Annotated in this window: 43 protein-coding genes and 1 pseudogene (1 of these 44 running past the window's edge); 11 read left to right on the forward strand and 33 right to left on the reverse strand. The window is 63.2% G+C overall.

The features are described 5' to 3' along the window. The coding region (locus DOM57_RS06380; RefSeq protein WP_239496134.1) for a DUF5924 family protein at positions 1-941 on the reverse strand (941 nt) is incomplete at its 3' end. A 293-nt stretch (positions 942-1,234) separates the two neighbouring features. On the opposite strand from DOM57_RS06380, the gene fadB reads away from it, so the two are divergent. Both fadB and fadA read left to right on the forward strand, forming a co-directional pair. Next, positions 1,235-3,400, forward strand: coding sequence for a fatty acid oxidation complex subunit alpha FadB (gene fadB, locus DOM57_RS06385; RefSeq protein ID WP_110648402.1), 2,166 nt, complete (start codon positions 1,235-1,237; stop codon positions 3,398-3,400). A 26-nt stretch (positions 3,401-3,426) separates the two neighbouring features. Then, positions 3,427-4,602: an acetyl-CoA C-acyltransferase FadA gene (gene fadA, locus DOM57_RS06390; RefSeq protein WP_110648403.1), complete on the forward strand. Its 1,176-nt coding sequence runs from the start codon at positions 3,427-3,429 to the stop codon at positions 4,600-4,602. A gap of 213 nt (positions 4,603-4,815) precedes the next feature. Here the strand turns inward: fadA and DOM57_RS06395 are convergent, their stop codons facing one another. Together DOM57_RS06395 and DOM57_RS06400 are read right to left on the reverse strand one after the other, a co-directional pair. Next, positions 4,816-5,730: a S66 peptidase family protein gene (locus tag DOM57_RS06395; RefSeq protein ID WP_239496135.1), complete on the reverse strand. Its 915-nt coding sequence runs from the start codon at positions 5,728-5,730 to the stop codon at positions 4,816-4,818. 4 nt (positions 5,731-5,734) lie between these two features. Beyond that, complete coding sequence (locus DOM57_RS06400; RefSeq protein ID WP_110648404.1) at positions 5,735-6,637, reverse strand: LysR family transcriptional regulator; 903 nt, start codon at positions 6,635-6,637, stop codon at positions 5,735-5,737. Positions 6,638-6,742: 105 nt separating this feature from the next. Here DOM57_RS06400 and DOM57_RS06405 point away from each other — a divergent pair, with 105 nt between their 5' ends. Together DOM57_RS06405 and DOM57_RS06410 are read left to right on the forward strand one after the other, a co-directional pair. After that, positions 6,743-7,627: a HalD/BesD family halogenase gene (locus DOM57_RS06405; RefSeq protein ID WP_110648405.1), complete on the forward strand. Its 885-nt coding sequence runs from the start codon at positions 6,743-6,745 to the stop codon at positions 7,625-7,627. A gap of 85 nt (positions 7,628-7,712) precedes the next feature. Then, the gene (locus DOM57_RS06410; RefSeq protein ID WP_110648406.1) at positions 7,713-8,996 is read left to right on the forward strand and encodes a M24 family metallopeptidase; all 1,284 of its coding nucleotides are present in this window, start codon (positions 7,713-7,715) and stop codon (positions 8,994-8,996) included. 56 nt (positions 8,997-9,052) lie between these two features. On the opposite strand, the gene DOM57_RS06415 is transcribed toward DOM57_RS06410, so the two are convergent. The 8 genes from DOM57_RS06415 to DOM57_RS06450 all read right to left on the reverse strand — a co-directional run bounded on the left by DOM57_RS06415 (position 9,053) and on the right by DOM57_RS06450 (position 17,509). Next, a complete protein-coding gene (locus tag DOM57_RS06415; RefSeq protein WP_110648407.1) occupies positions 9,053-11,149 on the reverse strand; it encodes a putative bifunctional diguanylate cyclase/phosphodiesterase in 2,097 nt (698 codons plus the stop codon). Between the two features lie 153 nt (positions 11,150-11,302). Then, positions 11,303-11,692: an MAPEG family protein gene (locus DOM57_RS06420; protein WP_110648408.1), complete on the reverse strand. Its 390-nt coding sequence runs from the start codon at positions 11,690-11,692 to the stop codon at positions 11,303-11,305. Between the two features lie 17 nt (positions 11,693-11,709). Continuing rightward, entirely contained in the window at positions 11,710-13,017 is a 1,308-nt protein-coding gene (locus DOM57_RS06425) for an MmgE/PrpD family protein (RefSeq protein WP_110648409.1), read from the reverse strand. 7 nt (positions 13,018-13,024) lie between these two features. Next, positions 13,025-13,867: a nitrilase-related carbon-nitrogen hydrolase gene (locus tag DOM57_RS06430; protein ID WP_110648410.1), complete on the reverse strand. Its 843-nt coding sequence runs from the start codon at positions 13,865-13,867 to the stop codon at positions 13,025-13,027. A gap of 67 nt (positions 13,868-13,934) precedes the next feature. Then, positions 13,935-14,813 carry a glycine betaine ABC transporter substrate-binding protein gene (locus tag DOM57_RS06435; protein WP_110648411.1) on the reverse strand — a complete coding sequence of 293 codons (879 nt, stop codon included), beginning with the start codon at positions 14,811-14,813 and terminating at the stop codon, positions 13,935-13,937. A 46-nt stretch (positions 14,814-14,859) separates the two neighbouring features. Next, entirely contained in the window at positions 14,860-15,594 is a 735-nt protein-coding gene (locus DOM57_RS06440; protein WP_110648412.1) for an ABC transporter permease, read from the reverse strand. 4 nt (positions 15,595-15,598) lie between these two features. Further along, the gene (locus DOM57_RS06445) at positions 15,599-16,762 is read right to left on the reverse strand and encodes an ABC transporter ATP-binding protein (protein ID WP_110648413.1); all 1,164 of its coding nucleotides are present in this window, start codon (positions 16,760-16,762) and stop codon (positions 15,599-15,601) included. 81 nt (positions 16,763-16,843) lie between these two features. Next, positions 16,844-17,509 (reverse strand): ABC transporter permease, encoded by a 666-nt coding sequence (locus DOM57_RS06450; RefSeq protein WP_110648414.1) that lies wholly within the window; start codon positions 17,507-17,509, stop codon positions 16,844-16,846. A 246-nt stretch (positions 17,510-17,755) separates the two neighbouring features. On the opposite strand from DOM57_RS06450, the gene DOM57_RS06455 reads away from it, so the two are divergent. After that, positions 17,756-18,607 (forward strand): nitrilase-related carbon-nitrogen hydrolase, encoded by an 852-nt coding sequence (locus tag DOM57_RS06455; protein ID WP_110648415.1) that lies wholly within the window; start codon positions 17,756-17,758, stop codon positions 18,605-18,607. Between the two features lie 50 nt (positions 18,608-18,657). Here DOM57_RS06455 and DOM57_RS06460 read toward each other — a convergent pair whose 3' ends face one another. The 5 genes from DOM57_RS06460 to DOM57_RS06480 form a co-directional block, all read right to left on the reverse strand. After that, positions 18,658-20,691 carry a CocE/NonD family hydrolase gene (locus DOM57_RS06460; protein WP_110648416.1) on the reverse strand — a complete coding sequence of 678 codons (2,034 nt, stop codon included), beginning with the start codon at positions 20,689-20,691 and terminating at the stop codon, positions 18,658-18,660. A gap of 75 nt (positions 20,692-20,766) precedes the next feature. Continuing rightward, entirely contained in the window at positions 20,767-21,660 is an 894-nt protein-coding gene (locus DOM57_RS06465) for a glycine betaine ABC transporter substrate-binding protein (protein ID WP_110648417.1), read from the reverse strand. A gap of 126 nt (positions 21,661-21,786) precedes the next feature. After that, positions 21,787-23,250, reverse strand: coding sequence for a TolC family protein (locus DOM57_RS06470; protein WP_110648418.1), 1,464 nt, complete (start codon positions 23,248-23,250; stop codon positions 21,787-21,789). Next, the gene (locus DOM57_RS06475) at positions 23,250-24,587 is read right to left on the reverse strand and encodes an HlyD family type I secretion periplasmic adaptor subunit (protein ID WP_110648419.1); all 1,338 of its coding nucleotides are present in this window, start codon (positions 24,585-24,587) and stop codon (positions 23,250-23,252) included. Before DOM57_RS06475 ends, DOM57_RS06470 begins: the two co-directional genes overlap by 1 nt. After that, positions 24,584-26,371, reverse strand: a complete 1,788-nt coding sequence (locus DOM57_RS06480) for a type I secretion system permease/ATPase (protein ID WP_110648481.1) — start codon at positions 26,369-26,371, stop codon at positions 24,584-24,586. Before DOM57_RS06480 ends, DOM57_RS06475 begins: the two co-directional genes overlap by 4 nt. A gap of 657 nt (positions 26,372-27,028) precedes the next feature. On the opposite strand from DOM57_RS06480, the gene DOM57_RS06485 reads away from it, so the two are divergent. Further along, positions 27,029-34,021: a carbohydrate-binding protein gene (locus DOM57_RS06485; RefSeq protein ID WP_239496136.1), complete on the forward strand. Its 6,993-nt coding sequence runs from the start codon at positions 27,029-27,031 to the stop codon at positions 34,019-34,021. 63 nt (positions 34,022-34,084) lie between these two features. On the opposite strand, the pseudogene DOM57_RS22690 reads toward DOM57_RS06485, so the two are convergent. From DOM57_RS22690 to leuS, 4 genes and pseudogenes are all read right to left on the reverse strand, one after another. Further along, positions 34,085-35,285: pseudogene (locus tag DOM57_RS22690) on the reverse strand (MFS transporter). Positions 35,286-35,397: 112 nt separating this feature from the next. After that, complete coding sequence (holA, locus tag DOM57_RS06495) at positions 35,398-36,456, reverse strand: DNA polymerase III subunit delta (RefSeq protein WP_110648421.1); 1,059 nt, start codon at positions 36,454-36,456, stop codon at positions 35,398-35,400. Continuing rightward, on the reverse strand, positions 36,453-36,941 hold the full coding sequence (locus DOM57_RS06500) for an LPS-assembly lipoprotein LptE (protein WP_110648422.1): 489 nt from the start codon (positions 36,939-36,941) through the stop codon (positions 36,453-36,455). Before DOM57_RS06500 ends, holA begins: the two co-directional genes overlap by 4 nt. A gap of 50 nt (positions 36,942-36,991) precedes the next feature. Then, positions 36,992-39,562: a leucine--tRNA ligase gene (gene leuS / locus DOM57_RS06505; protein WP_110648423.1), complete on the reverse strand. Its 2,571-nt coding sequence runs from the start codon at positions 39,560-39,562 to the stop codon at positions 36,992-36,994. A gap of 219 nt (positions 39,563-39,781) precedes the next feature. Here leuS and DOM57_RS06510 point away from each other — a divergent pair, with 219 nt between their 5' ends. Both DOM57_RS06510 and DOM57_RS06515 read left to right on the forward strand, forming a co-directional pair. Continuing rightward, entirely contained in the window at positions 39,782-40,324 is a 543-nt protein-coding gene (locus DOM57_RS06510; RefSeq protein WP_110648424.1) for a zinc ribbon-containing protein, read from the forward strand. Positions 40,325-40,448: 124 nt separating this feature from the next. Beyond that, positions 40,449-41,810 (forward strand): alpha/beta hydrolase family protein, encoded by a 1,362-nt coding sequence (locus tag DOM57_RS06515; protein WP_110648425.1) that lies wholly within the window; start codon positions 40,449-40,451, stop codon positions 41,808-41,810. Between the two features lie 23 nt (positions 41,811-41,833). Here the strand turns inward: DOM57_RS06515 and DOM57_RS06520 are convergent, their stop codons facing one another. The 8 genes from DOM57_RS06520 to miaB form a co-directional block, all read right to left on the reverse strand. Further along, on the reverse strand, positions 41,834-43,222 hold the full coding sequence (locus DOM57_RS06520; RefSeq protein WP_110648426.1) for an MFS transporter: 1,389 nt from the start codon (positions 43,220-43,222) through the stop codon (positions 41,834-41,836). A 122-nt stretch (positions 43,223-43,344) separates the two neighbouring features. Then, a complete protein-coding gene (locus DOM57_RS06525; protein WP_110648427.1) occupies positions 43,345-44,115 on the reverse strand; it encodes an SDR family NAD(P)-dependent oxidoreductase in 771 nt (256 codons plus the stop codon). An 88-nt stretch (positions 44,116-44,203) separates the two neighbouring features. Beyond that, the gene (hglS, locus tag DOM57_RS06530) at positions 44,204-45,571 is read right to left on the reverse strand and encodes a 2-oxoadipate dioxygenase/decarboxylase HglS (RefSeq protein ID WP_110648428.1); all 1,368 of its coding nucleotides are present in this window, start codon (positions 45,569-45,571) and stop codon (positions 44,204-44,206) included. 175 nt (positions 45,572-45,746) lie between these two features. Then, positions 45,747-47,234: an apolipoprotein N-acyltransferase gene (lnt, locus tag DOM57_RS06535; protein WP_110648429.1), complete on the reverse strand. Its 1,488-nt coding sequence runs from the start codon at positions 47,232-47,234 to the stop codon at positions 45,747-45,749. Positions 47,235-47,535: 301 nt separating this feature from the next. Beyond that, on the reverse strand, positions 47,536-48,429 hold the full coding sequence (locus tag DOM57_RS06540) for an HlyC/CorC family transporter (protein WP_110648430.1): 894 nt from the start codon (positions 48,427-48,429) through the stop codon (positions 47,536-47,538). A 270-nt stretch (positions 48,430-48,699) separates the two neighbouring features. Continuing rightward, complete coding sequence (gene ybeY, locus DOM57_RS06545; protein ID WP_110648431.1) at positions 48,700-49,185, reverse strand: rRNA maturation RNase YbeY; 486 nt, start codon at positions 49,183-49,185, stop codon at positions 48,700-48,702. Beyond that, positions 49,182-50,174: a PhoH family protein gene (locus DOM57_RS06550; RefSeq protein ID WP_110648482.1), complete on the reverse strand. Its 993-nt coding sequence runs from the start codon at positions 50,172-50,174 to the stop codon at positions 49,182-49,184. The genes ybeY and DOM57_RS06550 overlap by 4 nt, the downstream gene beginning before the upstream one ends. A gap of 224 nt (positions 50,175-50,398) precedes the next feature. Next, the gene (miaB, locus tag DOM57_RS06555; RefSeq protein WP_110648432.1) at positions 50,399-51,748 is read right to left on the reverse strand and encodes a tRNA (N6-isopentenyl adenosine(37)-C2)-methylthiotransferase MiaB; all 1,350 of its coding nucleotides are present in this window, start codon (positions 51,746-51,748) and stop codon (positions 50,399-50,401) included. A 238-nt stretch (positions 51,749-51,986) separates the two neighbouring features. On the opposite strand from miaB, the gene DOM57_RS06560 reads away from it, so the two are divergent. The 3 genes from DOM57_RS06560 (at position 51,987) to DOM57_RS06570 (ending at position 53,836) form a co-directional block, all read left to right on the forward strand. Next, positions 51,987-52,316: a DUF1820 family protein gene (locus DOM57_RS06560; RefSeq protein WP_110648433.1), complete on the forward strand. Its 330-nt coding sequence runs from the start codon at positions 51,987-51,989 to the stop codon at positions 52,314-52,316. Positions 52,317-52,561: 245 nt separating this feature from the next. Further along, positions 52,562-53,179, forward strand: a complete 618-nt coding sequence (locus DOM57_RS06565; RefSeq protein ID WP_110648434.1) for a TIGR04211 family SH3 domain-containing protein — start codon at positions 52,562-52,564, stop codon at positions 53,177-53,179. A gap of 21 nt (positions 53,180-53,200) precedes the next feature. Continuing rightward, entirely contained in the window at positions 53,201-53,836 is a 636-nt protein-coding gene (locus tag DOM57_RS06570; protein ID WP_110648435.1) for a thiopurine S-methyltransferase, read from the forward strand. Between the two features lie 140 nt (positions 53,837-53,976). Here DOM57_RS06570 and DOM57_RS06575 read toward each other — a convergent pair whose 3' ends face one another. The 5 genes from DOM57_RS06575 to cysP form a co-directional block, all read right to left on the reverse strand. Continuing rightward, positions 53,977-54,567 carry a YajG family lipoprotein gene (locus tag DOM57_RS06575; RefSeq protein ID WP_110648436.1) on the reverse strand — a complete coding sequence of 197 codons (591 nt, stop codon included), beginning with the start codon at positions 54,565-54,567 and terminating at the stop codon, positions 53,977-53,979. Positions 54,568-54,814: 247 nt separating this feature from the next. Continuing rightward, positions 54,815-55,894: a sulfate/molybdate ABC transporter ATP-binding protein gene (locus tag DOM57_RS06580; protein WP_110648437.1), complete on the reverse strand. Its 1,080-nt coding sequence runs from the start codon at positions 55,892-55,894 to the stop codon at positions 54,815-54,817. Further along, positions 55,891-56,718 carry a sulfate ABC transporter permease subunit CysW gene (gene cysW / locus DOM57_RS06585; protein WP_110648438.1) on the reverse strand — a complete coding sequence of 276 codons (828 nt, stop codon included), beginning with the start codon at positions 56,716-56,718 and terminating at the stop codon, positions 55,891-55,893. The genes DOM57_RS06580 and cysW overlap by 4 nt, the downstream gene beginning before the upstream one ends. Then, positions 56,718-57,572: a sulfate/thiosulfate ABC transporter permease CysT gene (gene cysT, locus DOM57_RS06590; RefSeq protein WP_110648439.1), complete on the reverse strand. Its 855-nt coding sequence runs from the start codon at positions 57,570-57,572 to the stop codon at positions 56,718-56,720. Before cysT ends, cysW begins: the two co-directional genes overlap by 1 nt. Next, a protein-coding gene (gene cysP / locus DOM57_RS06595) for a thiosulfate ABC transporter substrate-binding protein CysP (RefSeq protein WP_110648440.1) crosses the window boundary here: on the reverse strand, positions 57,569-57,671 show its end. It continues 926 nt past the right edge of the window; the window shows 103 of its 1,029 coding nt (coding positions 927-1,029); the start codon falls outside the window, past its right edge; the stop codon is at positions 57,569-57,571. The genes cysT and cysP overlap by 4 nt, the downstream gene beginning before the upstream one ends.

The following is a 57,671-nucleotide window of genomic DNA, read 5'->3' on the forward strand; positions in this document are numbered from 1 at the left end:
GGGGACCACCTCATCCAGGCGCGGTAACCCTGGTCGCGTCCACCATGGATGATCAGCGCGATGCGTTCGACGACTTGGCCATCGTGGCGCCACACGTGGTAGATCTTCTCGCGCAGACCACGAGGGGCGCGAATGGCGGTGTAGACATAAAGCCCGCGGGATTGCAGATTCCGGGATGTCAGCGTCATCTGACCGCGTGGCTCGCGGGCGGCGCTGTCGAAACCCGGTGAAAGAGCACTGCCCGAGAGCCACAGCGTGGCCGGCGGTATCCAGGCGCGACCGGCCCAGGTCACGGCTCCCAGCACGATCAGCAGTCCGAACATCGCCAGCCAGCGGAGCGCTCCGGTCGGTTTCAACAGGCCGATCAGGCTCGGCAGGCTGAAGAAGGTCATCACCAGTATCGACAGAACCAGACTTTCACCGGTCGTCAGGCTGAGCATGATCGGCAGGGTCACCAGCATCACCACGAAGACACATAGCGCATGCAGCAGGAAATAGAGCCAGCGATGGCGATTCGAGAGTCCGAAGTAGAGTGGGTCGAGAATCGCCAGCAGAGCACAGACGATCAGCAGGCCGGTGAAGAGTGCCTGGCCACTGTTCCAGATCGTGGTAGCCAGGAAGAAAGGAAGGCAGAAGAAGAGTGTCTCCTGGTGCACCATCTGCGCCACGAACGTGGTCACCACTCGCGGTAGCCCGGATCGCCGGCCGCGTCGCGACAGCCACTTGCTGGTCACGCTTTCGGCTATCAACAGCATCCAGGTAAGCAGCAGGCCCACCGCCAACACGGTACCCAGCCATTGCTGGCGATTGACCAGGAAGAACCCCAGCAATCCCAGTACGAAGGCGACCGGCGGCCACAACCAGAGATACTTGCGAATCCGTGCGATGGCCGGTTCCAGCCAGGCCAGCTTGGATGGCGGCACCACGTCCCTCACAGCCACTTGCGACTCCCTTCGGTGGATACTGCCAAACGCAAATGCGCGGGCATCACGAGATGCGCCATTCTAGCGGTTGAAAGACGCCTTTGCGCGTGGACGCATCGCAGTCGTTCGCATCATCTCGGCAAGCCGGGCTCACGGATACCGGTACCCTTGTCCGTCGTCATGCCGCGACTTTGGTTGAGCTTGACGCGCCCCGCGGTACGGCTCAAGCTGGAACCATTCAAACGCTCGTATGATTCGTCCCGCCGGCGTCACGGTGGGATGCCTTCGCAGTCATGGCACGGAGAACCCGCATGCTCTATCAAGGCGATGCCATTTGGGTGGAGCGCCAGGATGGCGACATTGCTGTCCTGATGCTCGACCTGAAAGCGGAATCGATCAACAAGCTCTCTTCCTCGGTGATCGGCGAGCTGCAAGGCGCTGTCGAGGCGATCGAAGGAGACCCGGGCCTCAAGGGCCTGATCATCGCCAGCGCCAAGGACGTGTTCGTCGTCGGCGCCGACATCACCGAATTCCACGCCATGTTCGCTAAGGACGAAGCCTTTCTGGTGGACATGAATAGCCGCATTCACGCGCTGTTCAACCGCATCGAGGATCTGCCGTTCCCGACGGTTACGGCGCTCAATGGCCTGGCGCTGGGCGGTGGTTGCGAGCTCAGCCTGACCACGGATTTTCGCGTCATGGCCGACGGCGCCCGGATCGGCTTGCCGGAAACCAAGCTCGGGATCGTGCCGGGCTGGGGAGGCTGCGTGCGCCTGCCGCGACTAATCGGTGCCGACAACGCCATCGAATGGATCGCCGGCGGTTCCCAGAACGATGCCGAGACGGCATTCAAGATAGGAGCGGTGGATGCGGTGGTGCCCCAGGAAGCGCTGATGACGGCGGCACGCGATCTGCTCGACAAGGCCACTGCCGGCGACTTCGACTATCGTGCCCGACGCGAAGAGAAGCGTGGGCCGCTCAAGCTCGACGCGGTCGAACAGATGATGGCGTTCGAGACCGCCAAAGGCTATGTCGCCGGCAAGGCCGGGCCGCACTATCCGGCACCGATCGAGGCGATCCGGGTGATCCAGAAGGGGGCCGGCGAAGGACGCGAGCGGGCCCAGCGCATCGAAGCCCTCGCTTTCGCCAAGCTGGCCAAGACCGATGTCTGCTACAACCTGGTCGGCCTGTTCCTGAACGACCAGGCGGTCAAGAAGAAGGCCAAACAGTATGAGCGCGACGCCAGAATGGTGGCTCAGGCCGCGGTGCTCGGTGCCGGCATCATGGGGGGCGGTATCGCCTACCAGAGCGCCTACAAGGGTACGCCGATCCTGATGAAGGATATCAAGCCGGAGGCGATCGAGCTGGGGCTGAAAGAGGCGCACAAGCTACTGGCCAAGCAGCTCGAGCGCGGCAAGCTCAGTCAGGCCCAGTTGGCGGAAGCGCTCGGCAACATTCGCCCGACGCTCTCCTACGGCGATTTCGGCCACGTCGACCTGGTGGTCGAGGCCGTGGTCGAGAATCCCAAGGTCAAGGAAGCGGTGCTACAAGAAGTGGAATCGCAAGTCGCGGAGGAGACCATTCTCGCTTCCAATACTTCGACGATCTCCATTGACCGGCTGGCAGCCAGCCTCAAGCGCCCGGAGAATTTCTGCGGCATGCACTTCTTCAATCCGGTGCATCGCATGCCGCTGGTCGAGGTCATCCGTGGCGCCGAAACGTCCGACGCGGCAGTGGCAGCCACGGTCGCCTACGCCCGCCGGATGGGCAAGACGCCGATCGTGGTCAACGACTGTCCGGGATTCCTGGTCAACCGCGTGCTGTTCCCCTATTTCGGCGGCTTCAGCGGGCTGGTCGAGTACGGCGTCGACTTCGAGCGCATCGACAGGACCATGGAGCGTTTCGGTTGGCCGATGGGCCCGGCCTATCTGCTCGATGTGGTCGGTATCGATACCGCCGTGCATGCCAGCGAAGTGATGGCCGAGGGTTTTCCCGATCGTATGCGCCGGGAAGGCAAGTCGGCGATTCAGGTGATGCTCGACAACCAGCGTCTCGGCCAGAAGAATGGCAAGGGCTTCTACCTCTACGAGGAGGACAAGAAGGGCAAGCCGAAGAAGGTTCACGACGACGAGGCGCACCGGCTGGTGGCCGAGGTGATCCAGGAACAGCGCGAACTGAGCGACGACGAGATCATCGCTCGCCTGATGGTACCGCTGTGCATGGAAACGGTGCGCTGCCTGGAGGATGGCATCGTCGGGTCACCGGCGGAGGCCGACATGGCGCTGATCTACGGCATCGGCTTCCCGCCGTTCCGGGGTGGTGCGCTGCGCTATATCGACGCCATGGGCGTGGCCGAGTTCGTGAAGCTGGCCGAACGGCTGGCGGCCGAACTCGGCGCGCTCTATGCGCCGACGGAGCGCCTGCGCGACATGGCCGCCAACGGTAAGCGGTTTTATCCGAACGTTAGCGAAGCCTGAATTCACCACCAATCGGAGTCACCGTTATGAGTTTGCATGCCAGAGATGCCGTGGTGGTCGATGCCGTTCGCTCGCCCATGGCCAAAGCCAAGCATGGCGCCTTCCGCAACGTGCGCGCGGAGAACCTCTCCGCCGCCGTGATGCAGGCGCTGTTCGCCCGCAACCAGGCGCTCGACTCGGCGGCGGTGGACGACGTGATCTGGGGCTGCGTCAACCAGACTCTCGAGCAGGCGATGAACATCGCCCGCAACGCGGCGATCCTCACCGGCATTCCACGTTCGGTGCCGGCGCAGACCGTCAATCGGCTGTGCGGCTCGTCGATGAGCGCGCTGCACATCGCCGTCGCCAATATCCGCGCCAACATGGGCGACTGCTACTTGATCGGCGGCGTCGAGCACATGGAGCATGTGCCGATGACCCACGGTGTCGACGTCAACCCGGCCGCGAGCAAGACGACCGCCAAGGCGGCGATGATGATGGGGCTGACCGCCGAACTGCTGGGCAAGATGCACGGCATTACCCGCGAGCAGCAGGACCGGTTCGGGTTGCGTTCGCATCGGCGCGCCAGCGAGGCCAACCGGGCGGGCTACTTCGACAACGAGATCGTGCCGATCGAGGGCCACGATCAGCAGGGATTCCGCATGCTGGTCAAGCACGACGAGGTGGTGCGCGAGGATGCCAGCCTGGAACAGATGGCCTCCCTCAAGCCGGTCTTCGATCCCAAGAATGGTACCGTCACCGCCGGGACGTCTTCGGCGCTCTCGGTGGGCGCGTCGGCGCTGATGGTGATGAGCTACGAGCGGGCCAAGTCGCTCGGTCTGACACCGCTGGCCAAGGTCGTCTCGACCGGCGTGGCCGGGTGCGACGCCTCGATCATGGGTTACGGCCCGGTGCCGGCTTCGAAGCAGGCGCTCAAGGCCGCCGGACTGAAGATCGCCGACATCCAGACGGTGGAACTCAACGAGGCCTTCGCCGCCCAGTCGATTCCGGTACTGAAGGATCTCGAACTGCTCGATCGGCTCGACGAGGCGGTCAACCTGCACGGCGGCGCCATCGCCCTGGGGCATCCGCTGGGCTGCTCCGGCGCGCGCATCTGCACCACGCTGCTCAACGTCATGCGCCAGCAGGAAACAACGCTCGGCCTGGCGACGATGTGTATCGGCATGGGGCAGGGGGTGGCGACGGTTTTCGAACGCCTCTAAGAACCTGTTCACGATCTGCTGCGCGTCGGCCAAACGTCGTTAAAAACGCTTTCGGGATACTCATTTACCCCGTGTAAACTCCGCTCCCTCAAGCGTTTTCGCCTAGTTTGATCCTAGCTCGCGAGATCGTGAACAGGCTCTAAGTTCGGCTGAATTCACTATGCCCAATCCTACCGCCTCGTCATGGCGAGGCGGTGTCGTTCCATCCCGCTATCAATCCAGGAAGTGCAACATCCCGTCGGCAATCCTGGCCGTGGCGCCGTAGCGCCAGGGCAGGTTGTCGCGGCCATGGCCGATCGGCAGTCCGGCATAGAGCGGCAATCCGCGCGGGCGCAGCCATGTCTCGAACAGCATCTCGAGACGCAGGTCGCCATAGGGCTCGCACTTCTCGAAAGTGCCGAGGCACACCGCCGACGCTTGGTCCAGCGCGCCCGAATGGAGCAACTGCCACAGGTCGCGCTCGAGGCGATAGTAGGGCTCGCCGACATCTTCCAGGATCACGATGGCGCCGGCCGGCGCGCGGAATGCCAGCGAGGTGCCGGCGATGCTGGCCAGGGTAGCCAGATTGCCGCCCACCAGCGGACCTTCGATGATGGCGTCCGCGCTCGCGGTCACCGGCGTGATCGCGACGCCCTGCGATGGCTGGCCGCGCAACAGGCTCAGCAATGCCCGGAAGTCGCGGTGTCCGGCGGCCCGCAGCTCGGGATCGTCCGAGTCGAGCTTGATCCCTTCCTTCATCACCGGGCCATGGATCGCCGGCAGGCCGTGGCGATGGCACTGATCCAGCAGCACGCTGAGATCGGAATAGCCGATCAAGGGCTTGCGAGTTAGCCGCGACCAGTCGATCTCGTTGGCCAGATGGGCGCAGCCATAGCCACCACGAACCGCCCATACCGCGTCGGTCTCGGGATCGTCATAGGCATCGTAAAGCGTCTGCAGGCGATGCTCGACGTTACCGGCGAGATAGCGTGTCTGGGCCTGCAATCGGGTCGGGAAGCGCACGGCGATGCCCAGCGTGCCCAGCGCCTGTGCCGCCCGCTCGAGAATGGCAGGCTGGGTGAAGGAGGCGGGCGCTATCAGGCTGAAGGTCAAGGTCATGGAGGAAACTGGCGCGAGGGGTTGAAGCACAAACTTATCCTTCTGCGCCGGTTTCGGCCAGTGCCGCTACCGGTTCGACCTCTTCCACGCTTTCTGCCTTGACCACCAGATTCGAGAGGGCCCGGCAGAACGCCTCGAACTCCTCGCTCAACTCGCCGGGAGAACGATGGAGCTCGATCTCCACGTAGCCGAGGTCGGGCAATCCGGCGTCGTCGCTCACGATGCGGCAGCCAGGTGGCAGGCTGCGAGGCGTCTTCACGGTCAAGGCAAGTCCGGCCTGCACCGCGACATTGAGTCCGGTGGGGGAAGGGCTGGTATAGCGTACGTCCCACTGGCGCTGTTCCCGACCCAGGGCGGCAAAAGCGTGCGCGCGGAAGATGCAGCCTTCGGGGTTGAGCGCCAGCGGCAGCGTATCCCAGTCGTCGATGGTGCGATGCGCGGCGATGACCCAGACCATCTGCTCGCGGCCGAGCAACTGGCCCGTCTGGGTCGGACCGTGGCGCACGGCGAGAACGACGTCCAGAAGACCTTCCTGAAAGCGCTGAACCAGGTTGCTGCTGATATCGCAGACGACTTCGATCCGCACGTGAGGAAAACCTTCAGCGAACTGGGGCAGCAACAGCGGCAGATAGGCGATGGCCTGCTCCTCGGAGATGCCCAGGCGGATCAAGCGTCCTTCACGCTGGCTGTGCATGACGCGTTTGGCTTCATCCTGCAGCTTGAGAATCTGGCGCGCATACGGCAGCAGGCGTCCGCCTGCCGGAGTCAGGGTCACGCTTCGGCTGGTACGCTCGAAAAGCGGCTCGCGCACCCGATCCTCGAGCCGTTTGATCTGCAGGCTGACGGCGGACTGGGTGCGGTTGAGAATGCGACCGGCGGCGCTGAAGCCCTCACATTCGGCGACGGCCACGAAGGCACGGAGGAGATCGGGATCCATGATTGATGACTCTGGAAAATAGATTTGATGTTAACTATTCATTTTTATTGTTGAACCCAGCGACCTAGTCTGTCCAGACATTCTCTCTGGATTTCAGGAGCTGTCATGTCCGCTCATGCCGTCGACACTTCTTCGCGCTCTTTGCAGGGGCTGGTCGATCTCCAACGTTTTCCGATACACGATCTCGACAGTGACGACGGCAGGCAATTGATCGACGCGTGTCGTGAGCAACTCGCCGAGGATGGTTGCGTCGTGCTCAAGCGCTTCGTTCCCGAAGCCGCGCTGGCACGCCTGGAGCGGGAAACCGAACGGCTATCTCCCGAGGCGCATTACAACCAGAACGAGACCAATCCCTACAACTCCGACGGCGACCCGACGCTGCCTGACACCCATCCCAAGAACCGTTTCGACGACCGCACCAATGGGTTCGTGGCCGGTGACCGCATCGGCGACAACACCATCATTCGTCAGATCTATCGGGATCCGCAGTTCCAGCGTTTCATTGCCAGCGTGGTCGGCCGGGATGCCATCTACGAATACGCCGACCCGCTGGCGGATCTGGTGGTCAACGTCCTGCGCGAAGGCTGCCAGCATCCCTGGCACTATGACACCAACGAATTCATCGTGACGCTGCTGACGCGTAAGCCGGATGGCGGTGGCCGGTTCGAGTACGCGCCGAGTATTCGCAGCCCCGAAGGCGAGAATTTCGAAGGCGTGCAGGCCGTGCTCGACGGCGACGACAGCCGGCTCAAATCGCTTGACCTCCAGTTGGGCGATCTGCAGATCTTCTTCGGTCGTTATTCGCTGCATCGGGTCACCCCGGTGGTCGGAGAGCGCGAGCGCCATACCGTGATCTTCGCCTACGCCAAGGAGCCGGGTTTCGTCGGACGTCCCGAACGCGCGCAGCGCATCTTCGGCCGCATGGCGCCGATTCACGAGCAGATGCTGCGTGACGGTGACGCCCGGCGTACCGACAGCCTTGCCGATTGACCTTCACATCACATCCATTCCCGCTCGGGCGCGGTCCTCGCCGCAAGGCACACTGCGCTCTTTGGTTCAGGAACCGCTCCCTATCATGAGTACCATCGAATTCGAACAGCTCTCCGATAACGAGCCCGAACGCATCCCCGTGGTGCCCTCGGCGCCCATGGCCAATGGCGACAGTATCCCCACCGCGTTCGATCCCAAGACGCTGCGCGCGGGTCGGCTGGCGCGTTTGCGCGACATGATGCGTGAACAGGAATACGCCGCCGTGGTGCTGTTCGACCCGAACAACCAGCGCTACGCGACCGGCTCGCGCAACATGTTCGGCTACTTTCTGCGCAACTCCACGCGCTATATCTACGTGCCCCTCGAAGGCCCGGTGATTCTGTTCGAATATCCGGGAAGCGCGCATGTCTCCACCTGGCTGGAGACCATCGACGAGGCGCGTACCTCGAAGGTGGTATGGTCGGCGGTGAATCAGCGGGACGATATGTCCAGCGATCCGTTTGGCCTGGAGATCGCCGAACTCGTCGCCCGGCATGGCAACGGCAATCGCAAGGTCGGCCTGGACCGTTGTACGCTCAACCTGGCGCGATCGCTCGAAGCCCAGGGGCTCGATGTGTTCGACTGCATGCAGGACACCTTGCACTGCCGCCGCATCAAGACGCCGGAAGAAGTCGCCTGCCTGGCGCAGTCGATGGCGGCCAGCGAAGCCGCCGTGGCCAAGGTCGAGGAGGCGATTCATCCCGGGATCACCGAGAATGAACTGTTCGCGATCATGTACGGCAACGTGATCGAGCAGGGTGGTGAATTCATCGAGACCCGGCTGCTCTCCTCGGGCCCTCGCACCAATCCCTGGTTCAACGAGGCCAGCGATCGCGTCGTGCGCCCCGGCGAACTGGTCGCCTTGGATACCGACACCATCGGTTGTCACGGGTACTACTCGGACTTCTCGCGCACTTTCCATGTCGGGCCGGGCAAGCCATCCGACTACCAGCGCCATCTCTACCGCATGGCCTATGAGCAAGTCCACCACAACATGGGTATCCTCAAGCCGGGCATGAGCTACCGCGAGATCGCGGAATCGGCATGGAAGATCCCCGAGCGCTTCCTGGATCGGCGTTATCCATCGATCATCCACGGCGTCGGCATGCATGGCGAAACGCCGCTGGTCGCCCATCACATGGACTTCGATCGCTTCTCCAAGGATGGCATCCTGGAGCCGGGCATGGTCGTTTCGGTGGAGAGCTACATCGGCGAAGTGGGCGCCGCCGACGGCGTCAAGCTGGAAGAGGAAGTGCTGGTGACGGAGACCGGGATCGAAAAACTGTCGCGCTATCCGTTCGATGACGCATTGCTGGGGCGCGAATACTGAGACCGCGTGTCGCGCCGTACGTCCGGCGCGGCCGTGTGTATGAACGTCAACCGCCCCTAGCCCGTCAGGCGTTCGAGCAGTTGCTCCATGCCCATCGGGCGGCCCAGATAGTATCCCTGATACTGCTTGACCCCGAGTTCCTGGAGCAGTTGCCACTGCTCCAGGGTTTCGACGCCTTCCGCAACCGTCTCCATACCCAATAGATTGCACAGCCCGACGATGCCGGCCAGCAGGTGACGCGAGCGGATGTCGGCTTCGAGATCTTTCATGAAACTACGATCGATCTTGATGGTGTCGAACGGCAGGCGCTTGAGATAGCCGAGCGACGAATAACCGGAGCCGAAATCGTCCATTGCCACACGAAACCCTTGGCGGCGAAGGTGTTCGATCCGGGCCTCGGGGGCGCGGGTATTCTCGAGGAATACCGACTCGGTCACTTCCAGCTCGATCTGATCGGTGGTGATGGCATGGCGGCGGCAGGCTGCGTGGAGCGTTTCGGCCAGACTCTCGTCCATGACGTGAAGTGCCGAGATGTTGACCGCCACCGGCAGTGGGTGCCCGTCTGCCGCGAGTCTTGCCGCACAGCGGGCGGCATGCTCGATCGCCAGGTTGCCCAGCAGCGATGCCATGCCGTTGTGCTCGGCCAGTGGCACGAAGGTGCTCGGCGGCACCTGTCCGTAATCGGTAGTGGACCAGCGTGCCAGTATCTCGGCACCGATTACCCGGTTGTGGCCGTCGAACTTGGGCTGCACGACGAAGTCGAGCGTCTCCTTGGTGATCGCTTCGCGCAGTTGCGACAGCATCGACATCTGCTCGAGGTTGTGGTGCTTCAGCTTGTCGTGATAGGCGACGACGGTGTTCTTGCCCTTGTCCTTGGCCGCGTACATCGCGACATCGGCGTGCTTGAGCAGGGTTTCGCTGTCGCGGCCGTCGGCCGGGGCGTGAACGAGACCGATGCTGGCGGTAACGCTGATCTGATGGCCGCCGATGACCATCGGCTGTGACAGTGCTTCCAATAGCCGCTGGGCGATCTTGTCGGCGAGTTGGCTGTCGCGGCCGACGTCGATGATCACCACGAACTCGTCGCCACCCCAGCGAGCGACCAGGTCCTTGCTGCGCAGCGTCGCTCGCAGTCGTTTCACCATGATACGCAGTAGCGCATCACCGGCCTGATGACCCAGCGAATCGTTGATGTGCTTGAAACCATCGAGGTCGATGAACAATACCGCCAGTGCGGTGTGGGGCGTCACCCGAAGCAGTTGCCGTTTCAAGGTGTATTGCAGCGTGGCGCGGTTGGGTAGCTGGGTCAGGGTATCGATGCTGGCGAGGTGCTCCAGCTCGCGTTCGGAGCGCTTGCGTGCGGATATGTCGCGCAGCGCGGCGATGTAATGGACATCGCCATCATCGTCCAGCGTGAAATCGCTCAGCGTGAGCTCGATAGGAATATGCAGCTCGCAGCCGGCATGAAAGACGCCCTCATGGTGATGGGTGCGATCGTTGTCGGCGATGGTCGACGGCGCGAAGCGCAATGCATCGGCTTCGACATAGCGCTGCAGACGCTGCCCCAGAATACCGCTCAACCGGGCGCCGCCCAGTTCGGTAAACGCATCGTTGGCTTCGAGGATGTGCCAGCGCTCATCGACGACCAGCATCGGATCGCGCGAGGCGACGAAGGCATGGGCTCTGACTCGGCTGCTGGCGTCGTGCCGCCCGGGAGCGGCGACCGCCTCCCATACGCCAAGTGCCGCGCTCGGCCGTCCCTGAGGGGCGCGCCGGGTGACGGTGCCGCGAACTCGCCACCAGGTATGAGGATCGCCGGCATCCGGCTGTAGCGTGACGTCCAACCGGTCGCTGTGGCCCCACGCCACATGCCGCCACTGGTTGGCGAGCCGCGACCGCTCGCGGGGCGCCATCGCTCTCAAAAGTGAGCGGAACCCGATCGTCGTCTCGTCGCGCAAGCCGGCTCCTTGGGGGGACGGAGTCTGGCTGCGGCAAAAGGCATCGGGCGTTACCCATCGCCATAGCGAGAGTCCGGTCGCTGCCAGGGCTTGCGTTGCCCACGGCCGATGTCGACCGGTGTCATCCACGACGGAGACGTCGACCGGTTCGTTGGCGTCCAGTGAAGGGCCGCCACGGGGTTCGTTGGTGTGCATCGCAGCGTGATCTCGATCGCAGTCTTGCAGCAGGCGGGGCAAACCCCGGTCATGGCCTTTATCGGCCCGTCGCCGATAGACTTGATACTGATCGCGTTCGGGCGCTATGGAAAGGAGGGCGGTCGACGGTCAGGGCGTGCGATATCCGCGTTGTCATACCATCGCTGTCGCGAAGAGGCACAGCACGGCAAGAAAAGAGACGACGAAGATACTCGAGCGTAGCGTCGGCAGATCGTGGGCGTAACAGGTGCCGTGAGCGATGCGCGCGAGCACGAAAATGATACTTGCCGTTCCCGCGAGCCAGCCGCCACCGCCGGAGACCTCGCAGGCCACGACGCCGGCGGTGAACAGCGCCAGTGCCTCCCACGCGTTCTGCTGCGCGGCCCAGAGTCGGGCGCCGCGGCCCTTCATCCGGGCGTACTGTTGACGCGGATGATGGTTATCGAGTCGACCGAACTCGCGCCGACGTACGGCACTGCCCCAGAAAGCGAGCCAGAAAGGCAGCAGTGACGTCACTAGCAAACACCATAGCGGCAGGCTCATCGTCGACTCTCCCGGCCTCAGACCGATTGCCTCAGCCAAGGTAGCAGATCCCGCGCAGGCTGCGATTCCAGCGTCATGACGGTTTCGAGCAGACCCGATGCCTTGCGGCCCAGAACCGGCTCGGCCAGTTGGCGATATTTCTGGCCGATCTCTTCGTCGCTCAGCGGGTTGGTGGGATTGCCGCGCGCCTCGCAAGGGGCGCTGGTCAGGCGCGTGCCGTCGTCCAGGGTGATGACGGCGTGGGCCCAGCGCTCGGCCGGAAAGCGCGCGTCGTAGTCGGCATGACGATGCATCGTCACGCGTCGCGCCAGAGCGCGCAGCGCGGGATCGCGGAGTCGGTGGGTGACGCTGGCGGCGTCAACGCTACCGGTGGCGGCGGCGCAGGCCACCGGCCAGGGCAGGCTGTACTGCGCCTGCTCGGTAGTGTCGGGGTTGGCGGTCGCCAGGCAGACCCCTTCATGGAAGGTATGAATATCGATGCTCTCGATCCGCGCCGCGCCGCCGAGCGATTCGCGCAGCGACAACACGGCTTCCACCGCCGGCTGCGCCCAGCGGCAGACCGGGTAGGCCTTGAAGTACTGCTCGTGCACATACCAGCGCTGGCCGAGGTCTCCCCAAATCGATGCGACGGCATCGTCGTTGACGCTCACCGCTGGCGCGCCGGTAAAGCCGTCGCGGGCCAGCAGGCTGGCGGCGACACCGCTCATTGCTCCCCATCCCGAGCCGTCCTTGACCATGGTGGGGTGATCGATACAGCGCATCATCTGGCTGCGCGGACCATAGAATTCGGCAATGCCGAGTGCCTCTTGCAGACGCTTGCGATCGAGCCCAAGCAATTTGCTGCCCAGTGCGGCCACGGCCAGCGCATTCCAGGCCCCCGAGGTGTGGTAGTCGCAGGCGGTGGCGTGCAGGGCGATGCCGGCGCGCGTGGCGATCTCGTAGCCAAGCGTCAGCAAGCCGAGAAACGCGCGGCCGGAGAGCGCTTCGGTCTCGGCGAACGCCAGCAGGCCGGGCAACAGCGCAACGCCCGCATGTCCCTTGGTCAACACCTGGCCGTCATGCGCATCGAAGGCGTCGATCAGCCAGGCACCATGCAGGGCCACGCCGCTCTCCGACGCCGTGCCCGCCGAAAACAGCAGCGGGCGCTGTCCCGCGTGTTGGCTGCGAACGTAACGCGTGGCGATAGTGGCCAACTCGGTCTGCGTGGCGGCGGCGGCGACGCCGAACAGGTCGAGCAGGCAGCGCTTGGCCTGGGGGAGATGCGCGTCGTCCAGGGTGTCGGGATCGAAGCGGTGGATCCAGTCGATCAAATCGAAGGTTGGCATGGCGGATCTAAGGCACCTGTTGTAGAAGATCTCGGATCAAGGGGGTATTGGCATCGCGCAGCGTGGGTAGCTCGAAGCGTGCCCGTGCGATGTCGGCGCGGGAGAGTGTGGCGGTGATAAGCCGTTCGCCTTCCCCGGCGCTTGCCAGGCGTTCGCCACGCGGGCCGAGGATCTGGCTTCCGCCCCAGAAATGGTGGTCGCCTTCCGGCCCATGGCGATTGGCCATGATCACCGGCGTGCCATAAGTCATGGCGTAGAAGCGCAGGTTCAGCGGCCAGTTGTCCTCGTTGGAGAAACCGCTGGAGACGATATGCGACGCCGAATTGATCGGTGCGCACAATAGATCGGGTCGTCGCAGCATGGCGGCATGCACCAGGGCGGGGTTCCATAGGTCGGCGCAGATCAGCGGCGCCGCTTGCCAACCGCCGGCCAGTTGCGCGAACGTCAGCTCCCGCCCGGCATGGAACCACTTGCCCTCCTCGAGGCCGCCGTAGGTGGGCAGATTGAGCTTGCGGTGCACGGCAACGACGCCACCGTGCGCCAGCACGGCGATGGCGTTGTAGTACTCGCCGGGGCCGGCGGATTCGACGAAGCCCACCATGACCCGCATGTCTCCGGCGATCGAGGCCAGTTCGTTCAGCGCCGCGCCATCCCGTGGCTGCGCCACTTCGCGGACGCGTTCGCCCAGCGCATAGCCGGTGAGGGAGAGTTCGGGAAACACCAGCAGGTCGAGTTCGTCTCGCCGTGCCTCGTCGATCATTGCCCGGTGCTGTTCCAGATTGCCCGCGACATCGCCCAGTCGTGCGTTCATCTGCATGGCGCCGACCCGCAGTGTGTCCTGGGTCGTCATGTTTGCCTCCCGGTCATGCGAAGCCACCGCCTGAGCGGTGGCTTCGTCGCTTGAACAGACAACGTCTTCACAGCAGATCGTGCTCTGCCAGGAAATCGTGGGCGACGTCCTCGATATTGTCGCCGTCGACGTCGACGCTGGCGTTCAGTGACGCCATGGTCCTGTCGTCCAGCAGTGCCGACAGGGCGTTCATCTGCTCGGCGAGATCGGGATTGGCATCCAGCGTTTCCTGGCGGGCCACCGGCGTCAGCGCGTAGTTGGGGAAGAACTGCTTGTCGTCCTCGAGCGCCACCAGATCGTAGGCGGGGATACGGCCGTCGGTGGAGTAGGCTATCGACACGTCGACCCGTTCGTCACGCAGTGCCGGCAGGGTCAGGCCGAAATCCATGCGCTTGATGTTGGGCCGGCCGAATTCGAAGCCGTAGGTCTGTTCCAGGGGGCGCAGTCCATCTTCCCGGGCGTAGAACTCGGCGTTGGAGGCGAAGGTCAGGGTTTCGCCGGCATTAATGGTTTCGGCCAGATCCGAAATCGACGCGATGCCGCGGGATTTTGCGTCATCGGCGCGCATGGTCAGTGCATAGGTGTTGTTGGCCTCCGATGGGTTCAGCCAGACCAGGCCTTTTTCCGCGTCCAGTTGCTTGACGCGCTGGTAGGTCTCCTCGGGGGAGAGCTTTTCGGTCACGTCGTTGTAGGTGATCAGCGACGTGCCGGTGTACTCCCAGTAGAGGTCGACCTGGCCATTCTCCTGGGCGCGTCGCAGCACCGCGGAGCCCATGCCGGCACGTTTGTCGACATCGTAACCCAGCGCCTGCAGGTACTGATCGGTCATGCTGGCGAGTATCTGCTGCTCGGTGAAATTCTTGCCGCCGACGGTGATTTCTTCGGCGCTGGCGGCCCCCGAGGCCAGCAGCGTTGCGGCAATGAGTCCTGTCATCAGGTGTTTCATGGTCTCTCCCTCATCTATCGGATCGTTGAGTGAATGTTGTTTGGGGTCAGCGTTGACGGGCGGGATTCACACCCCGTGGCACGACAAGAAAAGCCACGACGGCGATGACGAGATCGACGACCACCGCCAGCAGCGCGGTGGGAATGGCGCCGGAAAGCATCATCACCGTGTCGTAGAGATCGATGCCGGTGAAGATCAGCTCACCCAGCCCGCCGGCACCGATCAGAAAGGCCAGCGGCACCGTCCCGACATTGATCGCCAGCGCCGTGCGAATGCCGGCGAAGATCACATAGAGCGCGTTGGGCAGCTCGACCCGCAGCAGTCGCTGCAGCGGGGACATTCCGATGCCCGCGGCGGCTTCCTTGAGTGCCGGCGAGACGCTGCGCAAACCGACATAGGTATTGCGCGCGATCGGCAGCAGCGTCGCCACGAACAAACCGAACACCGCCGGCAGCGTGCCGATACCGAGGAAACTCATCGACAGCGCGAGTACCGCCAGCGTCGGGATGGTGGTGCCCACGTTGAGTACCTGCATCAGGGATTCGGCCCAGCGGGCCACGCTCGGGCGCGACAGCACGATGCCCAGCGGGATGGCCACGACGATCGCCAGGCTGCCGGAGACCGCCGTCAGCCATAGATGCTGGATGGCGAGATACTGCACGTCCGGCCAGTAGAACAGGAAGTCGTCGATCAGGCCGCTGGCCTGTGCCCAGACGCCGGCCACAAAGATCACGACCGCCGCGCCGAGCCGCACGGCGCTGGAGAGCGAGCGTATCGGCATGCGGTCAGTCTCCTCTCGGTTGCTCGCCGTTCGCGGTCGGCTCGCGGCGATGCGAGCGGTAGCGCGAGCCGAGGTGATGGGTCATGTCGCGCTGGGTGATCTGTCCGCACAGACGTCCCGTTTCGTCGACGCAGGGCAGCCAGGTGGTGTCGTGGGCGAACATCAGCGAGGCGACCTTGCGCAGGTCGTCATCGAGCTGGACGATCGCCGGGAGCCCCCGCGTGTGGTCGCGGCAGTAACCTTGTCGGCTGGAGGCGGTGTCACGCGAGATGACGCCGATCGGGCGGCGGTGGTCATCGACCATGACGATGGCGTCGCGATAACCGTGGGCGTCGATCCGTTCGCGGGCCGTGGCCAGCGTATCGCCGGGATTGACCGTGCCGAGTTCGCCGCTGACGACCTCTCTGACCCGGACCAGATTGAGGCGCTTGAGCGCGCGGTCTTCGCCGAGAAACGACTCGACGAAGGCATTCCTGGGCGCCGAGAGCAGTTCGTCGGGCACCGAATATTGCACCAGCTTGCCCTGGCGAAAGATGGCGATGCGGTCGCCCATCTTGATCGCTTCGTCGATGTCGTGGCTGACGAACATGATGGTCTTGTTGAGCTGCGCCTGCATCTTCAGGAACTCGTCCTGGATCACGGCCCGGTTGATCGGGTCGATGGCGCCGAAAGGTTCGTCCATCAGCATCACCGGCGGGTCGGCGGCCAGCGCGCGGGCGACGCCGATGCGCTGTTGCTGGCCGCCGGAAAGCTCGCTGGGGTAGCGCTTGAGAAAGGCCTCGGCGTCCATGGCGATCATGTCCATCAACTCGCGCGCGCGGGCCTTGTAGCGGGCCTTGTCCCAGCCCAGCAGGCGTGGCACGGCGGTGATGTTCTCCTCGATCGTCATGTTGGGGAACAGGCCGATCTGCTGGATCACGTAGCCGATATTCCGACGCAGCGTCTCGGTATTCAGCCCGCTGGTGTCCTCGCCGTCGAGAAAGACCTTGCCGGAAGTCGCTCGCACGATGCGGTTGATCATCTTCAGCGTGGTCGTCTTGCCGCAGCCGGAGGGGCCGAGCAGCACGCAAATCTCCCCCCGTGGCACCTCCATGCTGATATGGTCGGCGGCGACCACCGCGCCGTCGGGGGTATCGAAGACCTTGGTCAGATTGTCCAATCGAATCATGGATCATCCTTATGGCGTGGCGCGCGCAGGGCGGTACCACGAAGCGCAGAAAATGTGATCGTTATCGAAGCTGCCCGGGCGTCAGGCCGTGGCTGCCGAAACGGACATGCCCTTGGGCGTCATGCGTTTCTGCAGTGCCAGCAGGGCATAGTCGGCGACGATCGCCAGCAGGCTCACGGCGACGGCGCCGAGAATCAACTGGCGCGGATCGGACTGGGAGATGCCCCGGCTGATGAAAGTGCCGAGTCCGCCGGCGCCGATGTAGGCGGCTATCGCCATGACCCCGATATTGAGGACGACAGCGGTGCGTACGCCGGCCATGATCACCGGCACCGCCAATGGAATCTCGACCATCCGCAGGCGCTGCCCATGGCTCATGCCGATACCGCGCGCCGCTTCGCGCAAGGCCGGGTCGACATTGTGAATCGCGGTATAGGTGTTGCGGATGATGGGGAGTTGCGAATAGAGGAGTACGGCGATGACCGCCGGTAGATAGCCGATTCCCTGACCGATCAACGACAGGATGGGAATCATCACGCCGAACAGGGCCACCGATGGAATGGTGACGATGATCGAAGCCAGATAGAGCACGGCACGGGCGACGCGTTCATTGCGGGTAATGGCGATCCCGATGGGGACGCCGGTCAGGGTCGCGATGCCGACGGCGACGCCGACGAGCGAGATATGCTCGAGCGTGCGTGTGCCGAGCAGCCCTAAATTATCTAGAGCATATTGCAGTAATTCCACAGGCAATTCCTCTGTCTTTTGCTAGTCAGACAGCGAGTTATTTTGCGAGAAGTTGTCTGGTTTAACGATTATTTTTATAAATTCAGCTTATGCTTACGATAATAACATGCTTGGCCGGAGAACCATCGGAACCCGGCATTGTAATGTGTCATGCGATCCATGTCGGATTCTCATCGAACTATTGTGCAATGTCATGAGCACCGGCGTATGTTGCGGCTTGGCCCCCGAGGATGTGAGACAACCTGCATGAGCCATACTTCTCTCTATCAGGTGGCGGCGGCGCAGATGAACTGCGATCTTGCCGACATCGATGCCAACCTGGGCGTACATCGAGAAATGATTCGCGAGGGGCGCCGACGGCATCTGGACCTGCTGGTCTTTCCCGAGCTTTCGTTGACGGGTTACGACCTTGGTGCTGCCGTCATCGACGTGGCGATGACGGGCGACGACCCGCGTCTGCTTGAGTTGGCGCGGGAAAGTGGGGACATGCTTACGGTGGTGGGATTCGTCGAATGCATGGCCCCGGGTGAATACGCCAACGCGGCGGCGTGCCTGCGCCAGGGACGCGTGATCGCGATTCATCGCAAGATCAACCTATGCACGTACGGCGGCCATGCGGAAGGCAAGATTTTCAGCAAGGGGCGCGTGTTGACCCAAGTCGACGCCGGTGGGTTGAGCGCCGGCGTGCTTGTCTGTGCCGATCTCTGGAATCCAGGCCTGGCGCATGTCGCCATGCTGGCGCGCCCGGACGTGATCGTCGCCCCCATCAACTCGGCGCTCGGCATGGTCGAGGGCGAGTTCGACGACGAATCCAACTGGCTGGCTTGTCTGCGTTTTTACGCCTTGGTCTATGGCACGCCCATCGTCATGGCCCATCGGGACGGCAGCGAGGGGGCGAGCCGTTTCTGGGGTGGCAGCTGCATCGTCGGCGTCGACGGCCACCCGCTGGCCCGGGCCGAGCCGGGGCGGGGCATCGTCAGCGCCACCATCGACAAGGCGGATATCGCTCGCGCCCGCTTTGCGATGCCGACGCACCGCGACGCGGATACGCCCCTGGTGGCCTCCTTGATGGCGGGCCATGCCCGGATCGGGCACTGAACGCAAGCCCGTCGTGGTGACGCCGTCTGGCTCATGACGACGGCTGGTGCTCAGACGTGGTGGCGCCTGATGCGGCGCTGCCAATGCCTCTTGACCAGAGGCTCATTGCCGACGAAGGCGTCGAGCCAAGCTTCCAGATAGAACCATTCGGCATCACAACGGAGCTCGGCGCGCGTTTCGGTATGCGCCTCCCAGTCGCTGCGGCGAAAACGCTGAACCCAGTTTTTGCTCATGCGTGCTGTACCGGGATCGGTGGGGTCGATGCCGTAATACTCTTCGGCACGGGCGTCGTTGACCAGCCCGTGATCGTAAGTGATTTCGCCGAAATCATCGATGATCTCATGCTGTGTCCAAGCCTCGTCCAGGGCCTGAACGATGCGTCGCTGATGGTCTCCGTCACGCGTTACCCGGTGTCCTGCCGGCCCCGAGAACACCGCCGGTTCGAAAACGGGCGTGGATGTCTCGTCGATGTCAAGGACCGGTAACACAAGTCGACTGGCGGCTTCGTCCAGGGTCAGCGTCACCGCCCTGGGGCTCGGCCAGACCAAAGGCCAGTAGGCGGTGCTGATGGCGACGCGCAAGCGCTGCCCGGCGAGGAAGCGGTGACACAATTGATTGAGCGGAACCACCACGTCCAGTGGTGTTCCGACCGGTACGTCGCCGGGGTCGCTGTGGCTGTGGCGATGGCAGAGGTTCAATACGCCATAGGACACGCGCTCGGACGTACCATCGGGCGACACGTCGCAGAGGCGCACGATCAGGTTGGCCTGCGGCTGATCGACACGGACACGGAGCTTCACTATCGGACGACCGAGAAGCACGAAATCCTCGGCCAGTGCCGGTAGTTCGAAACAGAGCGAGCGGGCGTCGTCGAGACGTTGGTCGCCGGCGATTTCCGGTCCGCTACAGTGTGGAATGTATTCTCCACACTGCCATCCGGTGTCCTGCGGAGATTTCAGCATTGCCAAGCCTGCGGCGGCATTAGAGGAGGCGGTCAGCTTGCCCGCGCCCAGATGCCAGGTCCGGCTGACGACGCGTGGGGAGGGCCAACGGTTTACCGCGATCCACTCGCCCGGAGTCTCCAGGGCATGCGAGTCGGCACCGGAAAAACGCTGGCAGAAGACGCGGTAGGCCGGCTCGCGCATGATGCCGCGATCGATCCCCTTGAGCCAGTGGTCCCACCAACGCACGGCCTCCTGCAGAAAACCGATCGTCGGGCCGGGCATCGCCACGTGCGGATAGGCATGTGGCCAGGGACCGACGATGCCGAGACGCGGGCACTCGGCATGTTCGAGGAGTTCGGCGACGAAGTTGACATAGGCATCGGCCCAGCCCGTGATGGTCAGGATCGGCGTCTGTAGTCGCGAGTAGTCCTCGCAAACCGAGCCATGGCGCCAGTAGTCATCCCGAGTCTGATGGGAAAACCAGTTTTCGGCGACGAACGGCTGCTGTTCGAGACGATGACGCCACTGCTCGCGCCAATCGTCGCGTAGCGACGGATCGGGCGGGCGCGACATGAACGAAAGCGAAGAGGCCGCCCAGCCGAAGTGCTCGTTGAGAATGGCCCCGCCCTTGTAATGAACGTCGTCGTGGTAGCGATCCACGGTGGCACCGATGGCGATGATCGCCTTGAGTTCGGGGGGCTGGCGGGACGCGACCTGGAGGGAATTGAACCCGCCCCAGGAGATGCCCATCATGCCGACATTGCCGTCGCACCAAGGCTGCTGCGCGATCCAGGCAATGGCGGCGACGATGTCGTCCTGCTCCTGGGCGAGATATTCATCTTCGAGGATGCCATCGGAATCGCCGCTGCCGCGCAGGTCGATGCGCAGTGCGGCGTAACCGTGTCCGGCGAAGTAGGGGTGCATGCGCTCGTCATCGGCGCTGGTGGCATCACGCTTGCGGTAGGGAATGCACTCGATGATAGCGGGTAGCGGCTGTGTTTCGGCGACTTCGGGAAGCCACAGGCGCGCCGCCAGTCGTGTGCCATCTGGCAGCGGTATCCAGAGGTTGGGATGTTCGACGACCGAATAGGGGAAGTCGCTCACTTCCTGAGCGTCGGGACGCGCGCCACTGGGAAACATGTCGGCTCCTTGACTACGAGTCACGGCCAGTGCCAGGCACTAGCCGCGAGAAACAATGATGGGAGACATCGGAGGCTAAAGCAGGTCGTGTTCGACCAGGAAATCGTGGGCGACCTTGTCGATGGACTGTTCGCCGACATCCACGCGGCTGTTGAGGTCGATCAGCACATCGTCGTTGAGGGCGGCCGACATTCGATTCAGCAATGAGGCCAGGTCCGGATGGGCGTTCAGAACCTCCTGACGTACCACCGGCGCCAACTGATAGACCGGGAAGAATTGTTTGTCGTCGTCGAGTACCTCGAAGTCGAAGGCGCCGTTGCGGCCATCGGTGGCGAATACCAGCGCGACATCCACGTTGCCGCTTTGCAGGGCATTGTAGGTCAGGCCGGTGTCCATGCGCTTGACATCCTCGCGGGGGAAGCGAAAGCCATAGGCCTCTTGCAGTGGACGCAAACCATCGTCGCGAGCATAGAACTCCGCATTCGAAGCCAGCACCAGGTCGGCGCCGTCATTCATGGCCCGGGCGAGGTCCGACAAGCTATGAATGTCGCGCTTGTCGGCGTCATCGGCGCGCATCGCCAGTGCGTAGGTATTGTTGGTGTCGGATGGATCCAGCCACACCAGGCCCTCCTCGGCATCCAGCCGTTTGGCCTCGTCATAGGTGGCGGAGGCTCCCACCGGTTGATCCTGTTTGTGAAACAGAATTACCGAGTTCCCCGTATATTCCCAATAGAGATCGACCTGGCCGTTTTCCTGAGCGCGGCGCAAGACGCTGGTGCCCATGCCGTCACGCTGCTCGACATCGTAGCCGTTGGCTTCCAGAAGATCGGTGGTCGCCGTAGTCAGGATGAGATGTTCGGTGTAATTGAGCCCGCCGACGACGATCGGCTCGTCGGCGTGAATCGAAGGTGCTGCTACCAGAGAGGCCACCCCCAAGGCAGCTAGCTGAGCTTTCAGCGCTTGTTTCATTGTTAGGTCATCACCTGGCGTTGTTGTCTTTGAAAGGAAAAATGTCGCTGCAATGTTAACGCAGGTGGTCAGGCGTATTGATGAGGATGACTCATGGCAACCATTGCCGCAGGGCGTGGACGAGAGTTACTGCGCGGTCTCACTGAGGCCGGTATTCTCGATCCGTTGCAGAATGGTGGCAATGTCGCGCAGCGCGGTGGAGTCGAGTCGGCCGACCGCAGCGTCCAGGTAGGTACGGTCCTTGAGATAGAGACAGACGGTCTCGACGTAGCGAATTCGCAAGTCGTAGAGCGAGGAGCGCGCGTCGAGGACATCGACCAGATCACGCAGTCCGAGCGCCTCGCCGCGTATGGCGGCCTGCAGGAAGAGGCTGCCGGAGTCGATCGAACGCTGCAGCGCCTCGAGCTGTCTCAGATCGCCCTGCATTCCCCGCAGGCGTTTGCGTACTTCCTGCCGGGCGAGCCGGCGCTCGTTGTCGAGACTCGCCGCGCCGGCCAGCGCGCTCAGTTCGCCCTGACGAATGCTGGCGCTGGTATAGCCGCCTTGGTAGAGCGCCACATTCATCTCCACGCTGACGGTGAAGTCTTGACTCGTTCTCAAGGCATCGTTGCTGTCGAGATCGCTGTAGCCGACGACGAGATCGACCTGCGGATAGCGCGTGGCGCGTCGCACCTCGGTGTCGGTTCGAGCGACCTGCTGGCGTTGGGCCGCCAACTGTACCTGAACGTTGCTGTCGGTCAGCGCCAGCCAGGCTTCGAGCGGTCGAGAGTCGGGCCCGATATCGAGGGTGTCGGGTGGCTCGATCAACGCCGGCGTGAACGTCAGCGACGCTCCGGTCAAGCGTTCGAGATCGCTCAGCGCGTTGGCCAGATCATTCTCCGCCGCGGTCTGGTCGGCGATCGCCTGGTCCAGACGGGATTGTGACTCGAGCAGGTTGATACGGTTGCCCAGGCCCAGATCATAGGCGCGCTGGGCCTGGCGCTGCTGCAGTACCAGGGACTCGCGTTGGGCGATCAGCAGGCCGACCTTGCGAGAAGCCTGGTAGGCGTCGAGATAGGTTTCGATGACCTTGACCGCCAGGTCGCGTTCGGCGACGGCGACCTCCAGGGTGGCGGCGTCGACCTGCGCATGGGCCTTGTCCACCTGGCGCCAGCGCTCGAGGCTGAACAGCGGCTGGGTCAGTCTCACTTCCCAGCTGCGGTCATGGGTCTTGCCGGAGACCCGGTCGTCGTAGACCTCGTCGGGATAGGCATCGGGATTTTCGGTATAGATGTTGTCGGCGTCCGTGTAGCGATAGGCTGCGCTGGCTTCCAGGCGAGGACGCAGCCTCGACCGGGCCATCGGCACTTCCTGTTCCACGGACTGGCTGTCGAGCCGCCGGCTCTTCAGGCCGCTGTCGTAGTCCAGCGCCAACGCCACCAATTGCGTCAGCGAGGGCAGGGGCTGGGCCCGGGGCGGGGACGCTTCATGACTCGCAGTCGGCAGCGTCACCGGTGGAGCGGTATTCAAGGGTTGAGCCCATGCCGGTCCCGACGACAGCCAGGTCAGCCCGGAAACCGCTATCAGCAGTAGATGGCGTGCGCTGGACATCACTCTTCTCGCATCGCCCGGGCCAGCATGTCGCTGAACGGCTTGAACAGGTAACTGGCGAAGGTGCGCTCGCCGGTCTGTAGCATTACTTCCGCCGGCATGCCGGCGAGCAACTGCATCGAATCGGTCATTTCGTCACGCCCGGCATCGGTGACGCGAACGCGGGCCTTGTAGTAGTGCGCGTGGGTTGCTTCGTCCTCGAAGCTGTCCGCCGACACATGCACGACTTCGCCCTCGATGACATTCGACAGGCGCTGGTTGAAAGCGCTGAAGCGAATCTCCGCCACCTGCCCGGCATGGACGTTGTCGATGTCGCGGTCCGGAATACGCGCTTCGACGATGAAAGCTTCGTTGTCGGGCACGATTTCCATCACCGTGTCGCCGGAACGAATCACGGCGCCCTGAGTATGGATCTGCATGCCGACCACCGTGCCCGATACCGGTGCCGTGATGGTGGTCCGCCGGACCTGGTCCCGCAGGGCGGTGACGCGCTCCTCGGCATCGGTGACTTGCGCCTGGATGTCCTTCAGATCCTCGCCGACCTTCTGGTGATACTCCTGCACATGAATCTCCTTCTGCAGACCGTTTTCGCTGATCTGCGAACCGAGTTGCGCGATCTCGGCGGCGTGCTGTGCATTCTCGCCGCGATACTGAAGGATCTGGCGCTCGAGTTCCCGCAGCCGCTGATTGTCACCCAGCCCCTCCTTGAACAGCGTTCGGTAGTCGTTGGCTTCCTGGGTCAACGACGCGATGCGTGAACGGTTGATCTGTTGCAGCGACTCGAGCCCGGCGATCTGCTGGCGCATCTGGCTAGCCTTTTCATCGAGCGAGGAGAGCGCATCCTTGAGCGATTGACGGCGGACTTCGAACAGGCGTTTCTGAACGTCGACCACTGCCTGGACCCGTGGCGAGGTGTCGTTGAGCAGACTGTCGGGGAAGGTCAGCTGGTCGCTGTCGCTCTGCTCGGCGAGCAGCCGCACTTCGCTGGCCAACGCGATACGGTACTCGGATTGTGCGATCGCCAGCTTGGCCAGCGGTTGGGTATCGTCCAGCACGATCAGCGTCTGACCGGCATCGACCCGATCGCCGTCCTCGACCAGGATGCTCTTGACGATGCCTCCCTCGAAATGCTGAACCTTCTTGGTCGAGGTCTCGACGGCCACCGCACCCGGTGCCACGACTGCCACCGCCAGGTTGGCGGTGACCGACCAGAGCGCGAATCCCCCGAGGGCCACGATCAGAATGCAAAGGCCCCAGCGGCGGGCGGCGCGATCGCTGGTGGGCACACTGGGCAGCGCCGCGGCCAAAGGCATGGGCAGGCTTTGGGGAGCGTTCATTGTGTCGGCGGCTCCTGAGGTGCGGGGCGGGGTGGGCGGGGCTCGTCACGCTTGCCACGAGCCCGCATTCGAACCGAATGCACGCCGACGCTACCGTCGGTCATGCCGGCGCCAGCTTTGATCATGGTGGCTTTATGAGAGGGCCCAATCGATGCGACCCGGCCGTCGTGCAGGGTGATCACGCGGTCGACGTGCTCGAGAATGGCGGGGGCATGGCTGATGACGAAAACGGTCGTTCCCTCACGCTTCAGCTGGCGCAGGCAGTCGATCAACGCATGTTCGCCAGCGAGATCCAGGTTGGCGTCCGGTTCGTCCAGCACCACCAGCACCGGGTTGTCGTACAGCGCACGGGCCAGGCCCAGGCGTTGACGTTGACCGCCGGAGAGTACTCCGCCGCTGCCGCTGATGATGGTGTCGTAACCCTGGGGTTGGTGCAGGATCATGTCGTGGACGCCAGCCTTGCGCGCGGCCTCGAGTACCCGGTCCGGCTCCAGATGGCCGAATCGCGCAATGTTTTCGCTGATGCTGCCGTCGAACAACTCGATGTCCTGGGGCAGATAGCCGACATGTGGGCCGAGTCTCTCCCGTGGCCACTGGCTGATGTCGGTGCCGCCCAGGCGTACGCAGCCGTGCTGGATCGGCCATACGCCGAGCAGTACCCGCGCCAGTGTCGACTTTCCCGCCGCGCTGGGCCCGACGATGGCGAGATGTTCGCCGGCCTGACAGCGAAACGAGACCTCCTGCAGGGTGGGTACGCGCTCGCCGGGAGGCGCAGCGACAACGGCGTCCAGCAGGACATGTCCCTTGGGCGGCGGGAGCGGCATCCGGGCCGGTTCCGGGGGAAGTGCTACGAGCAGGGAATTCAGGCGAGCGTATGCCGTGCGCGCGCTGACGAAGCCCTTCCAGCCCCCGATCATCTGATCGATTGGCGCCAGCGCTCTTCCCATTAGAATCGAGCCGGCGATCATCATGCCGCCAGTCAGGCTGCCCTCGATGACCAAATAGGCACCGAGACCGAGAATCAGCGACTGGAAGGTAACGCGCAGCGTCTTCGACAGATTGCTCAGCGTGCCGGCGCGGTCGCTGGCGCGGGATTGATGGGCGAGGTAGTCATGATGTTTACGATCCCAGCGTGCGAACAGGCTGGGCAGCATCCCCATCGCTTGTATCACTTCTGCGTTGCGCAGATTGCTCGAGGCGAGTTCCTGGGCCAGGACGTGCTCGCGGTTGGCATCGCCGAGCAACGTCTGAGTGCTTTTTTCGTTGATCCAGGCCAGCGCGATCAGCACGATGCCGGCACTGGCGGCGAATATCCCGAACCAGGGATGAAACAGCGTCAGGATGGCAATGTAAATCGGAATCCAAGGGGCATCGAAAAATGCGAATAATGCGTTGCCGCCGATGAATTGACGTAGCGTCGACAAGTCATTGAATGGCTGGGCCGAAGGTTTGCCGGGGCTAATCAATGCTTTTTGGAAGGTGGCGCGATAGAGCCGGTCTGTTAATTGGCTGTCGAATCGATTGCTGACACGAACCAAAACCCGCGACCGAACGAGATCCAGACAACCCATGATGAAAAACAGATAAAGCACGACCAGGGTCAACATCGCCAAGGTCTCCGGGCTACGGGTCGTAATGACCCGGTCATACACCTGCAACATATAAAGTGAAGGCGCCAGCATCAGCAGATTGATGAACAGGCTGAATAACAGAACGAACAAGAACGACTGGCGACAGCTGGCCAATGCCCTTTTAAGTTCCGCTGGCTGTTGGAATTTGTTCACGGAAGCGCTCTTGATGTCATGGTGGAGTATCAGCTTGGCCGTCACCAGCATGCGTAAATTGTGAAGAAACTTGCAAGCGCAATGATGTGACTGTTCAAGGCATGGCGTGTCATTTCTCATGCCCAGGTTTTATAAATAACCTATGTGTATCAACTGGATAATGTATATGAAAGAAAATATTCTGGCACGTTTTTGTTTTCGGTGAGTAATAAAATCAGTGCTTATTAACTGCTGCACAAAGTCAGTGATGACTTCAAAACATGAATTTTTTTCATGCCAGTGGTATGAGTATTGCCAGCAAATATACGTTTTGTAACAGGATGGAGATTATGCTGTTCTTGTCAGTGCCAATAAATCGATGCTATGTCTTTGGAATCGATAGAAGGACGCGTGACTCGATGTAAAGGAACTCCTGAAATTCGTTTTTCCGGTGGGAAAAGTTTCAACTTTTCGCTTTTGCCGAGACGCGCTAGTTTCCTTCCGGTAAGACTTTAGTCCTGAGCCTCATCATTCAAGGTTTTTCAGGTAACAGTCTCGACAGAAAGATTGGCCCGCCATGGACCGAGCGGGATGTTTCATCCTTTTCAAATCGTCGGCATAGGACGATCCGTTACCAAACGTCTATTGTCATCACCACAACGCGTAGGGGCTATATCCATGTTCACGCTTGCCATTATCGATGCTCAGACCGGTGCCGTTATCGAAACGCTGGAGCCCGGAGACGCCGTGACTCGGGAGCTTCTCGGCGACGGTTATCTGCTCGAAGTGACGCCCATCGACAGTGCGGGTTTCGATGCCAGCGATGCTGCCGGCATCGTCGTGAACGTGACCGACGCCAAGGGCAGTATCTCTGAACAGGCCGCCAACGAGGCCCCATTTCGATTTTCACTCTCCGATCAATGGGCGAGCGGCCTGGCGGCCCTGCTGATCGAAGGAGTGGACGCGCAGGGCGCGCCATTGGCCGGGAGCGAGCAGGCACAGGACCTGGAGATCCTCGATGTGGATGACAATTCGGTCACCGCCGATGCCGTCCCGCTGGTGATTCAGGCGGAAGATACCAGCCTAGCCGCCATCAGCGACGTGGGGGCATCCAACGACCCGTCGCTGACCCGCTTCGTCGACGCCGCGCACCCTGAGGCCAACGGTGCCTATCGGGATGGCGCGGTCGGCGGTGGCTATGTCGATTTCGGGAGCGATGCCGGCGACAGCCTGACCTTCCAGGTCGAGCCTTCCGAGCCGGGGCTCTATACCGCGACGATCCGTTATGCCAACGGTGGCGCCAGCGATAGACCGCTACTGGTTGCCGTCGGGGATCTCTCCCCGACCTTGGTCTCGTTTCCCCCGACGGGGAGTTGGAGTACCTGGGGCGAAGTGGAGATAACGCTGCCGTTGTCTGCCGGTGACAACGCGGTGTCGCTGACATTGCCATCCACGGCGGAAGGCGGTGCGTCGAACGGGCCCAATATCGATCAGATCTCCTACGAATATACCGATGCGCTGCCCGCCGATCTCTCGCTGTTGTTCGAGACCGAAGGGGAGGCGATGACGATCGACGATGGTGTCTCGGTTGCCGATACCGTGGTCCGCGACGCGTCGAACCCGGAAGCCAGCTCCGCGGCTGGCAGCGATGGTCTGTGGGGAGATTACAGCGGCAGTGGCTATCTCGACATGGGCGCGCAGACCGGAGACGCCGCTTCCTTTAATGTCAACGTGTCCGAGGCCGGCACCTACCTGCTGACGATTCGCTATGCCAACAGCGGAACGGCGGATCGCCCGATGGCGCTTTCCGTGGATGGCGACGCCCAGGGCATCATCGCTTTCGACTCGACCGGTACCGGCGGCGCCGGCTGGGAGAACTGGACCGAGACTTCGATCGAAATTGAGCTGAATGCCGGCGACAACGTCGTGCGGCTCGCCAATATCGGTAACACCGGGCCCAACATCGACAGCCTGGCCGTTCACAGCGTGACGTCGGATAGTGGCGCCACAGTCGAGCCGGGAGATCGCTTCGCGGTCAAGATCAACTTCCAGCCCGCGTCTTCCGCCACTCCCGACGGCTATATCGCCGATACCGGCCAGGCATTCGGCGAGCAGTCGTTGCAAGTCGATGGCAAAACCTATCAGTACGGTTGGGTCACCGAGGATTCCATTGCCGATGGTACCGCCAACGGCACGACGCCCATGGGTATTCAGGGGCAGGACCCGGATGCCCTGGGCGATCGCAGCGGCACTCTGGATGATGTCGATCCGCTGCAGGCGACCTATGCGGGTTTCGCCAAACCTGGCTACGCACAGAACGCGGGCTGGGAGATCGAGTTGGAAGACGGTTATTACGAAGTCACCATCTCCATCGGCGATAGCGGCGGCGCCTACGATAGCGTGAACGTGATCAATGCCGAAGGCGAAGCTTTCAATACCCCCTTTACCCCCGCACGCCCTGATGACTTCCCGACCGACACCGATCCCACCAATGACAGCGAGGGCTTCCGCTCGACGCTGGTCACCCGCGTGGTACAGGTTACCGATGGCCGCCTGACCCTGGATTCGATCGGTCTCGATAGCGCCAACACTGAAATCCAGTACATCGAGATCGAGTCGCTGCCCGATCTGACCCCGGACGACGACCGAGCGGCGCCGGAGGACTACGCGTACTTCACCGATCCGCGTGCCGTAGCGGGCGTGGGCGAGGAACAGGTCGAGGTCCATCTACAGTCGGACGACGGCAGCATCCCGGACGGTATCGACCCCTCCTCGGACTTCTTCATCGGAATTTCGGTGGTCGAGGGGCGTGGTGGCGCGCTGCTCGAGAGCCTGAACGACGGCTCGGTGAAGCTGTTCAATACCGTCACCGGTGAAGAGGTAGCGTTCGATATCAACACGACGGGCGGCTTCGATTCACTGACCATTTCGCCTGTCGGTGGATTGGATGAATATACCAGCTATACCTTGGTGATCGACGGTTTCCAGGATCGCGGCGACAACGACGACCCCAGTGCGCCGACGCGGGAATTCCAGAAGTTTTCTACTACCTTCGTCACCGGTGCCCAGCCCGCGGCACAGGACAGCGAGGTCGCGTTCGATACCACGGTGGAACTGAACGGGGCCGCAGACGGCGCCTATATGTTCACTTCCATCACCATGTCGCCGGACAACAGCAAGATCTACATCTCGACCATGAACGGGGAGATCAAGCGCTACGACATCGATCCTGTCACGGGATCGCTATCCAATGAGCAGACCCTGGCGCTCGACTATTTCCAGAGCGAGGACGCCGGCGCCAGAGGTATTCTGGGGCTGACTTTCGACCCCACCGATCCCAATGTACTGTGGGTTACCGACAACTATCCAATTCCGTTGACCGGGCGTGACAACGGCGTGCCGGACTTCAGCGGTCGTATCAGCAAGATCACCATCGGCGACAGTGACGAGACGTTTACCGGTACGGCGGAGACCTACATTACCGGCTTGCCGCGCTCCAACGGTGACCATGCCACCAACAGCCTGGTGTTCCACGCCAATCCGGAATACGACGCCGACACCAACCCCGATGTCCCTCCTTACTTGTTGTATGTCTCTCAGGGTGCCAACACCGCGATGGGAGGCGACGACAGTGCCTGGGGCAATCGTCCCGAGCGCCTGCTGAATGCCGCCGTGCTCGAAGTCGACCCCTCCCGGGATGCGCCGGAGGGCGGCTTCGACGTCTCGACCGAACCCCTGCCGACCGACGGCTCCAATACCCGCTACGAAGATGACGACGGGGATCTCAAAAACGGGCCAATCGACATGGGCGGCGGCCAGTACCTGGTCTTCGCCGAAGACGGCACCGCGACGATGCAGGACGCCAACGGCAATGTATTGATTGAATACTACGACCCCTTTGCCGAAGACGCCGTTCTCAAGATATACGCCACCGGCATTCGCAACGCTTACGACCTGGTATGGCACTCCAACGGTAACCTGTATGCCTCGACCAATGGTTCCGCGGCGGGGGGGACGACGCCGGACGATCCCTCGACTGCTTACAATGAAGCGCTGATCAATGTCGGCATCGAGGACGACTGGCTGTTCAAGGTCGAGGAGGGAGGATATTACGGGCACCCCAATTCGACGCGCGACGAATACATTCTCAACGGTGGCAATCCGACCGCCGGCGACGATCCCAACGAGACCGACGAGTACCAGGTTGGCACGGATCCCGACAGCAACTACCGAGTCGACGATGCCTACTCCCTGGGCACCAATCGCTCCCCGAACGGAGCCATCGAATACACCAGCAACGTGTTCGGGGCGACGCTGGACGGCAGCCTGCTGTTTGTGGAGTACTCCGGGGGAGACGACATTCGCTGGATCTCGCTGGACGAAGACGGCAACGTTTCCTCGGACACGGTGCTGCGCGACGTCGACGGCAACGTCATCAAATACGTCGATCCGCTGGATATCATCGAGAACCCGCTGACTGGACAGCTTTATCTCATGACGCTTAACCGCAGCACGGGAGAGAGCCAGGTGATACGTCTGGATCCTGTCCCCGGTGCGATCATCGAACCGGGCGAGAACCTGGAGACGATAGCGACCATACAGGCCGAGGACGAGACCCAGGCCGTCATTGCCTCCGGCGGGGATGCCCAGATCGTCATCCGGGACGCTGACAATCCCGAGCCCAATGCCGCGAATTTCGAGCATGGCGTCCGGCCGGGCGCCTATGGCATGGATGGCAATACCGACGACAGCGACGGTACCGTCGGCGGTTATGCCGACTTCGGCAATACCAATGCCGACTCCATCACCTTCAACTTCAACGTCGATGCAGCCGATGCCGGCGATGCGGTGCTACGGGTCCGCTATGCCAATGGCGGCGGCGCCGATCGTCCGCTCGAGGTATTCGTCAATGGCGAGAGCATCGGTGTTTTCGGTTTCTCGCCGGCCGAAGGTGGCGCTGCCTGGAACACCTGGCAGACGCTGGACATCCCGGCGGAACTGCTTGCCGGCGCCAACAGCGTGAGCTTCCAGGCGGTGAACGATACCGGACCCAACATCGATCAGTTGGAAGTGTTGATCGAGGACACCACGCCGGGTTACTCGGTCTACGAGGCGGAGAGTGCGACACTCGCCGGCGGTGCCGTCATGGTCCCTTCGGATGAAGTCGACCACGACGCCTCGGGTGGCGGTTACGTCGATTTCGTCGGTAGCGGCGATCAGAGTGTCACCTGGGATGTGGACGTGGCGGAAAGCGGCGTCTACGAGATCAGCTTCCGCTATTCGCTGACAAGCGGCAAGGCCGACCGGCCGATGGCGCTGACGATCAACGGCGTCAGCTATCCGAGCGTCAACTTCACCGGGCAGAGCCAGACCCCCAGCGACTGGGTCAACCAGACCGTTCAGGTGGCGCTGACTGCCGGCGCCAACACCGTCACCGTGACGGCACCGGATGGCGTCGGTCCGGATGTCGACCTGTTGAAGATACCCGACGAACCGGTCGAGACGGCGTCCGAAGGGGCGATCAGCGTCGTGAGTACCGACCCGGCTTATTTCAGCGATCGTATCGTCTTCAACTATCTCGAGGACAACGATGCCACCAGTACCGCCGACTCGCCGCGGGAATACAAGGACAGCGGCTCGGTGATCATCAGCAACAATGGTACCGGCGATCTGAACGTCAGCGACGTCAGTGTCAGCGGTCCCTTCATGCTGGCGGACCCCGATTCGCTGGACGACCTGGTGCTGGCGTCGGGGGAATCGGTCGAGGTCGAAGTACTGTTCGATCGGGATGCCTACACGCCGCCTGCCAACAATGCGGACGACGGCGTATTCGAGGGTACCCTGACGGTAACCTCGGACGATCTCGACCAGCCGGTCACCGAAATCCAACTGGCCGGTTTCTGGCAGGCGCGCGACGAGGGCGGCTGGGAGCCCAATCTCAACGAGATATGGCAGGTTTTCGGCTTCGGCAACCATATCGACGGGCTGTCGACGCTGGATGGCGGGGGCCAGTCGGTGTTGCAGAACTTCGATCTGTATCAGGCCGCCAACGATCAAGAGGTGCTGTCGCGCTACTGGCAGATCGCCGATGGTGTCGAGACCGCGACGGTCACTCAGCTGGCGGCACTGCATAGCTATAGCGGTGCCCTGCTCGCGCTGCACGAGCCCGGCGACAAGGGCACTCGAACGTCACTGACCAATCACGATAGCCTGTACAGCCAGTCGTTCCTGCCACAGCTCGCCAACGGCAACTACGCCACGGCCAGCTTCGGGCGCAACAAGATTCCCGACGCCTGGCTGGGCGATGACGTGTTCGGCATCTCGATAGCCAACCTCTCCACCGACCCATCGCTCAATCCCCATGGCAGTGGCACGCCGCCGGCGGAGGACCAAGGCATCGAGCGGGGTTACACGGTACGCACGTTCCAGGCCTACGACAGCGATGGCAATGCCATTGCCAACACCTACTTCGTGGTCATGGATTACACCGGTATCAATTACGACTACAACGACAACGTCTTCCTCGTCGAGGGGATCGAGCCGGCTTCGCGTACGCCTTTCAACGACGCCGGGACTCCCTGGGTGGTCGATGACGACAGCGGCCTGACCCTGGATGCGGCGCTGTTCGACGAAGGGGCACCCTATCTGACCTACGAGGATTCCAGCGAGGACCAGCTGGGCAGCGACTTCCGCGAGGAGGGCGTGGACATCCGCGGCGACGGCGATGCCATCGGCTGGGTCGAGGACGGCGAGTGGGTGGAGTACACCCTCAATGTCGAGGAGGCTGGCGTTTACGATCTGTCGTTCCTCTCTGCGCTGGGGACGCAGAGCGGCAACGCACGTTCGATCACCGCCACGTTCGATAGCGGCGCCGGGGTCTACGCCGTCGCCGACATCGATGTCGGTTCCACGGGAGACTGGGATACTTTCCTGCCGACCGACAGTCAGAGCGTGTTGCTCGAGGCCGGCGTGCAGACGCTACGGCTGACCTTCAATGGCGGGTCGCAGAATCTGGAATCCTTCAGCCTGACGCCGGCGGAGCAGACGCCATTCAACGATGCCGGCACGCCCTGGGAGGTCGGCGACGGCCTGACGCTGGACGCCGCGCTATACGACGAGGGCGGCCAGTACGTAGCCTACGCTGACAGCAGCGAAGAGCAACTGGGTACCGATTTCCGTGGCGAAGGCGTGGATATTCGCGGCGAGGGTGAAGCCATCGGCTGGATCAGCGACGGCGAGTGGGTCGAGTACACTCTCGACGTCGCCGAAGCCGGTACCTATCAACTCTCCTTTGCCGCCGCGACGATGTTCGACGACCGCACGGTGACGGCAAGCGTCGCGCAAAATGGCGAAGTCTATGAAAGCGCCGACCCGCAGGCGGTCACCAACACCGGTGACTGGGAGGACTATCAGGCCAATGACGGTATCGTGCTGGACCTGGCGGCGGGGGAGCAGGTGCTTCGCCTGACCTTCAACGGTGGCTCGATGAACCTGGCCTCCTTCACGTTGACGCCGACCGCGAATACCACGCAGTCGTCGGCGCCGCTGATGGCGGCACTGGAGGAGCAGATTGACGGCCTGGCCGCCACGATCGACAACCTACCGGTCATGAGCGATGACGTTGCGGTCACCGGCGTCGACGACCAGCCTCAGACCACCGAGATCGCCTGAGCCATCAACGGTGCTCGCCCTCCCGGGGACGGCTGCCGGCCGACCCCGGGTTTTTTCGGCGCATCATCTGGTCAGTTTGAAGCGGGGCCGTAGCACGAACAGGATCACGCTTATGCACACCAGCGAACAGGCGAACATCGAGGCGATGACCCAACCGAGCGTCTCCGGCAGTAGTGTCGAGAAAGCGCTCAGCCCGCCCGCGATGTCGAATTGGCAGGCGCCGAGCAACGACGACGCAGTGCCGTCGTGGTGTTCGAAGTGCTCCATGAAACAGGCTTGGTTATTGGGCACGATACCGCTTTGAGCGCCAATCGTGAGCATCATGGCGGGCAGGAACAACCAGACCGAGGCTTGGGCCCAGGTCGTCAGGCTCAGCAGCAAGACGCCGACGAACTGGACACTCAGACAAGTGACCAGAATCTGACACGAGCTGAAACGATTGAGCAGTGCGCGGTTGGTCAGGTTGACCAGCAGCATGACGGCGATATTGGCGCCGAACATCAGCGAGAAGGCGCCTTCCAACTGGCCGAAGTGGGCCTGGAAGTGGGCCTGATAGATGAACGAGGAATGAGTAATGAAAAGCATCATTACCGAAAAGGCGAACGCCTGCAGGGCGATGAACGGCAATGCGGAACGGGTCCCGAAGACGAAGCGATAACGCGTCAGCAACGAATCCGTTTGATGCGTATTGGCCGTCGGTCTGGCGTGACGCAGCACCACCCAGGCCTGAAGTGGAATGACACCAAGGGCATAGAGTGCCAGGAACCAGAAAAATCGTGTGCCAGTCCCCCATTGCCAGCAGTGCGCTGCCGATGCTCGGGGCGACACCCGGCGCGACGATTATGATCAGGCCGATCATGCTGAATAGCTTGGCGGCTTCGCGTCTCTGAGCCCGGTCGCGAACCAGGACAGGGATCAACACCGTGATCCAGCCGCCACCGAAAGCCTGCAGCGCCCGTAGTACCAGCAGCATCGAAGCTCTTCGGTTTGCGTAATGCCCAGGCTGGCAAGGAGGAAGATGCCGAGCCCCGCGTATATGACCCGTGGCCGCCCAATGCGATCCGACAACGGTCCACCGACCAGCTGGCCGACTGCCAGGCCGAAAAATATAGATCGAGAGGCTTCGCGAGACCTCGTTGATACCAACGCCCATGGTGTCGGCCATGGCCGGGAAAGCCGGCAGGTAAGCGTCGGTCGACAACGGGCCAAGCGCCATGGTGATGGCCAGCACCAGCGGCAAGGCAAAAGAGTAGTTTCGAGACATGGAGACCTACGATTCACGGGGCTATATGGTTGACGAAGTCAACTATATGCACGCCTTATGACAAGCTCGACTTTAGCCGCATGGTTTCGGTGGTCAGTGCCTTGGAAAAGTTCTAGGAAACGCGATAAGCGTAGGCCATCTCGGCGAGGATGCCACGCCCCCCCGCCAGCGTCAGTGCCAGATCCTGCAGGCAGTCCCATACCGGCAGGGCGATGGCGCCCTTGATCGCGAGATCGATCCGCTGCGAGAACATCAGCAGTTTGTGCAGACGGCGCTGCGGCAGCCGGTTGAGCGCCTGCTGATAGCCTGGCCGGCGCTTTTCCGGAATCATCGGGCGCTGTGCCTTGCAGGCATGTTCGAGACTCTGGCCCTGGTCGAGGTGCTGAAAGATCGACAGCAACGTGCGCAGTTCACGCGTCAGCGACCACAACACGACGGGCGCCTCGATGCCTTCCTGACGCAGCCCTTGCACGATCCGCACGACCCGGTCGCGGTCGCCGCGCAGGCAGGCATCGGTCAGCGTGAACACGTCGTAGCGGGCGCTCGACTCGACGCCGCTGGCGATAGCGGTGACGTCGAGTCGCGCATTCGGCGGCATCAGCAGCGCCAGTTTCTGCAGCTCCTGGTCGGCGGCCAGCAGATTGCCCTCGGTGCGCTCGCCGAGCAGCCGGGCGGCATCCATGTCCAGATTGAGTCCGTGCAGACTGGCCCGGTCGCGCATCCAGAACCCCAGTCGCTGATGATCGACCGGCCACACCGGGACGAACAGGCCCAGCTTGTCGAGCGCCTTGAACCACTTGCTCGACTGCGCCTTGCGGTCCAGGCGCTGGCTCGACAGCAACAGCACGTTGTCGCTGCCGCCGGCCTGCTCGGCATAGGCTTCGAGCGCCTTGCCGCCTTCCTGGCCGGGAGACTGGCCGCCGAGGCGGACTTCGATCAGCTTGCTCGAAGCGAACAGCGACAGGCTGGAAGCGGACTCCAGCAACTGGGTCCACTGGAAGCCGGATTCGACGTGCAGGATTTCGCGCTCTTCGATGCCTCGCTCGCGTGCCACCCGACGCACCGTGTCGCAAGCTTCCATATGGATCAGCGGCTCGTCGCCGGCGACCATGACCACCGGTGGCAGACGCTTTTGCAGCGAGGCTTCCAGCTTGTCGGGGAAAACCTTCATTGAGACTTAAGGGCCGTCAGTCGATCGATCAATTGGTTGGCGGCGTCGCGCCGCAGGCGTTGGATCGCCTCGCTACGTACCTGGTCAACGGAATAAAGATCGTCGGTGGAGAGCAGGACCGTGGTCGAGACTTCCAGTCGCTGCTGGTTCAGCAGATAGGCGCTGTCCGAGGCACGCTGGACCGAGAACGGGGCGGTCAGGGTGATTTCGGTCTCGCGGCTACCGGAGTCGGAGCGCGTCAGGCGGCTCTCGCCGAGCCGCTCATCGCCGAGGTTGAGGCGCAGATCGGCATCGTCGACGACATCCGTCCCCGCGCTTTCGAGCGTGCGCCGGACTTCCTCGCTGAACGGCGAGACGTTGGCGCTCAGGCTGATCTCGGAGAGGGCAAGTTCCGGCTGGTGCAAGCCACGAAGCTGGAACCCGCAGCCCGCCAGCGCAGTCAGCGCCAGCGCGATCAAGCCGATCAAAACGGGACGGCGTGTCATGAAAAAGCTCCCTGTCGGATGACGGCGCCGTCTCCACGGCGCCGCGGCATTCAGTTGGCGACGATATTGACCAGTTTTCCGGGCACCACGATCACCTTGCGCACGCTCTTGCCTTCCAGGTGACGCTGGACGTTCACGGCCGCCATGGCCTGCGTTTCGATGGCTGCCTTGTCGGCTTCCGCGGGCACTTCGAGGCGAGCACGCAGCTTGCCGTTGACCTGTACCGCCAGCTCGATGCTCGCCTTGACCAGGGCGCGTTCGTCGACCTGGGGCCAGGTGGCGTCGATCACCGGCTCGTCGTGGCCCAGCGCCTGCCACAATACATGGCAGGTGTGCGGCGTGATCGGCGCCAGCAGCAACACGCATGCCTCGATCGCCTCGCGCGCGACGGCCAACCCCTGCGGAGAGGTATCGTCGAAACGGCCGAGCGCGTTGGTCAGCTCCATGACCGCGGCGATGGCGGTATTGAAAGTCGTGCGGCGGCCGATATCGTCGCCCGCCTTGGCGATGGTCTCGTGGGTCTTGCGGCGCAGCTCGGTCTGCGCGTCGTCGAGTGAGCCGACCTCGAGCGTCGCGGGCGTACCGGCCGCGAGATGCTCGGCAACCAGCCTCCACAACCGCTTGAGGAAGCGGTGCGAACCCTCGACGCCGGAATCCGACCACTCCAGCGACTGCTCCGGCGGGGCGGCGAACATCATGAACAGGCGCACGGTATCGGCGCCGAAGCGGTCGATCATCGCCTGCGGGTCGACGCCGTTGTTCTTCGATTTCGACATCTTCTCGATGCCGCCCATCTCCACCGGCTGGCCGTCGCTGATCAGCCTGGCGCTGATCGGGCGACCCTTGTCGTCGCGCTCGACCTCGACATCCGCCGGGTTGAACCACTCCTTGCCGCCGTTTTCGCTCTCGCGATAGAAGGTCTCGGCAATCACCATGCCCTGGGTCAGCAGGCGCTGGAACGGCTCGTCGCTGCGCACCAGTCCCTCGTCACGCATCAGCTTGTGGAAGAAGCGCGCATAGAGCAGATGCAGGATGGCATGTTCGATACCGCCGATGTAGAGATCCACCGGCAGCCAGTAGTCGGCGCGCTCATCGAGCATGGCCTCGGGGTTGTCAGCACAGCAGAAACGGGCGTAGTACCAAGAGGACTCCATGAAGGTGTCGAAGGTATCGGTTTCCCGCGTCCAGCCATCGCCCAGATCGTAGAACGCCGGCATCTTCTTCAGCGGCGAACCGGAAGCGTCGACCTCGACCTCCTGTGGCAGCGCCACCGGCAGTTCGTCATCGGTGAGCGGCACGGTCTGGCCTTCGGGGCCGTACTTGACCGGAATCGGCGCGCCCCAGTAGCGCTGACGGGCCACACCCCAATCGCGCAGGCGGAAGTTGATCTTGACCTTGCCGCGCCCGAGCGATTCCAGCCTGGCGGCGATGGCATCGAAGGCGGCCTCGAACGCCAGGCCATCGAATTCGCCGGAGTTGATCAGCGTGCCGTGCTCGACGTAGGCCGCTTCGGACAGATCCGGCGTCTCGCCGTTGGCATCGGCGATGACCGCTGCGATCGGCAACTGGTACTTGGTGGCGAATTCCCAGTCGCGCTGATCGTGGGCCGGAACCGCCATGACCGCGCCGGTGCCATATTCCATCAGCACGAAGTTGGCGACGAAGATCGGCACTTCACCGCCGGTCAGCGGATGAATCGCGCGGAAACCGGTATCGCGGCCACGTTTTTCCATGGTCGCCAGTTCGGCCTCGGAGTTGCCGCCCTGCTGGCACTCGACCAGGAACTCGGCCAGCGCCGGATCGTTTTCGGCGGCACGCTTGGCCAGCGGGTGGCCGGCGGCGACGGCGACATAGGTCACGCCGAACAGGGTATCGGGGCGAGTCGTATAGACGTCGAGGCGCTCGTCGCTATCCTGGACATCGAAGCTGAGCTCGACCCCGCGCGATTTGCCGATCCAGTTGCGCTGCATGGTCTTGACCTGCTCCGGCCATTCGACCTTGTCGAGATCGGCCAGCAGTTCGTCGGCGTAGTCGGTGATCTTGAGGAACCACAGCGGAATCTCCTTGCGCTCGACCCGCGCGCCGGAGCGCCAGCCACGGCCGTCGATCACCTGCTCGTTGGCCAGCACGGTCTGGTCGACCGGGTCCCAGTTGACCGTCGACATCTTCTTGTAGACCACGCCTTTCTCCACCAACTTGGCGAAGAACCACTGCTCCCAGCGGTAGTAGTCGACGTCGCAGGTGGCGAATTCGCGATCCCAGTCGTAGGCGAAACCGAGCGCCTTGAGCTGGCCGCGCATGTAGTCGATGTTGTCGTAGGTCCACTTGCCGGGGGCGACGCGATTCTTGATCGCGGCGTTTTCCGCCGGCATGCCGAAGGCGTCCCAGCCCATCGGTTGCAGCACGTTCTTGCCCTGCATGCGCTGAAAGCGGGAGACCACGTCGCCGATGGTGTAATTGCGCACGTGGCCCATGTGCAGCTTGCCGCTGGGATAGGGGAACATCGATAGGCAGTAGAACTTCTCGCGCGTCGACTCCTCGACGGCCTTGAAGCTCTGATGCGTGTCCCAGTATTGCTGTGCGGCGGTTTCAATAGCGTGCGGGTTGTACTGTGCGTCCATCGGTTCGGTCAGGCACCTTGCGTTCGGCATGGGGGAGCGCCAGAGTCCCCGCGAATGGTTATACTCGCAACAGACGGTAAAGTGCGGGGGCGGCGTCGATTTTTCAGGCCACCAAGCATACCCCAGACCCGATGTCGCAGGTAGGGGCACGCGTTTTGATGAATCGGGGCATGCGCTTCGATGAAGTACACGACGAGCAGCAAACGAAAGGGGGTAGCCATGGACCAGCGTCAACCACGACCCGAGGAACGTTCCCGTCTCGCCGACGCCTACGAGCGTATCCTGACGCGGCTGAAAGACGGCGGCGGCGAACTCTCCTGGGAGAGCTTCCAGCGCGAGCTCGACGAGGCGGTGGCCTTCGAGGCGGAGTTCGAGGAGTTCACCAAGGACGAGGCCGCGCTTCTGCGCGCCTGGGTCGAGCGGGACATGCGCGATTTCCGCCAGTTCCTGGCCAAAGGCGGGGAAGGGATCGCCACCTGGCTCGGCATCGATCTCGATGTGCTGTCGCGACGGGTCAGCGATGCGCTGTTTTCCATCGCCGACCGCACCAGCATCGACCGCGAACGTTTCGAGGATGATCTGGAAGCGGCCCGGGCCGATTACACCGCCGGCGAGGTGGCGCTGCCCGGGCGCATGAGCTGCGTTCACTGCGGCGCCGGTATCGTGTTGAATCAGGTGGCGCGCCTGGAGCCATGCCATGCCTGTGGCCACCGCTATTTCCACCGCGAGTCCGGCGCGCCGCAGCCGACCGCAAGCGACTGATCCAGGCAACGATCCACGCCGCCGTCATTTCACGGCGGCGTGGGCACGTCGTCGTCCGGGAACCTTCATCGTCGACGTTAGTCGTAACAGCAGTCTCTCGACCCAACGCGATGAGGAGCGAAGCGTGCCCAAGTCCTCCAAGAGCGTGCTGTTCGGTGCCGTTTGCCTGATGAGCGCCTTCGGCGTACCGGCGGCGCTGGCCGATACGGTTGCCGAGGATGCCGAATCGATGGCCGATGCCGAGTGCCCTGACTGGCTGCCCGAGGCCACCCGCTGCTACGCCGGCCAGGACACCCATGGCGCCTATTACTGGATCGCCATTCCCGACGGCTGGAACCACAAGCTGGTACTTCACAGCCACGGTGGCCCGCGCCCCAATGCGCCGCATCCCGACGACCCCGTCGACATCGACCTGCGTCAATACGACGTCATGGTGCGCGAGGGCTATGCCTGGGCCGGTTCCAGCTATCGACGCGGCGGTTACGGCGTGCGCATGGCCGCCGAGGACACCGATTACCTGCGCCGGCTGTTCGTCGAGCGGTTCGGCCGGCCGCAGCGGATCTATCTGCACGGCCAGTCCTGGGGCGGCAACGTGGCGGCCAAGACCATGGAGCTGTATGGCGAAACCGCCGACGGTGGGCGTCGCTACGATGGCGCGCTGCTCACCAGCGGCGTGCTCGGTGGCGGTACCCAGGCCTATCAGTTTCGCGCCGACCTGCGCGCGGTCTATCAATACTACTGCGCCAACCACCCCTATCCCGACGAAGAGCAGTACCCGCTGTGGGAGGGCCTGCCGGACGATAGTGAGATGACGCCCGAAGAACTCAATGCCCGTGTCGATGCCTGCACCGGCGTCGATCTGCCGCCCGAGCAGCGCACCTTGCTGCAACAGCAGATGCTGAACAACATCGTCGATGTCGTCCGTATTCCGTCCAACACGCTGAAAGCCCACATGCGCTGGGCGACCTTCCTGTTCCAGGACATGGTCGAGCAGCGTCTGGAGGGCGCCAGCCCGTTCTCCAACCGCGGCGTGCGTTATGTCGGCTCGATCGACGACGACGCGCTCAACAAGGGCATCTCGCGCTTCGACGAGGATGCGCGGGCGGTCGAGAAACTGGGCGAGGATGCCGGTTTGACGGGCGACACCGACATTCCCACCGTCACCATGCACGCGATCAACGATCCGATCATTTTCGTCGAGAACGAATGGCTCTATCGTCGTGCGCGCGAGGATAGCGGTACCGCCGACTCGCTGGTCCAGCTGTATACCGACGAGGCCCAGCACAGCAAACTATCGACGCCGCAGTACGCGGCGGCGTTGGAAGCCCTGGATAGCTGGGTCGAGCACGGCGAGAAGCCGACTCCGGATAGCGTCGCGCAGCAGTGCGAAGAGCGGGATGTGTCTATCTACGGCGGCAGCTGCCACTTCGATACCGACTACGAGGTAGCGGAGTGGCGCGCGCGGGTCTACGCGCGTCAGCCTTGACTCTTCGCACCGTCGGCGCGCTCTTATGCCAGCGGTTGGGCCGCCGGCCGTGGCATGTCTTGCCATTCGGCTTCGTCGGCATCCAGCGCGCGATGGGCCGACTCCGGCAGCCGCAGTCCGCCCCACATCGCCAGCAGGGTGATCGCGATCAGGTAGAACGCCGGCGACAGATTGTTTCCGGTGCGCTCGATCAGCCAGGTCGCCACCAGCGGTGCGGTACCGCCGAAGATCGTATAGGCCAGGTTGTAGCACAGTGCCGAAGCGGTGTAGCGCACCCGCGTCGGGAACTGCTCCGACAGCAGCACCGCCGTCACCACGCCGCAGATCACCGCGCCCACCGCCATCAACGCCGCACCGGTCATCGATGCCAGCCACTCGCCGCTACCGGCCAGCGTGTAAGCCGGGAATACCGCCACGATCAGACTGATACCCGCGCTCAGTACCGTCTTGCGGCGGCCGACGCGATCGGCATAGCGTCCGATCAATGGGCAGAGCAGAGCGGCGAAGACCAGCGCGCCCAGGCTGGCCAGCAGCGCGGTGGTCTGCGAGGCCTGGCCGACGACCTGCATGTAGGTGGTGAAATAGGTGGTGAACATATAGAACGACAGTGCCGTGACCGAGATGAAGGCACTGAGACAGACGATGGTGGCACCGTGGGAGCGGACCGTCTCGGCGAGTGGCGAGTGGGGCACGTCGTGTTGTGCCTTCAGCGCCTGGAACGCCGGTGACTCATCGAGCCGCAGCCGCATGTAGAGTCCGATCAGGCCCAGCGGCGCGGCGATCAGAAAGGGAATGCGCCAGCCCCAGGCAGCCAGAGCTTCTTCCGAAAGCAGGGCGCTGACGGCATAGGCCAGTGCCGCCGCGGTGGCGAAGGCGGTGAAGGTCGAGACCGGCACGAAGCTGCCGTAGCGTGCCTTGTGCCGGCGTGGCGCGTGTTCCATGACGAAAGCGCAGGCACCGGCGTACTCGCCCCCGGCGGAAAAGCCCTGGACGCAGCGTGCCAGCGCCAATGCCAGCGGTGCCAACAGGCCGACGCTTTGATAGGTCGGCAGTAGACCGATCAATGTGGTGGCACCGGCCATCAGCAGTACCGTCATGGCCAGCACTCGCTTGCGCCCGATCTTGTCGCCCAGCATGCCGAAGAAGATGCCGCCGAGAGGGCGCAGCGCGAACGACACCGCGAACACGGCGAATGTCTGCAGCAGGGCAAGTGAATCGTCGCCGGGCGGGAAGAAGTGGTGCGAGATGATCACGGCGAGAAAGCCGTAGACGGCGAAGTCGAACCACTCGACGAAATTGCCGATCGCCGAGGCGGCGATCACCTTGCGCAGGATGGAAAGATCGACTTCGTCTGGCGAGGGGGGTATCGACGAGGTCGCGGTGGCGAAGTCATTGTTGTTGGGTCGGGCCATGCCGAAGCCTCCAGGGCTGGAGAGAGGAAGACTTCAGCCTAAGGCGTCAGTAGGCGGAGCAATGCCCTGCCCGCGACAGGAGTTTGCGTGCTTACGACGCGCCTTCCGTCAGGCAAGGGCGACTAGAGCCCGCCGGTCACTTCGATCACCGACCCCGTGACATAGCTCGTTTCCGCCGATAGCAGCCAGGCGATGGCGTTGGCGATCTCTGCGGGCTGGCCGGGGCGACCGAGCGGTATGTTGGCGGCGACTCGCCTGGCGCGATCCGGCTCGCCGGAGCGGGCATGGATGGTGGTATCGGTGGTGCCGGGCGAGACCGCATTGACGAGAATGTTCGCCCCCGCCAGCTCCTTGGCCAGTCCCCGAGTGAGCGCTTCCAGGCCGGCCTTGGCAGCAGCGTAGACGACGTACTCATTGGGCGAGCCCGTGCGGGCGGCGACCGAAGAGACGTTGACGATGGACGAGCGCAGGCTGCGGCCCTGCCAGCGGCGCGCGGCTTCCCGGCACAGTCTGGCCGGGCCGGCGAGGTTGACGGCAATGACCCGTTCCAACTCGTCGTCTCCGAGTTCGGCGAGCGGCCCCAGTCCGCCGGTGATGCCGGCATTGTTGACCAGAGCCACGGGATCGCCGAGCGCTTCGGCGGCCGCGAAGATGCGTGCCGGAGCGTCGCGCTCGGCGACGTCGCAGCGCAGGCCGCGAACCACCGGGCCGCCATCGGCGAACGTGCGCTCCAACGCATCCGCTTCCTCGGGCGATTGGGCATGCGTGAACAGTACGCCCCAGCCGTCGCGGTGCAGGCGCTCGACCAGACTGGCGCCGATGCCGCGTGAGCCGCCGGTGACAATGGCGATAGGGGATGCCGCTTCGCTGGGGTGTCGATTCGAAATCTGCATGAGTCGATGTCTGCCGCTGAGGTTTTGTTTCGCTCCCGGAACGCTTGTCGTCGGTGTCGCCGGCGGTTTCCGGGGGCTCCAGGTTGGTTCACAGGCCCAATTGCTGGCGCACGCGTTCCCAGGAGTCGTTCTGCCATCGGGCGTAGAGCTCGAACTCGTCGTACACAGGGCGGCCGAGAGCCAGTTCGAAAGCGCTGCGGCTGGATTCACCGGCATAGGCCCGGGGACGAGCATCGCCCAGGTTCGACTGGAAGATCCCGGCGGCGCTGACCGGCAGAAAATCCTCGTAGGTGATCGGCGTAGCCTCGACCCAGCCTTCGCTGATCAGCGCCTCGGCCTCGCGGGGAGCAGGCTCGCCGGCGGCCAGCCGCTCGCGGCCACTCTTGCTGAGCCGGTAGCGGAAATAAGCCAACTGGTCACGGCGCAGCGTCTCTTCGTCGTCGGGGAAGTTGGCGAAGATATCACCCAGTTGGCGCTGGTGGGCCAGGTTGTCGGTGGCCGCAGGTGCCTGACGTGAACGCGCGAGTAGTTCATCGTAGCGTTGCCGGCCTTTCGGCGTGAGCGCGGCGCCGCGCTGTTCGATCTCGCCGAAACGGGCGGTGTGCGTACCGCCTTCGGCGCCGGCGAAGCGGATCGGTTCCTCGAGCGCCTTGAAGCTGGTCTGGCGCAGCAGGATCGGAACGCGTCGCCGTGGTGGGCCTTCGATCACCGCCTTGGGCGTGATGCCGTAGTCGGGCATGGCGGCCTGGGCGGCATCGATATCCAGCGTGCGCGGCGTCAGGTGATTGATGTGCGGGCCGCGAAAACAGACCACGTCGGCGACCAGACGATGCGCATCGTGCAAGGCCCGGTAGGTGTCGTGATCGACGGTGGCATCACGATGCCAGCGGAAGGTCTCCAGGATTTCGGCGACGAAGCGTCCGGCCTGCTCGTGGTCGAAGCCGCCCTGGTGTTCGCCGAGTTCGATCAGCTCGCGTGCGCCGGGCGTGAAGATGTCGCGCTTGGAAAGGATCGCCGCCGCCTGGCGTCGAAGGGTGTCGTCTTCGATCAGCTCCAGGCGTAGCAGGGAGGTAAAGATACGGAACGGATTGCGCTTGAGCGAGGCCTCGTCGATCGGACGGAAGGCGGTGGAATGCACCGGCACGCCGGCGGGGGAGAGATCGTAATAACCGACCGGGAACATTCCCATCAGCGCGAAGACACGGCGCAGGGTAGCCAGCTCTTCGGCGGTGCCGACGCGGATGGCACCGTGGCGCTCGATGTCGAGCCGCGCGGTCTCGTCATCGGCATGCAAGCGTGCCGCCAGCCGAGGATCGGCATCCATGGCTCGCCGGTTGATGGCGCCGACGAGCTCGAGCAGCGTGCCGTATTGGGGGACTTCCTGCCGGTACATATCGGACATCGCCTGCGAGAAAGCGCTGCGGATGTCGTCGGGGGAGACCAGGGAAAGTGTCATGGCGCACTCGTGGCCGGAAAATAGAACTCCATGCAACGCTATCGCGCCAGCGCTGGCAAGAGCCGGAGGCACCTGTTGAGACCAATCGACAATCTCGTGTCGCATTGATAAAAGTCGCGCGGAAGCGGCGGGGAAGACCGCCGGCAGCCGAATTCCGCGGGCGCCGGCGGTGTGGTCAGCGTGGTTGGCGTCGCTTCCATGCCAGCCCGGGCATTAGCATCAGCAGCGCCAACAGCCAGGTCGGCCAACTGCCGGTACGGGTGAACGGCGTCAGACCGGTCATCGGTGCGACATTGCCGACCACACTGGTTGCCTCGAACTGCGGTGCACGCTCCTGGAGGCGGCCCTGGTCGTCGATGATCGCGGTCACGCCGTTGCTGGTGGCGCGAATCACGTATCGGCCGTTTTCCAGCGCCCGCAGGCGCGCCATCTGCAGATGCTGCAGCGGACCGATGGAACGACCGAACCAGGTGTCGTTGGAGACCGTCAATATCACGTTGGCATCGCGGGCGCGCCCGGCGACCAGATCGGGATAGATGATTTCGTAGCAGATGGCGCTGCCGATGGCGATACCGTGGGTCAGTATCGGCGGTTGCGAATCGGCGCCGGCAGCGAAATCGGACATCGGCAGGTCGAAGAAATCGATGATGCCGCGCAACAGAAAGTCCAGCGGCAGGAACTCGCCGAACGGCACCAGATGCGCCTTGCGGTATTCGCCACGGGTTTCGCCAACGCCGACGATGGCGTTGTAGTAGTGGCCGCTTGCGTCGCGCTGGACGATCCCGGTCAGCAACGCCGTCTCGGGCGCCAGGGTGGTTTGCAAGCGCTCCAGGAACGGTCGCGCCTGTTCCTCGAACATCGGCAGTGCGGTCTCCGGCCAGACGATGAGGTCGACATCGTCCGGCAGCTCGCGGCTCATGCGGGTATAGGTATTGACCGCGTTGCGCTGGCCATCGGCGCTCCATTTGGCCAGTTGCGGCAAATTGCCCTGCAGCAGCGCCACGCGCAGCGGGTCGGCGGCCTGTTGTGTCCAGTGTGTCGGCAGCGCCAGCGGCACCAGCCACAGCGCGGCGACAGGCATCGCGGCCCACCAGCGGCGGCGACAGAACTCGACCAGCAGCGTGCCGCTCAGTGCAACGATCAGCGACAGCAGGTAGACGCCGCCGATGGGTGCCCAGGGTGCCAGCGGCGAGTCGACCTGGGCGCTGCCCAGCAAAAGCCATGGGAAGCCGGTGAACGCCCAGCTACGGAAGGCTTCGCCCAATACCCAAACGCCGGCGAAACTGAGAAAAGCCAGGCGGGGCGAGGTGAAGCGACGATAGAGCCCGAAGATGAAGGCGTGAAACAGCGCCAGGGTACCGACGAACAGCGCGGTCAGGAACAGCGCCAGCGGTGCCCCGGTATAGCCATAATCGTGGATCGAGACGTAGACCCAGGACGCCCCGGTGCCGAACAGGCCGACGCCGAATAGCCAGCCGTGCAGGGCGGCTTGTCCTACCGTCAGACGGTGCCGGCCCAGATACATCAGGGCAACGGCGATCGGTCCCAGCCACCATAGGTGGAAAGGCGCGAAAGAGAGGGTGGAGAAGCCGCCGGCGATCAGCGCGGCCAGATAGCCGGGCCAGGGACGACGGGCGGAAATCAACGGCTTGGCGGGCGGCATGGGGCACTCCTTGCAGAAAGTGCCCCTTATAGCAAAGTTGCCGCACGAATACGTTAAGAAACCTCCGATTAACTATTCCGCTGGGCCATACTGCGTTAAAAATCAACTCAACATGCTCATTTACCCCCGTAAACTCCGCTTTTGACTCGCGACATCCCTGTCGCTCGCTCTTCGAGCAGCGGAGCTGCCCAAATCGTCAATCCTGACGATTTGTCGTTGATTTTTGCCTTGTCTAGCCTGCGCTCATGACGTTAATTGGAGGCTTCTTGAGTGCTTGAAAACCGCATACGCCTACGTGGAATCAGCTTTCGACTCGCCGCGCGGGCGCGTTTGCGACCTCTGCCGGTACGGGCTTGGCCTGCAGCAGACGAATGCGCCGATTGTCGGCGTTGAGTACGGTGAAACGCCAGTCGCCGAGATCGGCATACTCGTTGCGACGCGGGAGGTGGCCGAAACGCTGCATGATCAGCCCGCCCACCGTATCGAACTCCTCGTCGGAGAACTCGGTGCCGAACTGTTCGTTGAAATCCTCGATCGGGGTCAGTGCACGCACCGCGTAGGTGCCATCGCCGAGATCGCGGATATCCTCCTCCTCGTCGATGTCGTGCTCATCCTCGATGTCGCCGACGATCTGCTCGAGAATGTCCTCGATGGTGACGATCCCGGCCGTGCCGCCATATTCGTCGACCACGATGGCCATGTGGTTATGCGTATCGCGGAACTCCTTGAGCAGGCTGTTGAGCCGCTTGGATTCCGGCACGAACATGGCCGGGCGCAGCACGTCGCGCAGCGAGAACGCCTCGCGCTCCTCGGCACTGCGCTTGAGCAGCGGCAGCAGATCCTTGACCAGCAGAATGCCGAGCACGTCGTCCAGGTTGTCGTCGATCACCGGATAGCGCGAGTGCGCCGTCTCCAGGATGGTCGGCAGGCAGTCCTCCGGACGCTGGGTCACGCCGATCGCGGTGACCTGTGAACGGGGAATCATGACCTCGCGAACTTGTTGGTCACTGATCTGAAAGGCGCCCTCGATGATCGTCAGGGCGTCCTGATCGAGGTTCAGCCTGGGGCCGGCCTCGCGCAGAAAGGTGAGCAGCTCCTCGCGGGAGCTGGGTTCGTCGAAATCGCTCGAGAAGGTACTGATCAGCTTTTCCAGCCAGGATCGACTGTTCTGGCTACTCGATCGGTCTTCGCTCATGACTGTGGTCTCTTGTCCTCGGATGACGCACGGAAGGGGAAACGATAAGGATGGGAGATGCCGGCGACTGGCGCGGCATCCATCGGTATACGGGTACGGCCTTCCGCGATCCGGGATCGGCTAGGCGGAGGCTCGTCGGGGTGTTCGGCCGTCAGGGTCGGGGTCTCGCTCGATCGTTCCCGGTGGCAGGAAGATCTCGTTGACGTCGGCATAGGGCTCAATATCTGGGCTTGATCGTCGCGCTGGGCATCAGTGTTCGAAAAGGGTCATTCAGACATCCAGGCCCGAATCGTCGGCGCGATAGGGATCCGCGATGTCGAACCGGGCGAGCAGAGCACGTTCCAACGCCTCCATCTGCTCCGCCTCCTCATCATCTATATGGTCGTAGCCCAATAAATGCAAGCAGCCATGTATTACCAGATGGGCGTAGTGATCGCGGGTTGACTTGCGCTGCTCGTTAGCCTCCGCGACCACGACATCGTGGCAGATCACCAGGTCACCCAGCAGCGGCAATTCGAGACCCGGTGGTGCCTCGAACGGGAACGACAGTACATTGGTCGGCTTGTCCTTGCCGCGATACTCGCGGTTGAGCTGCTGGCTCTCCGCGCGCTCGACGAAGCGGATCGTCACTTCGCGGCGCGGCTCGTCCTCCGCGTCGAGGACGCAGGCGACCCAGCGCTCGAGCTCGGACTGCGACGGCAATCTCGCCTCGGCGCGTTCATCAATCGCGACCTGGCGGTCGATCTCGACGTTCACGAGCGGTTATCGTCCTTGGTGGCGCGGGCCTGCAAACGCTCTTCGCGGCGCTGGCGCAGGGCGGCTTCCTCGCTGGCCTCGTGATGATCGTAGGCCTCGATGATGCGCTGGACCAGCGGATGGCGCACGACGTCCTTGGGCGCGAACTGGGTGATGCCGATCCCCGCGGTATCGCGCAGCACTTCGAGCACATGGATCAGACCGGAACTGGAGCCGCGCGGCAGGTCGACCTGGGTCGCGTCGCCGGTGATCACCGCGGTCGAGCCGAAACCGATACGGGTCAGGAACATTTTCATCTGCTCGCGCGTGGTGTTCTGGCTCTCATCGAGAATGATGAAGGCGTTGTTGAGCGTGCGTCCGCGCATGTAGGCCAGCGGGGCGATCTCGATCACCTGGCGCTCGATCAGCTTGTTGACCTGCTCGAAGCCGAGCATTTCGTAGAGCGCATCGTAGAGCGGCCGCAGATAGGGGTCGATCTTCTGCGCCAGATCGCCGGGCAGAAAACCCAGCTTCTCGCCGGCCTCGACCGCCGGGCGCACCAGCAGAATGCGCCTGACTTCCTGGCGATTGAGCGCCTCGACCGCCGCCGCCACCGCCAGGTAGGTCTTGCCGGTGCCCGCCGGGCCGACGCCGAAATTGATGTCGTGGCGGCGGATGCTGGCGACATAGCCCTGCTGGTTGAAGCCGCGCGGCTTGATCAATGCCCGCGGGGTGCGGATCAACAGGCCACCGGCTTCGACGTCGCCGGTTTCCTCTTCCAGCGCCTCGATGCCCGACTCCTGCAGGTAGAGGTGCACCGTGTCCGGCAGCAGCTCTTCGGCCTCGGTCTCGCGATAAAGGTGCTCCAACACGTTGGCTGCCGCCTTGACGCTGGCATCCGGACCCGCCAGTTGAAAGGTATTGCCACGATTGCGCAGCGTCACGCCCAGGCGGGTTTCGATCAGCTTCAGATGTTCGTCGCGCTGGCCGCAGAGGCTGGCCAGGCGCATGGGATCGTTGGGCTCGAGCGTCAGGGAAACGACGCGATTGGCGGACTGTTGGTCTTGGGTCAACGCAGAGAGATCCGTCGATGTTGGAAAATGGAAGGCTTCAGCTTACTGCGCCGCTTCCCGTCGGAGCAATGTTCCAGGGCGCTCGGCGCATGTCGCGAAAGTCGCGCGGGCACGACCTCGAGGCCGTGCCCGATAGGGAAGTGGGGACGAAAGATCGGAACTCAATGGCGCTCCGGGGACGCCAGTTCGCCACGCAGCGAGTTGGGCAGCGCCTCGGTGATGGTGACGTCGACGAAATAGCCGATCAGGGCAGTGGGGTCGTCGGCGCGGAAGTTGACCACCCGGTTGTTCTCGGTGCGACCGGAAAGCTGCCCTGGATCCTTGGGCGAAAAACCGGTGACCAGAATGCGCTCGGTGTTGCCGACCATGCGCCGGCTGATTCGCTGGGTCTGCTGATTGAGCCGATCCTGCAGAATCGCCAGGCGCTGCTTCTTGACCTCGTGAGGGGTGTCGTCCGGCAGGCTGGAAGCCGGCGTGCCGGGGCGCTTCGAGTAGATGAAGCTGAACGAGGCATCGAAACCGATGCGCTGGATCAGGTCCATGGTGTCCTCGAAGTCGGCGTCGGTCTCGCCGGGAAAACCGATGATGAAGTCGGACGAGAAGCTGATGTCGGGGCGCAGGGCGCGGATGCGCTCGAGCTTTTCGATGTACATGTCACGGCCGTGGCCGCGCTTCATCGCCGCCAGGATGCGATCCGAGCCCGATTGCACCGGCAGATGCAGATGGCTGACCAGTTCCGGAATCTCGCCATAGGCTTCGATCAGGCTGTCGGAGAACTCCACTGGGTGCGAGGTGGTGAAACGGATGCGATCGATGCCGTCGACCGCCGCCACGCAGGCGATCAACTCGGCCAGGTCGATCTCGTCGCCGGCCTGATCCAGACCGCGATAGGCATTGACGTTCTGGCCCAGCAGGTTGATCTCGCGCACGCCCTGTTCGGCCAGGTGGACGACTTCTTCCATCACCGACTCGAACGGCCGCGAGACTTCTTCGCCGCGGGTATAGGGCACCACGCAGAAAGTGCAGTACTTGGAGCAGCCTTCCATCACCGAGACGAACGCCGTGGCGCCGTCGGACTTGGGTTTGGGCAGATGGTCGAACTTCTCGATTTCCGGGAAGGTGACGTCCACCGCCTGGATCGGCGTGGCGCTCTTGTTGCGCGCATCCAGCATGGTCGGCAAGCGGTGCAGCGTCTGCGGGCCGAATACCATGTCGACATGAGGGGCGCGCTTGCGGATGTTCTCGCCTTCCTGGCTCGCCACGCAGCCGCCGACGCCGATCACCAGATCGGGTTTGGCGGCCTTGAGCTTCTTCCAACGGCCGAGCTGGTGGAATACCTTCTCCTGTGCCTTCTCGCGGATCGAGCAGGTGTTGAGCAGGATGACGTCGGCTTCGCCCTCGTCGTCGGTGAGTTCGAGACGATGGGATTCGCCCAGCAGATCCGCCATGCGGGCGGAGTCGTACTCGTTCATCTGACAGCCGTGCGTCTTGATGAAGAGCTTCTTCGTCATAGGTTGCGTTGCGGCCATGCGCGCGTCACCGATGCCCGTGAAGTAAACAATGGGAAAAAGACCGAAGCGGTGCCGGACCGGAGGGGCCGACTACCGTTTTGAGAACGCGACATTATACGGGCGTGGGCGGGAAACAGCCAACCCGGGCTGCTCGCATGGGGCGGTGGCTGTGGTACCCTTGCGCCTATTTACGATGGCGGCCGGTGGTGCCGATGATTTTTGAGAGAGTCGTTCGTTTATGTCGTTGAAGCCGATCTATCGGGTGGTGTTTCACAATCAAGGAGAAGTGTGGGAGCTCTACGCACGCGAGATCTTCCAGAGCGACCTGTGGGGATTCATCGAGGTCGAAGCCTTCGTGTTCGAGGATCACTCCAAGGTGGTCGTCGACCCGGGTGCCGAAAAGCTGCGCCGCACCTTCGATGGCGTCAATCGTAGCTATATCCCGTACAACGCCATCATCCGCATCGACGAGGTCGAACGCGGCGGGGCCGCCAAGGCAGTCAAGGCCGAGGGCAACGTCGCCGAGTTCCCGCGGCCGATGGCGTGGCCGCCGCGGGAAGACGGCTGAAGCGATGACGACTGGTCAGAATTTCACCAATTTGTCGTCAGCGCTGGGACTACCGGAGGATCGCGCCATCACTGCGCAGGTTGTCCCAACGGTTATCCACAGAAAGTGTGGATTCTTGATTTGACCACCCTCGCAGGAAGCGCGGGCCGTTCTCATCGTCGCGTGGAAAAGGATCACTGAAATCCCGATTCAGCGTCTCCGAAGATGCCGAACCGTTATCGATTAGCCACTAAGATCACGACGATATGTTGAAAATTCGAATTGTTGCGATGGGTTGCACCCTCGGCGCGGCCCTGTTTTCCGTCACTGCCATGGCCCAGGACAACCACTGGGTCAGTGACCATTTGCCCACTTTCGTCCGCAGTGGGCCGACCGACGAATATCGCATCGTGGGGACGCTGGAGAGCGGCGACCCGGTCACGGTGCTCCAGACCCAGGGCGATTACACTCAGGTTCGCGGACCGGACGGCGACACGGTATGGATTCAATCCCAGTTCGTGCAGTCCGAGCCCAGCGCCCAGCAGCAGTTGCCGGCCCTGCAGCAGAAAGTCGACCAGCTGACGCAGCGCCTGGACGGTATCGACGACGAATGGAACCAGCGCGTGGCCGACATGCGCAGCGAACTCGAGAGCCGAAAACAGCAGGTCGAAGAGCTACAGTCCACCAACGATCAGCTCAGCCAGGCTTATTCCCAGGCCGAGAGCAAGATGCGCGAGATGCAGGCGCGCCTGGACACCCAGGAAGAAGATCTGCTGATGCGCTATTTCATGTACGGGGGTGGCGTCGCCGGGGCGGGGCTGGTCGTCGGCTTGATCGTACCGCACCTGCCGCGCCGTCGGCGCAAGCGCGACCGCTGGTTCTGATCGCGGCGAGCGGAGGCAAGCATGTCGGCAACCGACTGGCTCGAGCGCTGGCGGCAGGGGCGCATCGGGTTTCATCGCCAGGCACCGCATCCCGCGTTGATGCGTTACTGGCCCGAGTTGGCGCTCGACCCGGACGCCAAGGTGCTGGTACCGCTATGCGGCAAGAGCCACGACATGCGCTGGCTCGCCGCCCGCGGCAATCCCGTGTTGGGAATCGAACTGTCGCCGCTGGCGATCGAACAGTTCGTCAGCGAGGGCGGCCAGCCGGCACTGCGCTACCGTCAGTCGGGATTCGAGTGCACTCGCCAGGGCAGCATCGAGCTATGGCGCGGCGATTTCTTTCATTTCCATGTCGAGCAGGCGGCGGAACTGGCCGGGTTCTACGACCGGGCCGCGCTGATTGCGCTGCCGCCGGCGACGCGTCAGCGTTACGCGCACCATCTGGCACACCTGCTGCTACCCGGCACCCGAGGGCTGCTGATCACGCTGACGCACGACGATCCCGAGCGCGGCCCGCCATTCAGCGTGACGCCTGACGAGGTCGACAGACTGCTGTCGCCCAACTTCGAAGTGACGCTTTGCGCGCAGGCCGAACCTGACGCCGAAGGCTTGCAGGAGAGCGTCTGGCGTCTGCGAAGGCGCGGGCCAACGGATTGAACCGGTCCGGTCATTTGGCAGTCCGCCTGCGCTTGAATGACGGCGCCCACCGCAGAAAAAACCCGTTCGAGAGCCGGTCTCGAACGGGTTTGTCTTTGGCAGCCTGGCTGGCTGCGACCGGCGGCGACCGGTCGCGTTGATCACTGCGCCAGCAGGTTGGCCAGTTGCTGATCGCGGAAGGTGCGGTCGAGCGCGTCGCCCAGCAGGTCACTGACCATGCGATTGTTGGTGTCCCAGTCCGGCTTGAAGGCGTAGCTCTGCTTGCGCTTCGAGGTGTAGCGGCCGGTGTAGGTGTTGGTGCCATTCTCTACCTTGGCTTCGATGATCGCCTGCAGCTGTGACGCGCCGAGCAGCGGTTCGTCCGCGCTGCCACGGGCGTAGGCGAGCTCGGCCAGGGTCAGCGTCAAGGTCGGGCCGCCGCCATTCTGGGTCGGCGTGAAGCCCATGCTGCGCAGCGCGTTCTCGGCCTGGGTCTGGATTTTCGGAATCACGTCATTGGCTTCGACGGTAATGGTCGAGGTCGCCGAGGTCGAGCCGGAGCGGGTGCCGATGACATTGCTGTCGCGACCATCGACCACGTTCAGGGTGACCGGCTGGCCGTTGCCGGTATGCGGAAAACCACCGCTGACCTTGGGATTCACCGACAGAATCTGTGGACTCTGGGCGCAAGCGGCCAGCACGCCAACCATCACCAGCGCCGCCACGCACTTGAGCGCAAACCATTGACGCATAAAAGCTAACCTCTCGAGTCGATGAAACAACGGAAACACTGCATAAATGTCTGCGCAGGCGAATCGCTGCGTTACGCGGTGCTGGAGCGCCAGCCCGGTCGAATCCTCACCTATACCTCATAGGCTCTGACTGCTGCGCTCCGTGCGCTTCATCCTGCTCGCCAATTTATTCAGCGTTTCCTAAACGATGCCCATTATAGACATCGTTCACGACGATCCGTAATACGCAAGCGTCACGACCGTCAGCTCAGAAGCTGGGCGCCAGCGTCTGGGGACGTGCGGTGTCGAAGCGGTGCAGTTGGCTGGGAATGGCGAACAGCCGCTTGCCACGGGTGATCGCCAGGCGATCGAAGTCGGCATGGCTGACGGCGGCCTGCCACGGTTCGCCGAGCCAGTCCGCCTCCAGTTCCAGGCGAACTTCCGCGCCCACCGGGACGATGGCCGTCACCGTTACCGGTAGGTGGGCGCGATCGTTGGCGTGTTCCGCCAGGCGGATTTCGTGAGGGCGCAGCAGCAGCTCATGGCGGCCGTCGCCGACCTCGGGTACCGCCACCCGGGCGTTGCCGCAGGTCAGCAACTCGTCCTCGACATCGCCTTCCAGTCGATTGACCTCGCCCAAAAACTCGAACACGAAGCGGTTGGCTGGCTGGCGGTAGAGAACGTCGGGCGTGGCGATCTGTTCGACCCGGCCGTTGCTCATCACCACTACGCGATCGGAGAGCTCCAGCGCCTCTTCCTGGTCATGAGTGACGAACAGGCTGGTGAAGTGCAACTCTTCATGTAGGTGGCGCAGCCAGCGGCGCAGCTCCTGACGCACCTTGGCATCGAGCGCGCCGAACGGCTCGTCCAGCAGCAGCACGTCCGGCTTGAGCGCCAGGGCACGGGCCAGCGCCACGCGCTGTTGCTGGCCACCGGAAAGCTGGGCGGGGTAGCGCGCGGCGAAATCGCTCAGCTTGACCATCTCCAGCAACTGCATGACACGGGTGCGGATCTCGCCGCTCGAGGGGCGCTGGGCGCGGGGCAGGGCATGCAGGCCGAAGGCGACGTTGTCGAACACGCTCATGTGGCGGAACAGCGCGTAGTGCTGGAAGACGAAGCCGATGCGCCGCTCGCGTACGTGAACGTGGGTGACGTCGCGTTCGCCGAAGTGGATCGTGCCGCCATCGGCCTGTTCGAGACCGGCAACGATGCGCAGCAGCGTGGTCTTGCCGGAGCCGGAGGGGCCGAGCAGGCCGATCAGCTCGCCGTCGTGAATGTCGAGATCGATCGGCTCCAGGGCACGGGTGCGGCCATAGGTCTTGTCGATCTGCGCAATGCGAATGCTCATGTCGCGGTCTCCCGGCGCGCGGCGCGCCACTCGAGTGCGGCCTTGGCGGCCAGCGTCAGCAGCGCCAGCAACGCCAGCAGCGAGGCGCTGGTGAAGGCACCGACGGTGTTGTAGTCCTGATAGAGTTGCTCGACCTGCAGCGGCAGGGTGTTGGTCTGGCCACGAATGGCCCCGGCGACCACCGAGACGGCGCCGAATTCACCCACCGCGCGGGCGTTGGTCAGAATCACGCCATAGAGCAGGGCGTGGCGGATCTTGGGCAGCGTGACCCGACGGAAGATCGTCCAGCCGGAAGCGCCCAGCGTCACGGCGGCCTCTTCCTCCCGCGCGCCCTGGGCCTGCATCAACGGAATCAGTTCGCGGGCGACGAACGGACAGGTGACGAAGATCGTCGCCAGCACGATGCCCGGCCAGGCGAACATGATCTGGATGTCATGGCTGTCGAGCCAGCCGCCTAGCCAGCCGTTGCGCCCGTAGAGCAGCAGATAGACCAGACCGGCCACCACCGGCGACACCGCGAACGGGATGTCGATCAGCGTTTGCAGCAGACGGCGTCCGGGGAACTCGAAGCGCGTCACCAGCCAGGCGAGAAAGACGCCGAAGATCAGGTTGACCGGCACCGTCAGCAGGGTCACCAGCAGCGTCAGGCCGATGGCTGCCACGGTGTACGAATCGCTCAGATTGTGCCAGTAGACATCGATACCGCGCATCAGCGCCTGGGCGAAGATCGCCACCAGCGGCAACACCAGAAACAGCGCGGTCAGCGCCAGGGCGATGCCGATCAACAGCCGCTTCACCCGCGGTGCGTCACCGATTCTGACCATCAGCCGCGCCCTCCGTGCAGTCGCTTGATGAAACGGCCCTGCCACAGGTTGATCGCCAGCAGCAGCGCGAGCGAGGTGGCGAGCACGATCGAGGCCACCGCCGAGGCGCCGGCGTAGTCGTACTCCTGCAGCTTGACGAAGATCATCAGCGAGGTGATCTCGGTCTCGTAGGGTTTGCCGCCGGCGATGAAGATCACCGCGCCGAACTCACCCAGCGAGCGCACGAAGGCCAAGCCCGTGCCGGTGACCAGCGCCGGCCACAGATGGGGCAGGATCACCCGCCGAAAGGCGTGGGCGTCCTTGGCGCCCAGCGTGATCGCCGCCTCGTCCACCTCGGCCGGCAGGTCCTCCAGCACCGGCTGCACCGTGCGCACCACGAACGGGATGCTGGTGAAGGCCATCGCCAGCGCGATGCCGACCCAGGTATAGGCGACCGAGATGCCCAGCGGTTCGAGCAGTTGCCCGACCCAGCCGCTGCTGGAGTAGAGCGTGGCCAGCGTGACGCCGGCGACCGCCGTGGGCAGGGCGAAGGGGAGATCCATCAAGGCATCCACCAGACGCTTGCCGGGGAACTCGTAGCGCACCAGTACCCATGCCATCAGTAGGCCGAACACGGCGTTGAACAGCGCGGCGATGACGGCCGCCATCAGCGTCACGCCGTAACTGGCGACGATGCGCGGATCGGTGATCAGAAACCAGTATTGCGAGGCGCTCAACTGCGCAAGCTGCCCCACCAGACTGGTCAAGGGCAGCAGCAGAATCAGCGAAATGAAGGTCAGCGAGACGCCGAGCGACAGGCCGAAACCCGGCAACACTCGGCGTTGGCGACCCATGCGTAGGGTGGAAGCGATCATTGGCGCTGCAGTTGGTCCAGTTCACCACCGCTGGCGAAGTGGGTCTCCATCGCTTCGGGCCAGCTGCCAAAGAGGTCTTCGACGCGCAGTAGCTTGGTT

Source organism: Salinicola peritrichatus (assembly GCF_003206715.1).
Lineage (GTDB): Bacteria > Pseudomonadota > Gammaproteobacteria > Pseudomonadales > Halomonadaceae > Salinicola > Salinicola peritrichatus.

What these genes read in the sequence shown, in the direction of transcription:
- fadB (WP_110648402.1), top strand. Translation starts at nt 1,235, where the DNA reads ATGCTCTATCAAGGCGATGCCATTTGGGTGGAGCGCCAGGATGGCGAC.
- fadA (WP_110648403.1), top strand. Translation starts at nt 3,427, where the DNA reads ATGAGTTTGCATGCCAGAGATGCCGTGGTGGTCGATGCCGTTCGCTCG.
- DOM57_RS06400 (WP_110648404.1), bottom strand. Translation starts at nt 6,637, where the DNA reads ATGGATCCCGATCTCCTCCGTGCCTTCGTGGCCGTCGCCGAATGTGAG.
- DOM57_RS06405 (WP_110648405.1), top strand. Translation starts at nt 6,743, where the DNA reads ATGTCCGCTCATGCCGTCGACACTTCTTCGCGCTCTTTGCAGGGGCTG.
- DOM57_RS06410 (WP_110648406.1), top strand. Translation starts at nt 7,713, where the DNA reads ATGAGTACCATCGAATTCGAACAGCTCTCCGATAACGAGCCCGAACGC.
- DOM57_RS06415 (WP_110648407.1), bottom strand. Translation starts at nt 11,149, where the DNA reads ATGCACACCAACGAACCCCGTGGCGGCCCTTCACTGGACGCCAACGAA.
- DOM57_RS06420 (WP_110648408.1), bottom strand. Translation starts at nt 11,692, where the DNA reads ATGAGCCTGCCGCTATGGTGTTTGCTAGTGACGTCACTGCTGCCTTTC.
- DOM57_RS06425 (WP_110648409.1), bottom strand. Translation starts at nt 13,017, where the DNA reads ATGCCAACCTTCGATTTGATCGACTGGATCCACCGCTTCGATCCCGAC.
- DOM57_RS06430 (WP_110648410.1), bottom strand. Translation starts at nt 13,867, where the DNA reads ATGACGACCCAGGACACACTGCGGGTCGGCGCCATGCAGATGAACGCA.
- DOM57_RS06435 (WP_110648411.1), bottom strand. Translation starts at nt 14,813, where the DNA reads ATGAAACACCTGATGACAGGACTCATTGCCGCAACGCTGCTGGCCTCG.
- DOM57_RS06440 (WP_110648412.1), bottom strand. Translation starts at nt 15,594, where the DNA reads ATGCCGATACGCTCGCTCTCCAGCGCCGTGCGGCTCGGCGCGGCGGTC.
- DOM57_RS06445 (WP_110648413.1), bottom strand. Translation starts at nt 16,762, where the DNA reads ATGATTCGATTGGACAATCTGACCAAGGTCTTCGATACCCCCGACGGC.
- DOM57_RS06455 (WP_110648415.1), top strand. Translation starts at nt 17,756, where the DNA reads ATGAGCCATACTTCTCTCTATCAGGTGGCGGCGGCGCAGATGAACTGC.
- DOM57_RS06460 (WP_110648416.1), bottom strand. Translation starts at nt 20,691, where the DNA reads ATGTTTCCCAGTGGCGCGCGTCCCGACGCTCAGGAAGTGAGCGACTTC.
- DOM57_RS06465 (WP_110648417.1), bottom strand. Translation starts at nt 21,660, where the DNA reads ATGAAACAAGCGCTGAAAGCTCAGCTAGCTGCCTTGGGGGTGGCCTCT.
- DOM57_RS06470 (WP_110648418.1), bottom strand. Translation starts at nt 23,250, where the DNA reads ATGTCCAGCGCACGCCATCTACTGCTGATAGCGGTTTCCGGGCTGACC.
- DOM57_RS06475 (WP_110648419.1), bottom strand. Translation starts at nt 24,587, where the DNA reads ATGAACGCTCCCCAAAGCCTGCCCATGCCTTTGGCCGCGGCGCTGCCC.
- DOM57_RS06485 (WP_239496136.1), top strand. Translation starts at nt 27,029, where the DNA reads ATGTTCACGCTTGCCATTATCGATGCTCAGACCGGTGCCGTTATCGAA.
- holA (WP_110648421.1), bottom strand. Translation starts at nt 36,456, where the DNA reads ATGAAGGTTTTCCCCGACAAGCTGGAAGCCTCGCTGCAAAAGCGTCTG.
- DOM57_RS06500 (WP_110648422.1), bottom strand. Translation starts at nt 36,941, where the DNA reads ATGACACGCCGTCCCGTTTTGATCGGCTTGATCGCGCTGGCGCTGACT.
- leuS (WP_110648423.1), bottom strand. Translation starts at nt 39,562, where the DNA reads ATGGACGCACAGTACAACCCGCACGCTATTGAAACCGCCGCACAGCAA.
- DOM57_RS06510 (WP_110648424.1), top strand. Translation starts at nt 39,782, where the DNA reads ATGGACCAGCGTCAACCACGACCCGAGGAACGTTCCCGTCTCGCCGAC.
- DOM57_RS06520 (WP_110648426.1), bottom strand. Translation starts at nt 43,222, where the DNA reads ATGGCCCGACCCAACAACAATGACTTCGCCACCGCGACCTCGTCGATA.
- DOM57_RS06525 (WP_110648427.1), bottom strand. Translation starts at nt 44,115, where the DNA reads ATGCAGATTTCGAATCGACACCCCAGCGAAGCGGCATCCCCTATCGCC.
- hglS (WP_110648428.1), bottom strand. Translation starts at nt 45,571, where the DNA reads ATGACACTTTCCCTGGTCTCCCCCGACGACATCCGCAGCGCTTTCTCG.
- lnt (WP_110648429.1), bottom strand. Translation starts at nt 47,234, where the DNA reads ATGCCGCCCGCCAAGCCGTTGATTTCCGCCCGTCGTCCCTGGCCCGGC.
- DOM57_RS06540 (WP_110648430.1), bottom strand. Translation starts at nt 48,429, where the DNA reads ATGAGCGAAGACCGATCGAGTAGCCAGAACAGTCGATCCTGGCTGGAA.
- DOM57_RS06550 (WP_110648482.1), bottom strand. Translation starts at nt 50,174, where the DNA reads ATGCGCCTGGCCAGCCTCTGCGGCCAGCGCGACGAACATCTGAAGCTG.
- miaB (WP_110648432.1), bottom strand. Translation starts at nt 51,748, where the DNA reads ATGACGAAGAAGCTCTTCATCAAGACGCACGGCTGTCAGATGAACGAG.
- DOM57_RS06560 (WP_110648433.1), top strand. Translation starts at nt 51,987, where the DNA reads ATGTCGTTGAAGCCGATCTATCGGGTGGTGTTTCACAATCAAGGAGAA.
- DOM57_RS06565 (WP_110648434.1), top strand. Translation starts at nt 52,562, where the DNA reads ATGTTGAAAATTCGAATTGTTGCGATGGGTTGCACCCTCGGCGCGGCC.
- DOM57_RS06570 (WP_110648435.1), top strand. Translation starts at nt 53,201, where the DNA reads ATGTCGGCAACCGACTGGCTCGAGCGCTGGCGGCAGGGGCGCATCGGG.
- DOM57_RS06575 (WP_110648436.1), bottom strand. Translation starts at nt 54,567, where the DNA reads ATGCGTCAATGGTTTGCGCTCAAGTGCGTGGCGGCGCTGGTGATGGTT.
- DOM57_RS06580 (WP_110648437.1), bottom strand. Translation starts at nt 55,894, where the DNA reads ATGAGCATTCGCATTGCGCAGATCGACAAGACCTATGGCCGCACCCGT.
- cysW (WP_110648438.1), bottom strand. Translation starts at nt 56,718, where the DNA reads ATGGTCAGAATCGGTGACGCACCGCGGGTGAAGCGGCTGTTGATCGGC.
- cysT (WP_110648439.1), bottom strand. Translation starts at nt 57,572, where the DNA reads ATGATCGCTTCCACCCTACGCATGGGTCGCCAACGCCGAGTGTTGCCG.